The sequence below is a fragment of the Coleofasciculus sp. D1-CHI-01 genome (assembly GCF_040218875.1).
Taxonomy (GTDB): Bacteria; Cyanobacteriota; Cyanobacteriia; order Cyanobacteriales; family Coleofasciculaceae; genus Coleofasciculus.
Map to the genome: position 1 here is coordinate 1 of NZ_JAVJQP010000186.1, position 42,984 is coordinate 42,984.

Annotated in this window: 30 protein-coding genes and 1 tRNA gene; 13 read left to right on the forward strand and 18 right to left on the reverse strand. The window is 46.6% G+C overall.

Translation table 11 applies throughout. The features are described 5' to 3' along the window. Positions 1–467: 467 nt before the first annotated feature. Together RIB93_RS31460 and RIB93_RS31465 are read right to left on the reverse strand one after the other, a co-directional pair. Positions 468–911, reverse strand: coding sequence for a hypothetical protein (locus RIB93_RS31460; RefSeq protein WP_446379067.1), 444 nt, complete (start codon positions 909–911; stop codon positions 468–470). Between the two features lie 251 nt (positions 912–1,162). Further along, on the reverse strand, positions 1,163–1,408 hold the full coding sequence (locus RIB93_RS31465; protein ID WP_446379069.1) for a hypothetical protein: 246 nt from the start codon (positions 1,406–1,408) through the stop codon (positions 1,163–1,165). Positions 1,409–1,472: 64 nt separating this feature from the next. Here RIB93_RS31465 and RIB93_RS31470 point away from each other — a divergent pair, with 64 nt between their 5' ends. After that, positions 1,473–1,628 (forward strand): hypothetical protein, encoded by a 156-nt coding sequence (locus tag RIB93_RS31470; RefSeq protein WP_446379071.1) that lies wholly within the window; start codon positions 1,473–1,475, stop codon positions 1,626–1,628. A gap of 121 nt (positions 1,629–1,749) precedes the next feature. On the opposite strand, the gene RIB93_RS31475 is transcribed toward RIB93_RS31470, so the two are convergent. From RIB93_RS31475 to hisD, 4 genes are all read right to left on the reverse strand, one after another. Next, positions 1,750–1,831, reverse strand: a tRNA-Leu gene (locus RIB93_RS31475). A gap of 250 nt (positions 1,832–2,081) precedes the next feature. After that, entirely contained in the window at positions 2,082–4,325 is a 2,244-nt protein-coding gene (locus RIB93_RS31480; protein WP_446379073.1) for a PAS domain-containing sensor histidine kinase, read from the reverse strand. Between the two features lie 125 nt (positions 4,326–4,450). Beyond that, entirely contained in the window at positions 4,451–4,876 is a 426-nt protein-coding gene (locus RIB93_RS31485; protein ID WP_446379075.1) for a universal stress protein, read from the reverse strand. Between the two features lie 353 nt (positions 4,877–5,229). Beyond that, positions 5,230–6,540, reverse strand: coding sequence for a histidinol dehydrogenase (hisD, locus tag RIB93_RS31490; RefSeq protein ID WP_446379077.1), 1,311 nt, complete (start codon positions 6,538–6,540; stop codon positions 5,230–5,232). A 212-nt stretch (positions 6,541–6,752) separates the two neighbouring features. Between hisD and rpsT the strand changes: the two genes are divergently transcribed. The 7 genes from rpsT (at position 6,753) to RIB93_RS31525 (ending at position 20,219) form a co-directional block, all read left to right on the forward strand. Beyond that, positions 6,753–7,094 (forward strand): 30S ribosomal protein S20, encoded by a 342-nt coding sequence (gene rpsT, locus RIB93_RS31495; RefSeq protein ID WP_446379079.1) that lies wholly within the window; start codon positions 6,753–6,755, stop codon positions 7,092–7,094. Positions 7,095–7,464: 370 nt separating this feature from the next. Then, positions 7,465–8,253, forward strand: coding sequence for a TatD family hydrolase (locus tag RIB93_RS31500; protein WP_446379081.1), 789 nt, complete (start codon positions 7,465–7,467; stop codon positions 8,251–8,253). Between the two features lie 608 nt (positions 8,254–8,861). Further along, entirely contained in the window at positions 8,862–12,212 is a 3,351-nt protein-coding gene (rpoB, locus tag RIB93_RS31505; protein ID WP_446379083.1) for a DNA-directed RNA polymerase subunit beta, read from the forward strand. Positions 12,213–12,245: 33 nt separating this feature from the next. Continuing rightward, on the forward strand, positions 12,246–12,413 hold the full coding sequence (locus RIB93_RS31510; protein WP_446379085.1) for a hypothetical protein: 168 nt from the start codon (positions 12,246–12,248) through the stop codon (positions 12,411–12,413). After that, on the forward strand, positions 12,385–14,268 hold the full coding sequence (locus RIB93_RS31515; protein ID WP_446379087.1) for a DNA-directed RNA polymerase subunit gamma: 1,884 nt from the start codon (positions 12,385–12,387) through the stop codon (positions 14,266–14,268). Before RIB93_RS31510 ends, RIB93_RS31515 begins: the two co-directional genes overlap by 29 nt. 52 nt (positions 14,269–14,320) lie before the next feature. Continuing rightward, the gene (locus tag RIB93_RS31520) at positions 14,321–18,328 is read left to right on the forward strand and encodes a DNA-directed RNA polymerase subunit beta' (RefSeq protein WP_446379089.1); all 4,008 of its coding nucleotides are present in this window, start codon (positions 14,321–14,323) and stop codon (positions 18,326–18,328) included. Positions 18,329–18,446: 118 nt separating this feature from the next. Next, positions 18,447–20,219, forward strand: coding sequence for an ABC transporter substrate-binding protein (locus tag RIB93_RS31525; RefSeq protein ID WP_446379125.1), 1,773 nt, complete (start codon positions 18,447–18,449; stop codon positions 20,217–20,219). Positions 20,220–20,370: 151 nt separating this feature from the next. On the opposite strand, the gene RIB93_RS31530 is transcribed toward RIB93_RS31525, so the two are convergent. The 3 genes from RIB93_RS31530 to RIB93_RS31540 form a co-directional block, all read right to left on the reverse strand. After that, positions 20,371–21,696, reverse strand: a complete 1,326-nt coding sequence (locus RIB93_RS31530; RefSeq protein WP_446379091.1) for a hypothetical protein — start codon at positions 21,694–21,696, stop codon at positions 20,371–20,373. Positions 21,697–22,040: 344 nt separating this feature from the next. After that, entirely contained in the window at positions 22,041–22,697 is a 657-nt protein-coding gene (locus RIB93_RS31535) for a peroxiredoxin-like family protein (RefSeq protein WP_446379093.1), read from the reverse strand. A gap of 68 nt (positions 22,698–22,765) precedes the next feature. Then, positions 22,766–23,347, reverse strand: coding sequence for a TetR/AcrR family transcriptional regulator (locus tag RIB93_RS31540; protein ID WP_446379095.1), 582 nt, complete (start codon positions 23,345–23,347; stop codon positions 22,766–22,768). A gap of 219 nt (positions 23,348–23,566) precedes the next feature. On the opposite strand from RIB93_RS31540, the gene RIB93_RS31545 reads away from it, so the two are divergent. After that, a complete protein-coding gene (locus tag RIB93_RS31545) occupies positions 23,567–24,352 on the forward strand; it encodes a TVP38/TMEM64 family protein (protein WP_446379097.1) in 786 nt (261 codons plus the stop codon). Positions 24,353–24,486: 134 nt separating this feature from the next. Next, the gene (locus tag RIB93_RS31550) at positions 24,487–26,031 is read left to right on the forward strand and encodes a mercuric reductase (RefSeq protein WP_446379099.1); all 1,545 of its coding nucleotides are present in this window, start codon (positions 24,487–24,489) and stop codon (positions 26,029–26,031) included. Between the two features lie 73 nt (positions 26,032–26,104). Here the strand turns inward: RIB93_RS31550 and RIB93_RS31555 are convergent, their stop codons facing one another. Together RIB93_RS31555 and RIB93_RS31560 are read right to left on the reverse strand one after the other, a co-directional pair. Continuing rightward, entirely contained in the window at positions 26,105–26,536 is a 432-nt protein-coding gene (locus tag RIB93_RS31555; protein ID WP_446379101.1) for a hypothetical protein, read from the reverse strand. An 86-nt stretch (positions 26,537–26,622) separates the two neighbouring features. After that, entirely contained in the window at positions 26,623–27,570 is a 948-nt protein-coding gene (locus tag RIB93_RS31560; RefSeq protein WP_446379103.1) for an NAD(P)-dependent alcohol dehydrogenase, read from the reverse strand. A 155-nt stretch (positions 27,571–27,725) separates the two neighbouring features. On the opposite strand from RIB93_RS31560, the gene RIB93_RS31565 reads away from it, so the two are divergent. Next, complete coding sequence (locus RIB93_RS31565; protein ID WP_446379105.1) at positions 27,726–28,745, forward strand: isochorismatase; 1,020 nt, start codon at positions 27,726–27,728, stop codon at positions 28,743–28,745. Between the two features lie 579 nt (positions 28,746–29,324). Here the strand turns inward: RIB93_RS31565 and RIB93_RS31570 are convergent. The 6 genes from RIB93_RS31570 to RIB93_RS31595 form a co-directional block, all read right to left on the reverse strand. Continuing rightward, a complete protein-coding gene (locus RIB93_RS31570) occupies positions 29,325–30,305 on the reverse strand; it encodes an endonuclease/exonuclease/phosphatase family protein (protein ID WP_446379107.1) in 981 nt (326 codons plus the stop codon). A gap of 97 nt (positions 30,306–30,402) precedes the next feature. After that, on the reverse strand, positions 30,403–32,211 hold the full coding sequence (locus tag RIB93_RS31575) for a glycosyltransferase family 39 protein (RefSeq protein WP_446379109.1): 1,809 nt from the start codon (positions 32,209–32,211) through the stop codon (positions 30,403–30,405). 417 nt (positions 32,212–32,628) lie between these two features. Further along, complete coding sequence (locus RIB93_RS31580) at positions 32,629–32,793, reverse strand: hypothetical protein (RefSeq protein ID WP_446379111.1); 165 nt, start codon at positions 32,791–32,793, stop codon at positions 32,629–32,631. Next, positions 32,775–33,251 carry a thiol-disulfide oxidoreductase DCC family protein gene (locus RIB93_RS31585; protein ID WP_446379113.1) on the reverse strand — a complete coding sequence of 159 codons (477 nt, stop codon included), beginning with the start codon at positions 33,249–33,251 and terminating at the stop codon, positions 32,775–32,777. The genes RIB93_RS31580 and RIB93_RS31585 overlap by 19 nt, the downstream gene beginning before the upstream one ends. Before the next feature lie 348 nt (positions 33,252–33,599). Continuing rightward, entirely contained in the window at positions 33,600–36,614 is a 3,015-nt protein-coding gene (locus tag RIB93_RS31590) for a PAS domain S-box protein (RefSeq protein ID WP_446379115.1), read from the reverse strand. A gap of 1,222 nt (positions 36,615–37,836) precedes the next feature. Then, entirely contained in the window at positions 37,837–37,959 is a 123-nt protein-coding gene (locus tag RIB93_RS31595) for a hypothetical protein (RefSeq protein WP_446379117.1), read from the reverse strand. A 354-nt stretch (positions 37,960–38,313) separates the two neighbouring features. Here RIB93_RS31595 and RIB93_RS31600 point away from each other — a divergent pair, with 354 nt between their 5' ends. Continuing rightward, complete coding sequence (locus tag RIB93_RS31600) at positions 38,314–39,927, forward strand: helix-turn-helix domain-containing protein (protein WP_446379119.1); 1,614 nt, start codon at positions 38,314–38,316, stop codon at positions 39,925–39,927. 202 nt (positions 39,928–40,129) lie between these two features. On the opposite strand, the gene RIB93_RS31605 is transcribed toward RIB93_RS31600, so the two are convergent. After that, positions 40,130–40,309 (reverse strand): hypothetical protein, encoded by a 180-nt coding sequence (locus RIB93_RS31605; protein ID WP_446379121.1) that lies wholly within the window; start codon positions 40,307–40,309, stop codon positions 40,130–40,132. Between the two features lie 105 nt (positions 40,310–40,414). On the opposite strand from RIB93_RS31605, the gene RIB93_RS31610 reads away from it, so the two are divergent. Continuing rightward, positions 40,415–42,808: an NACHT C-terminal helical domain 2-containing protein gene (locus RIB93_RS31610; RefSeq protein ID WP_446379123.1), complete on the forward strand. Its 2,394-nt coding sequence runs from the start codon at positions 40,415–40,417 to the stop codon at positions 42,806–42,808. The last annotated feature ends 176 nt before the right edge of the window (positions 42,809–42,984 follow it).

The window sequence follows — 42,984 nt, forward strand, 5'->3', positions numbered from 1 at the left end:
TTCCCCTGATTGACGCGGGTCTTTTCTGTCCCTCCCAGGAGGCGCGATCGCGTCTAGTCTATGATATGGGTAGCAGAAAGTATCTTTAAGCATATCTCTAAACAGGCGATCGCACTTCACTCATTTTAGGAAAACTTAACATCCCCCGTTGTTACCCAAGAGGGTGCAACGCCTTCCCCAACCGAATCTAATGTAAAATGTGACTTTTCACGGTGTAAATTCTGCTATTGTTAAGCCACTGAAATTTCATAGCAACTGACTGGTATGCTGGTGGGCAATGCCCACCCTACGATATATCTGTTCGGACAGTGAGCGTCGCACCACAGGCGTCTATCGGATGGGTAGCAGAAAATATCCTTAATCATACCCCTAAACAGGCGATCGCATTCTACCCCGCTTCAGAAAACTTAATCAACGTGCGATCATGTATTGAAAACAGGAAGCAGGGAACAGAAAACAATAAGGGTTCAACGCTGATGTAATCTAGGTCTTTGCTCCTTTAAATAGCTAGGCGCTGGCACATCACTACGCGCATATACATGACGCTGCCATTTTTTCAGGTCTGGTTCATTTTCCCAGAAAAAAGTTCCTATATCACCAGAATATACCCAAACACGGTCATCCGCTCCCCACAAGAAATAGGTTGTATGACGTATATCAAATTGTTCATCTGATGTATACAAAATATTTTGCTCTTGATCTAATATTTTAAATGTTTGATAAGAAAGATCAGAATTTTCATTACTTCCTATAACAAGAGTATATTTTCCTGATGGTGAAATAGCAGATTTTTCTACTGTTGCAACTTCTGCTGGTAAAACCATAGCTTTTTCCTGGCAACTTGTTAAAATGATTAGTAAAACCAATAAATTATAAAATAGCTTTTTTAAATAAACTATTCTTTTGTTCATGACCAACGCCTCTTCATTCTTATCGAGTAAGCTTTATAAGCACTCTATTTCAGGTGAATCATGATTTTTAATTTTAATTAAAGGGCCATCCTTCACTAGAAATTACGTTTCCTGATGCATCAATTTCCACAATAGACTGGGAACTCCAAGTGATATGAATAGTATAAGGTTCTGCTCTTCCTAGAGTAATTCTCTCGGCAAATAAACTCTTGATATTGTCCGTTGTATACTGAGGATTAGGATCTATAACATCATTCCAAGTATAGGAAAGCTCTAAAGTTATAGTTCTTAACCGGGACATTAAGACCGTTGTAACCGACAAAAGCCGACTGATCCAATTTCTGTTGCAAAAACGCCCTCTGTTCCTCCGGTGAGCGTCTTACCACAGGTTTTTTGGGTTTCGGAACTTTGAAACGGCGTCGCTGCAACGGATTGGTGTCGGACTTCCGACTCAAGGGTGAGAAATTTGGTTTGCGGATGGGTTCTCGGAAAGACATGACCAGAACTTACCCCGGTTGACGCTGTTCTTTTCTGTCCCTCCCAGGAGACGCGATCGCGTCTATGATATGGGTAGCAGAAAGTATCTTTAAGTATATCTCTAAACAGGCGATCGCATTCTACCTCGCTTCAGAAAACTTAATCAACGTGCGATCGCGTCTGACCGAAGCTAACTATTATTACAGGGCGTCTACTTTGCAAACCCTAGTTTTTCCCTAGGGGAATCTCCAATTTTTGTCACAAGGTATAGTAAATATTATTATATTGAGAATGACGCTAATCTGTAACTGATGACAAATAATTTGTCACTGTACAGCCGCAATCCTTTGTTCTTCTCAAATGCGGACGAAAGGACTTGAACCTTCACACCTTACGGTACTAGAACCTAAATCTAGCGCGTCTGCCAATTCCGCCACGTCCGCGACTCACTCGATAGCTATGATAGCAAAAACTTGACGATTTGGTTAGCTGAGTTCGACGTAACGCTGAAAGCATTATTTTCCCGTTGCTATCGCCTGAAAGCCTCCAGGTGTGCGTCAAGCCTCTGCTTATATCAAATTCAGGTTGAATACCCCCTGCAGAACACTGTAGAGACGTAGCATGCTACGTCTCTACAATCCTGAAAGAACCGAGGTTCTACCTGATTAGGTATCAATTCCCCATCCCCATCGCCTACGGGTTCTCCTGCCTAGGTTGCGGTAAGGGTAGGGTAATCGTCACCGTATTTCCAGCTTCTGCTTGAGATTCTACCGCGATCGCACCGCCTTGTACATCCACACAATGTTTAACTAGCACTAGCCCTAAACCACTCCCCGCTATGGCTTCAACAGGACTATCTAGGTAAAAAGCGTTGAATAAGATGTTTTGCTCAGATTCGGGCATCCCACTGCCGAAATCGGGGATACGAAACACCACCTTCTCGTCTTGACACAACAATTCCAACTTGATCGGGCTGTTCTCTGGTGCATATCGCAATGCACTAATTACTAAATTTGTCAACATTCGACGCAATAATCGTTTATCGCCAATGCCATAACAAGATTCTGGACCAACAAAACTAATCTGAGGGTTCGACGGTGTACGTTCCTGTAACTGGGTGATTAATCCCTGACACAATTGAGTTAAATCCAGTTCCGTGGGATTTAAACGCAGTTGCTTGGCTTCAATCTTTTTAATCAATAGCAGATCATTCAGGATTTGGTTGATCCGTTGAGCATTCCCTTGGATACGCTGGATGTAGTAAACATGATTATCCTCCCTGTCGAAATCCGGGTTATTTTCCAGGTATTTCGCATGGGAAAAAATCGTATTCAGAGGATGGCGGAGTTCTTGGGTAATCACGGAAGCCAATCGGTCAACATGGGATTTGAGCGCCCGATATTCAGCTTCTTTTGCCATGGCTTCGCTGGCGGCTACCCTCGCCTGCTTTTGTTCGCTCAAATCTTTAAACGTGATCACAACAGCACCACCGTCCCCCTCAAGATTATCCAAACGGGTTATTGTATACTCGTAATCCTTCACTCCCTCAACCGTGGTTAAGTTAATTTCGTCAGTGATAGACTGTCCTGTGGTTAAAACGATGTCCCGTTGAGCATCCAACTGTTTCATCTGTTCGGCGGACAACTTCAGATCATGCCAGGTTTTACCAATACAATCTTTTTGGCTAAGTCCCCACGCCTGGGCTGCGGCTTGATTCACATAGACATATTTGCCCGTGCGATCGCACACCAGAAAAAAGTCACTAGAATTTGAAAGAATCGCATTCAGGAGTTGTCCTAGTTGTTCGACTGAAGTATCCGGCGTTGGGAGAGAGGGGCTAGCTGGAGGCTTCTTCTCCGGCTGACTGGCTTGTTGTTTAACCGCTTGCTGCTGCTGAATCGCTTGTTGACGACGAATTGCCTTCTGTTGCTCGGCTTTCAGACGTTTTTGCTGACTAATATCTTCTAGGATACAAATTGCCGAAATGGGTTCGTCTGGAGTCTCCTGCACCAACGCCACGGTAAGCCGTCCCCATTCGATGGGGCTATCCGGATGATGGAAAGGCTTCTCCAATTGGTAGGAATGACGTTCACCCGCAATTAATTGGCGAAACATTACCGATTCCATCCCCGGCTTATCTAAATTCATCCACCTCATCAACGTGGGTGCTAATTCCTCAGCCGCACAACCGAGCATTGCCTGAAGTTTGGGGTTATATTCGATCAGGTTCCCCTGATGATCTAAAAGTCCTAGACCAATAACTGTTCGATTCACAATGGAGTCAAACCGGGAATGAAGGTGGGATTGCATGGAATCTTTATAGCGTGCGATCGTCAAATCTTGTAACCGCCAGCGCAATCCAATCACCTGACCCGATGATGGATTTTGCACAGGCGCGACGGTTAGGGAAGCGAGGAATGAGGTATCACCACGGGGTTGAATCTGGACGGGCCAATTATTGATCGACTCCCCCCGTTGTAACTGACTCAACTTGTAATAAAAGTCGCGTCGTTCTTGAGTCGCGACAAAAACGGCGAAGGATTTGCCCACCAGACGTTCTGGAGAAAAGTTTAGCGAATGGGCGGCGGCTTGATTTGCCTCAACAATGATCCCGTCGGGATTAGTAACCAGGTAGCCATCGGGAGCAAACTCAAACAATTCCCGGTAACGCTGGCGTTCCGCTTCCAATGCAATCTGGCTTTGGACTAATTTATCATTTTGTTGGCGTAGTTCTCCGGCGGCAAATTGTAGTTCTTGCAGGGAATGGGACAGTTCGCTCAAACTCTCCAGTAATAAATGTTGCTGCTGGTTTGGCACGTCTTCCGTTCCAGAAGACTTCTGTACTGGTAATTTCAGTGATTCGTGTGCCTGTTGCCACAGCGTTTCGACTCGTCTGAGGGATAGGGTAATTTGTTGATCAAAGGTTTCTGCGGTCATCTTTTATACACAATAGCTGCACCCTGTTAACCTCCATATTTTCTACTATCGTTCCGGAGTTTGTGTTCAGCATTTAGAGGGAGCTGCTCCCTACCCCACTACAAGACTTATTCAGCAACCCCTAACTATTCATCCCCCTTAACCACCAATACCGAACAAGGGGCGTCAGCCACCACCTGACTACTCACCGAACCTTGCAAAATTCGCTTTACGCCTGTCAGTCCACGAGTGCCAATCACAATTAAATCCGCGTGGTAAATATGGGCAAGGCGAATAATTTCTGCGGCGGGATCACCGTTAACAATTTGAATTTCACTGGAACAGGGGAGTTTGGATTGATACAGGTGCAGTTGCTGTTCGGTTTCTTGGTACAGGAACTCCTCCGAAGGGTGTGGACGATCAACAGGGATATCCATGTCAGGGTCTTGAGGAGGCATGACATGGCACAAGATAATTTTGGTGGCTGATGTTATTTGTAGGTTATCTAGGGTCTCAATTAAGCGATAGGTTGGCTTTGAGCTGTCCAGAGCTACCAGAATCGTCTTTAGCACCAAAATTTCTCCTCATGAGTGATTACGAGCGATCGGCTCCCAGCAATAGGAATTTTCCCTCTTGATCAGAGGTTTTGTCTACTGGTTTGACAAATTGTCATTGGTCCTTGGTCATTTGTCATTTGTTAGGGAACAGGGAATAGGCAATGGGCAATGGGCAATGGGCAATAGGTAAGGTAGAGTTTTGAGTTAACTTCCCCAGCTTCTCCAGCTCCCCCTGCTCCCCCTGCTTCCCCAGCTTCTCCAGCTCCCCCTGCTCCCCCAGCTTCCCCAGCTTCTCCAGCTCCCCCTGCTTCCCCAGCTTCCCCAGCTCCCCCTGCTTCCCCAGCTCCCCCTGCTCCCCCTACTCTGTCTCAATCCGAATGTCGATCACCAAAGGTGCGTAAGCGCACCGAATCGGCATGAGAAGGTAATCCTTCGGCTTGTGCCAACACCTGAATCGCTCCTGCCATTTTATTCAGGGCGGTTGAGGAATATTGAATTAGACTCGAGTGCTTCATGAATGTCTCTACACCTAACGCCGAAGCGTAGCGGGCAGCACCAGAGGTGGGTAAGGTGTGATTGGGTCCGGCGATATAATCACCAACGGCTTCTGGGGTGGATGTTCCCAGGAAGATGGCACCCGCATGGCGGATTTGGTTGAGTAAGTCCCAAGGTTCAGTAATTTCTAGTTCTAAGTGTTCGGGGGCAAATTCATTAGAGAGTTCGGCGGCTGTTTCCAGGGAATCGACGACGACAATCAAGCCATAATGCGCGATCGCTTTTTCGGTGAGTTCGCGTCGGGGATGATCCTGTAGTTGGTGTTTGACTTCGGCTTGGACGTTTTTTGCCAATGTCGAGTCTGTCGTGATCAGAATTGCTGCTGCTAGGGGATCATGTTCTGCCTGTGCTAATAAATCGGCAGCGACATAAACAGGATTGGCGTGACTATCGGCAATAATTAGTACCTCAGAAGGACCGGCAAGGGAATCAATGCCCACAGTCCCGTAGATGAGTTTCTTTGCCAGGGTGACGTAGATATTCCCTGGACCAGTAATTACATCCACTTTGGGAATGGTTTCGGTGCCATGAGCTAACGCCGCGATCGCTTGGGCTCCGCCGACGCGGTAAATGTTGCTCACACCCGCTTCTTGAGCAGCGACGAGGACGGCTGGATTAATCTTTTTCTCCAAGCCCGGTGGTGTGACCATAACGACTTGAGGCACTTTTGCCACTTTTGCCGGAATCGCATTCATTAACACCGTACTTGGGTAAGCGGCTCGACCGCCAGGAATATAGAGTCCGGCTCGATCCACTGGCGTGTAGCGTTTGCCCAGAACCACCTCATTATCGCCAAACTGCACCCAAGATTTGGGAACGCGCTGTCGGTGAAAGGCTTCAATCTGCTGTGCTGCCAACTGAATCGCATCCAAGAGTTCCTTGGATACTTGCTGGTAGGCAGCATCCAGTTCTGAGCCACTGACACGCAGTTGGTCAGGGGTTAAACGTTGATGATCGAATTCTTCGGTATAGTGCAAGAGGGCTTTATCCCCTTGGCGTTTTACCGTCTGCAAGACTTCTCGCACCGTCGCCTCTTTGTGCATGATTCCATCGTGGGAGGTGCGATCGCAGATCCGCCGCAGTTCATTTTTTGCCTCAGCCTGCTGAGTGATTATTCGCAGCATGGAGTCGGAGTGCCTATCATGAGGTATTATCCGTGGGAGACTAGGATAGAAACAGATATTTCCCTGACCGGGAGTCCGTCCTTCCCTAGACTCTCTTCTCTAGCTTACCTGGATTTTTCTGGACTCGCGACACTTTTGACATAGATGTTATAGTAGTTGTTCTGGTATTTTGTAAATTAGAATCTCAAACCTTAGTTTTCCGGAAGATTTCTGTGGCTAATAGTAAGTCTGCTCTTAAACGTATCCAAATCGCTGAACGAAACCGAGTTCGCAATAAAACCTATAAATCAGCGGTGAGAACGCTGATGAAAAAATATTTTGAGGCTGTCGAGGATTACGCCCGTCAGCCAAGTCCTGAATCGTTGCAGGATGTCAAAAATCGCATGTCTGCTGCTTACTCTAAGATAGACAAAGCGGTGAAGCGGGGCGTCCTGCACAGTAACAATGGTTCTCGTAAGAAGTCCCGTTTGGTAAAGCAGCTCAAGAAGGTACAGACTCAACTGAATCCCCCATCACCTGAAACATCGACGGCTGAAACGACAGAGGCATCCTAGGATAGCGTGGGGGCAGCGTGGCGGAAGACTTGAGCAGTTTGGTACATTCCCTTGAATCTGGGGGAGCAATGTAGAGACGCAGCATGCTACGTCTGGGAGCTGGGGGAGAGTTTAGCTAGTCAGTTATTTCTGCCGTTAGCTCACTGAGACTGAGGTGGGTGAACACCCGCAAACCCTTATCCAGTAAGTTTGAGCGGATTTGAGCTTTTAGTCTAGGGTTTAACCCCTAGGCGGTAAGACGGGTGTAAGATGTGAGTGACACCCGATTCTAAGCCTGTTGACTCCCAAATAAGCTCTACGCTAGGAAAATGTTGGCTCCTTGGGTTGGTCTTGGATAAGAATTGAGCAGGAGAGGACACACACAATGTCAATGCAGTTGATAGACACCCATGTTCATATCAACTTCGATGTCTTCGAGTCTGATCGAGAAGCGGTGCGCGATCGCTGGCGGGATGTCGGCGTCGTGCGGCTCGTTCATTCCTGTGTTGAACCTTCAGAGTTTTCAGGGATTCAAACGTTGGCAGACCAATTCCCGGAACTGTCTTTTGCTGTCGGCTTACATCCTCTAGATGCCCACAAATGGACGCCCCAAATGGCGGATCAAATTCGCGCCTTAGCAGGTTCTGATGCCAGAGTTGTGGCAATTGGGGAAATGGGGTTAGATTTCTACAAAGCTGAAAACCAAGACCAGCAAAAGCAGGTATTCGCTGCACAACTTGCGATCGCCCATCAGCTTAACTTACCCGTAATTATTCACTGTCGCGACGCCGCCGCCGATCTCCGTGATCAGGTTAAGCAGTTTTGTCAAGAGGTGGGACCGATTCGGGGTGTGATGCATTGTTGGGGGGGAACGCCGGAAGAAACTCAGTGGTTTTTGGATCTCGGCTTTTATATTAGCTTCAGTGGTATTGTCACCTTTAAAAACGCCACAGCCATCAAAGAATCAGCCGCCCTAGTGCCAAGCGATCGCCTGCTGATTGAAACAGATTGTCCGTTCCTCGCCCCCGTACCCAAACGGGGAAAGCGTAATGAACCCGCTAACGTGTACCATGTTGCCGATTGTGTTGCCAAACTGCGGCAGATTCCCCTGGAAACCTTGGCACAAGAAACCACCCAGAATGCCTGTCGGCTGTTTAATCTGAGCGTAGATGGTGCCTAGAACACCAGTTCGCGATCGCCAGCCGTTAACCAGTCTACTTGATCAGCTCAGGGAAGGGGTAAAAAAGAGGATTAATAGGGCAACCTATTAATTTTTCACTATCGCTCCCCCAGCTCCCAGACGTAGCATGCTACGTCTCTACATTGCTCCCCCTGCTTCCCCATCTCCCCTTAACAGCCAGCTTGCGCCATAATTGATTAAGAAGAGTTACTATGTATAAAATTTTCTCAAGTTTTATCCCGCCATCACTGCCTACCCCGAAACAATCCTTAATCGATGCCCAACCGCCCACGAGGAGAAGATGCACGAGGAGAAGATGCCGCCGATTCTATCTCATTGTAGATCAAGCCCTGTATCATCATTATCATTAAAACGCTCCCGCCGATTATTAAGACAGTCGTTATCATCCTCAGACTCTCTTATTGCTTCTTTGAGGTAAAAATTCTCGGCTTGGCAGCGTTAGACGCTGACGGGTATCTACGCCAATGGATATAGCCAATCATACTATCGTATTGCTCAGGATTGCTGACTAGAGGAGCAAATTCTGCCTCTAAACTTGGCTGGGAAGCCCATCCTGACGCTGATTCACCCTCTCCAGAAGGAAAAGCATGACGACTCAAACTTATACAACTCCCACCTATCTATTACCAGACTTAGTTGAAATTCAGCGAGCCAGTTTTCGCTGGTTTCTTGAAGCAGGGTTAATTGAAGAACTCGACAGCTTCTCACCGATTAGTGACTACACAGGTAAGCTGGAACTCCACTTTGTCGGCAAAGACTATAAGCTCAAGCGTCCTAAATACGATGTAGATGAAGCCAAGCGGCGAGACAGCACCTATGCCGTGCAAATGTATGTACCCACTCGCCTGATCAACAAAGAGACAGGTGAGATTAAGGAGCAAGAAGTCTTCATTGGCGATCTGCCCCTGATGACCGATCGCGGTACGTTTATTATTAATGGTGCCGAGCGGGTCATTGTCAATCAAATTGTCCGCAGTCCCGGCGTATACTATAAGTCGGAAATCGACAAAAACGGACGCCGTACCTACTCCGCGTCTTTAATCCCCAACCGAGGCGCTTGGTTAAAATTTGAAACCGACAAAAATGATTTAGTCTGGGTTCGGATCGACAAAACCCGGAAACTCTCTGCCCAAGTTCTCTTAAAAGCCCTGGGACTCTCGGACAACGAAATTATCGATGCCCTGCGTCACCCCGATTATTATCAAAAGACCTTAGACAAAGAAGGCAATCCCAGTGAAGAAGAAGCCCTGATGGAGCTATATCGCAAGCTCCGTCCCGGTGAACCGCCGACAGTAAGCGGGGGTCAGCAGTTATTAGACTCACGCTTTTTCGACGCCAAACGTTACGATCTCGGTCGTGTCGGTCGCTACAAAATTAACCGCAAATTGCGCTTAAATGTTGCCGACACAATTCGCGTGCTGACACCCCAAGATATTATGGGCGCGATCGATTACCTGATCAACCTGGAATTTGATATTGGCAACACCGACGATATCGACCACTTGGGGAACCGCCGCGTCCGTTCCGTGGGTGAACTGCTGCAAAACCAAGTACGGGTAGGATTGAATCGTTTAGAACGGATTATTCGGGAACGGATGACCGTTTCTGATTCCGATACCCTAACCCCCGCCTCCTTGGTCAACCCCAAACCCCTAGTCGCGGCGATTAAAGAATTCTTTGGCTCATCTCAGCTCTCCCAGTTCATGGATCAGACCAATCCCCTAGCTGAGTTAACCCACAAACGCCGTTTATCTGCCCTAGGACCCGGTGGCTTAACCCGGGAACGGGCAGGGTTTGCGGTGCGGGATATTCACCCCTCTCACTATGGACGGATTTGTCCCATTGAGACGCCAGAAGGACCCAACGCTGGACTGATTGGTTCCTTAGCCACCCATGCGCGAGTTAACGCCTACGGTTTTATTGAAACCCCTTCGTACCCAGTGGAAAACGGGCGGGTGATCAAAGACAAAGCGCCGCTTTACATGACCGCTGATCAAGAGGACGACAAGCGCGTTGCTCCTGGTGACATCCCCATGGATGAAAATGGCTATATCATGGGCGAATCCGTTCCCGTGCGCTATCGCCAAGAATTCACCACCACCACCCCTGATCAGGTAGACTTTGTGGCGGTATCTCCGGTGCAAATCATCTCCGTGGCAACCTCACTCATTCCCTTCCTGGAACATGATGACGCCAACCGCGCCCTGATGGGTTCAAACATGCAACGGCAAGCCGTCCCGTTGTTGCGTCCAGAACGCCCCTTGGTGGGTACAGGGTTGGAAGCCCAAGCCGCACGAGATTCCGGCATGGTGGTTGTCGCCCGGAAAGCTGGCGAAGTCGTTTATGTGGATGCCACCAAAATTCGCGTCCAAACCGCTCCCAGCACCCCCGCCTTACCGGGAGACAGTGCAGAGACAGCCCAAACCAGCGAACCAGAAATCATTGAATACGAAATCCAGAAATATCAGCGGTCTAACCAAGACACCTGCTTAAATCAGCGTCCGTTAGTTTTTTACGGGGATGACGTGGAAGCGGGTCAAATCCTGGCTGACGGTTCCGCCACGGAAGGGGGAGAACTGGCATTAGGACAGAACATTCTGGTGGCGTATATGCCCTGGGAAGGCTACAACTACGAAGACGCCATCCTGATTAGTGAACGACTGGTGTTGGATGATGTGTACACCAGCATTCACATTGAAAAATACGAAATTGAAGCCCGACAAACTAAGCTGGGACCCGAAGAAATTACCCGTGAAATTCCCAACGTGGGGGAAGATTCGCTGCGCCAACTCGACGAACAAGGGATTATTCGGATAGGGGCGTGGGTAGAAGCCGGAGATATTCTCGTCGGTAAAGTGACACCCAAAGGCGAATCCGACCAACCCCCCGAAGAAAAGCTACTCCGGGCAATTTTCGGAGAAAAAGCCCGGGATGTGCGGGACAATTCCTTGCGCGTTCCCAATGGTGAAAAAGGTCGGGTTGTGGATGTCCGCATCTTTACCCGTGAACAAGGCGATGAACTCCCCCCTGGTGCCAACATGGTAGTGCGCGTCTATGTGGCACAGAAGCGCAAGATTCAGGTGGGTGATAAAATGGCAGGTCGTCACGGCAATAAGGGGATTATTTCCCGGATTCTGCCGATGGAAGATATGCCCTACCTTCCTGATGGCACTCCCCTCGACATTATTCTCAATCCCTTGGGCGTTCCCAGTCGGATGAATGTTGGTCAAGTCTTTGAATGTTTACTGGGATGGGCGGGTGAAAACTTAGACCTGCGCTTTAAAATGATTCCCTTTGATGAAATGTATGGGGAAGAAGCATCCCGGCTGACTGTTCACGGTAAACTTCAGCAAGCGCGGGAAGAAACTCAGCAAGATTGGGTATTTGATCCAGAGAATCCGGGCAAAATCCAGGTATTTGATGGTCGCACGGGCGAAGCCTTTGATCGTCCGGTGACAATCGGTATCGCCTACATGTTAAAACTGGTTCACTTGGTCGATGATAAGATTCATGCTCGTTCCACTGGACCTTATTCCCTGGTTACTCAGCAACCGTTGGGTGGTAAGGCGCAGCAGGGCGGTCAGCGATTTGGTGAAATGGAAGTTTGGGCATTGGAGGCTTTTGGCGCGGCTTATACCCTGCAAGAGTTACTCACCGTGAAATCAGACGATATGCAGGGTCGTAACGAAGCCCTCAACGCCATTGTCAAAGGTAAGGCAATTCCGCGACCCGGTACACCAGAATCCTTTAAGGTGTTGATGCGAGAACTTCAATCCTTGGGACTGGATATTGCCGTTCACAAAGTAGAAACCGATGATGATGGCTCCAGCCGTGATTTAGAAGTCGATTTGATGGCAGATGGCGATCGCCGTCGTACCCCCAGCCGACCCACTTATGAATCCCTCCGCAGTGAGGAATTTGAAGAAGAAGAGACATAAGGTCTCTCTCGTTGAATAATGTAGAGACGTTGCATGCAACGTCTCTACATCCAGTCGAGGCGGGTTGAGTTACATCTGGGTGAACAAAACACGATAGTCGTCAAACCCGCCCCTACCCATTCAAAATTCAAGACGCGCCATGGCACGTCTGAAACCCTAAAAACCCTGGAAGATGAAACAGCAACAAGAACAACGCTTTGACTACGTAAAAATTGGAATTGCCTCTCCGGAGCGCATCCGTATATGGGGAGAACGTACCCTACCGAATGGTCAAGTTGTAGGGGAAGTGACGAAACCAGAAACGATTAACTATCGCACGCTCAAACCCGAAATGGACGGGTTGTTCTGTGAGCGGATTTTTGGTCCAGCGAAAGACTGGGAATGTCACTGCGGCAAATACAAACGAGTTCGTCATCGCGGGATTGTTTGTGAACGCTGCGGCGTGGAAGTCACGGAGTCGCGGGTACGACGACATCGCATGGGGTTCATTAAACTGGCGGCTCCTGTGGCGCATGTCTGGTATCTCAAAGGAATTCCCAGTTATCTGAGTATTCTCTTGGATATGCCGTTGCGGGATGTCGAGCAGATTGTTTATTTCAATGCTTATGTGGTTCTGAGTCCAGGGAATGCTGAAAATCTCAGCTATAAACAGCTATTGACTGAAGACCAATGGCTGGAAATTGAGGAGCAACTTTACAGCGAAGACTCCGAACTCAATGGCGTAGAAGTGGGCATTGGTGCAGAAGCTCTACAACGACTCTTGCAAGATGTCAACTTAGACGACGAAGCCGAAAAACTGCGCGAAGACATCAGCAACGCCAAAGGTCAAAAGCGGGCAAAGCTGATTAAGCGACTGCGGGTGATTGATAACTTTATCGCCACCGGATCACAAGCCGAGTGGATGGTGCTGACGGTGATTCCGGTTATCCCACCGGATTTGCGTCCCATGGTTCAGCTCGATGGTGGACGCTTTGCGACTTCAGACTTGAATGACTTGTATCGCCGGGTGATCAACCGCAATAATCGCTTAGCACGCCTCCAGGAAATCCTCGCCCCAGAAATTATTGTCCGTAATGAAAAACGGATGTTGCAAGAAGCCGTTGATGCGCTGATTGATAATGGACGCCGAGGACGCACGGTGGTTGGTGCGAATAATCGGGCATTAAAGTCATTGTCGGACATTATTGAAGGGAAACAGGGTCGATTCCGCCAAAACCTCTTGGGGAAACGGGTCGATTACTCTGGACGTTCGGTAATCGTTGTCGGTCCGAATCTGAAAATTCACCAGTGCGGTTTACCCCGCGAAATGGCGATTGAACTGTTTCAACCCTTTGTGATCCATCGCCTGATTAGTCAGGGGTTAGTCAATAACATTAAAGCCGCCAAAAAACTGATTCAGCGCGGTGACGCCAGCGTTTGGGACGTCCTCGAAGAAGTGATTGCTGGTCATCCCGTCTTGCTCAACCGAGCGCCAACGCTGCACCGCTTAGGGATTCAATCCTTTGAACCGATTTTGGTTGAAGGTCGCGCCATTCAACTGCACCCCTTGGTCTGTCCCGCCTTTAACGCGGACTTCGACGGTGACCAGATGGCGGTTCACGTTCCCCTGTCGTTGGAGTCTCAAGCCGAAGCTCGTTTGTTAATGTTGGCGTCCAATAATATTCTCTCTCCAGCGACGGGACGTCCGATTGTCGCACCGAGTCAGGATATGGTGCTGGGTTGCTATTACCTCACCGCCGAAAATCCCCACGCCACAAAAGGCGCGGATCGCTATTTTGCCTCTCTCGATGATGCAATCCGAGCCTTTGAACAAAAGCAGGTCGAGTTACATGCTTACGTCTGGGTGCGTTTTGATGGCACGGTACAGAATGGTAAGTCGGATGATGAGCAGGTGATTTCCTCAGAAACCTCCTCAGATGGGATGGTGACGAAAGTCTACAAAGACCGCCGAGTCCGAGAAACGGCTGATGGAGAACTAATTTCGCAGTACGTTCGCACGACGCCGGGTCGGATTATTTACAACAAAGCGATTCAAGATGCTCTGATGATTACCTGAACCAAAACCCAGGACGAATCACCAAGGACGAATCACCAAGGACGAATGACAAATGACGAATGACCAAGGACAAAAAGAAACGATTTTCTACAATCGAGTCGTTGATAAAGGACAGCTCAAAAAACTGATTTCCTGGGCGTTTACTAAGTATGGCAGCGCCCGGACTGCTCAGATGGCTGACCAACTTAAAGATTTAGGATTCCGCTATGCCACAAAAGCGGGGGTTTCGATTAGTGTCGATGACTTACTGGTTCCGCCGAAAAAGCGTGAGATGCTAGAAGCGGCAGAAGCCCAGATTCGCGCCACGGAAGCACGTTACAGTCGGGGGGAAATCACCGAAGTTGAACGATTCCAGAAAGTAATTGATACCTGGAATAGTACGTCGGAAGCCCTGAAAGATGAAGTGGTGGTGAACTTCAAGGCAACTGATCCCTTGAATTCGGTCTATATGATGGCGTTTTCTGGGGCAAGAGGAAACCTGTCTCAGGTGCGCCAATTGGTCGGGATGCGGGGTCTAATGGCTGATCCGCAAGGGGAAATTATTGACCTGCCGATCAAGACCAATTTCCGGGAAGGGTTAACCGTTACTGAATATATTATTTCCAGTTACGGCGCACGCAAAGGACTGGTAGATACCGCCCTAAGAACGGCTGACTCCGGGTATCTGACCCGACGTCTGGTGGATGTGTCTCAGGATGTGATTGTCCGGGAAGTGGACTGTGGGACAACCCGAGGCATCCAGCTAACCGCGATGACAGATGGCGATCGCGTGCTGATTCCCCTGCAAGATCGTCTCTTGGGGCGAGTCCTAGCCGCTGATGTGCTGCATCCGAAAACCAAAGAGGTGATCGCCAAACGGAACCAAGCCATCTCCGACGATTTAGCAGACATCATCGGCGAAGCGAAGGTGGAAGAGTTGATGGTTCGCTCTCCCCTAACCTGTGAAGCCTCGCGCTCAGTTTGTCAGCATTGCTACGGCTGGAGTTTGGCACATGGACACATGGTGGACTTGGGAGAAGCCGTTGGTATTATTGCGGCTCAGTCCATTGGTGAACCCGGAACTCAGCTAACCATGCGGACATTCCACACCGGGGGAGTATTCACCGGGGAAGTCGCCCGCCAAGTCTCAGCGGCGTTTGATGGCGTTGTCCGCTTTTCTAGCCGTCTGCGTACCCGAGGTGTGCGTACTCGCCATGGGGAAGAGCGCCAACAGGTGGAAGTTGCCGGTGAACTGATTCTGGAACCCACCAATAAGGGGAAAGCCAAAACGGTTCCGGTCACGCCCGGTTCCATCCTCCTGGTTAGCGATGGGCAAGAGGTAAAAGCAGAACAGCTTTTAGCAGAAGTGGCGTTGGGCAAATCTCGCCTGTCTACGGAAAAAGCCGCCAAAGACGTCGCCTCGGATTTGGCGGGAGAAGTTCTGTTTGCCGACTTGATTCCCGAAGAAAAAACGGATCGCCAAGGGAATACGACCCGCATTGCTCAGCGGGGTGGCTTGTTGTGGGTGTTATCAGGAGAGGTGTATAATCTGCCCCCTGGTGCCGAACCCGTGGTCAAAAACGGGGATGCCGTGGAACCCGGTTCTGTGTTAGCAGAAACCAAATTAGTTAGCCAAAACGGTGGTGTAGTGCGACTGACACCGGGCAAGCGGGAAATTGACATCATCACCGCGTCAGTACGCCTAGACCAAGCAGCGGTGCGGATGGAAAGTAGTGGGGGTCGCGAACAGTATGTAATTCACACCGCCAATAACCAGCGCTTCTTGCTCAAGGCAACCCCAGGCACAAAAGTGTTAAATAATCAAGTGGTAGCGGAGTTGGTTGACGATCGCTATCGCACCCAGACGGGGGGGATTATTAAGTATGGCGGTGTAGAAGTCGCCAAGCGCGGTAAAGCCAAGCAAGGATACGAAATCACCAAAGGCGGCACCCTGCTGTGGATTCCCGAAGAATGCCACGAGGTTAATAAAGATATCTCGTTGCTGCTAGTGGAAGACGGTCAATATGTGGAAGCCGGGACAGAAGTGGTGAAAGATATCTTCTGCCAATCGGGAGGGATTGTCGAAGTTGTGCAGAAGAATGACATTCTGCGGGAAATTGTGATTAAGCCCGGAGACTTGCATTTGGTGGATGACGTTCCCGACGGCTTTGCCTCTGAAGGTCAGCTGGTACATCCGGGTACAGAACCTGTTCCGGGGTTAAGCGTGGCAGAATTGCGGTATGGGGAAGTCGCCGAGACGCCAGAGGGCATGGCATTACTGCTCAGACCTGTGGTAGAGTTTAATATCCCCGATGAACCCGATGTTCCCTCTCAAGCCTCCATTGACAGTGCCAACGGTTCTACCGAGGGCGGTGAGTCGGATGGTGAGAGTGCGATCGCGATTGAGCTACGGACGATTCAGCGACTACCCTACAAAGATGGAGAGCGGATCAAGTCCGTTGAAGGACTAGAGTTGCTGCGAACTCAACTCGTTTTGGACATGACTCAGGAGTCCGACGGCGATCATTCCGCCTCTCAGCTTTCAGCGGATATTGAATTAGTCACAACCGAAGAGTCGGATGATCCAGAGGATATGCGGTTGCAGTTGGTGATCCTGGAATCCTTGGTGATCCGGCGTGATACCTCGGCTGATCCCTTAGGGGGAAGTACCCAAACTCGGCTGTTGGTTAACGATGGGGATAAAATTGCGCCCAAAGACGTCGTCGCCCGCACCGAAATTCAGTGTAAAGAATCCGGTGAAGTCCGAGGGATTCGCGAAGGGGTGGAAGCCATTCGCCGGGTACTGGTGGTTCGGGATGCGGATCGGATTACCGTTCCCATTAGTGGCACACCTCAAGTGAAGGTGGGAGATTTAGTCGTGGAGACTAATTTCCTCGCCGCCAATGTGCAAGCCTCCGAATCCGGACAAGTTGTCAAAGTTAACGAAGACTCAGTAACGTTGCGACTCGCACGTCCTTATCGGGTATCCGCCGGTGCGGTGCTGCAAATTGATAATGGAGACTTGGTACAACGGGGTGATAACCTGGTGCTGCTAGTGTTTGAGCGGGCAAAGACGGGGGATATTATTCAAGGACTACCCCGGATTGAAGAACTCCTAGAAGCCCGTAGACCCAAAGAAGCCTGTGTATTAGCCCGACGTCCCGGTGAGACGCAGGTGGTTTATGAGGAAGATGAAACCGTTGATATCAAAGTGATTGAACCGGAAGGGGTGATTACAGATTATCCGGTGAGTCCGGGACAAAACGCAATGGTTTCCGATGCTCAGTTTGTTAAGGTAGGTCAACCGTTAACGGATGGACCGGCAAATCCTCACGAGATTCTGGAGATTTTCTTTAATTTCACCGTGGAAGAAAAGGGAATCTATGAAGGTGCTTTAGCGGGACTGCAAGCCGCACAAGCATTTCTGGTTAATGAAGTCCAGTCGGTGTATCAATCCCAGGGAATTGATATCTCGGACAAGCATATCGAAGTGATTGTCCGTCAGATGACCTCGAAAGTTCGGGTCGATGATGGGGGTGATACCACAATGCTACCGGGAGAATTGGTGGAGTTGCGGCAAATTGAAACCGTGAATGAAGCTATGGCAATTACTGGGGGCGCACCGGCTCAATATACGCCAGTATTATTGGGGATTACCAAAGCCTCACTGAATACGGATAGCTTCATCTCCGCCGCTAGCTTCCAGGAAACTACTCGTGTCCTCACCGAAGCTGCTATTGAAGGGAAATCCGATTGGTTACGGGGTTTGAAGGAGAACGTGATTATTGGTCGCCTGATTCCCGCCGGAACCGGGTATAACGCTTATGAAGACCCAACGAGTGGTGTCGATGCTGATTCCTCCAATGACAGCGCTGAGTATAATTTTGGCGATCTGAATGAGAGTAGTGAATTCGACCAAGATGATTCCTTAGAAGTGCTAGACGATCGCACGGCTCGCGCTTACAGTATGGAAGAAGAGGATACCAGCGATTTTGAATCGTTGATGCATGAAGATGAGGAAGAGGATGAGGATGCAGATGACTTGGCTGAGGAGTATCTCGAAGAGGATGAGGATGAATAGTCCGTTATGAGTCCTCATTCAAGCGTAAAACCATGAGAATGGAGTAGGGGTACGATATATCGTACCCCTACAATTTATATCGTACCCCTACAATTATTGAATCGGATTCGTGACTATCTTGGCAAATATTCCTCTGCGTCGCTGGTTTCTCAGCTTACTGACCTGTGTCGTCGCGATCGCACTATCCGCCTGTAACCCTGCACTCTTTACCTCGCAAGCCGCCCAGGGATCTCAACTCGTCACCAGTATTCTCAGTGACCCCAAAACCTTTAACTACGCCCTCTCTCAGGAGTCGCCAAATATTTTTGGTTACACTTACGAGGGACTGGTGACTGAAAATGGTGTCACCGGAGAAATTGAACCCTCTCTGGCTGAGTCTTGGGACATCTCCGATAACCAACAGCGGATTGTTTTTACCCTGCGAGAGGGATTAAAGTGGTCGGATGGAGAACCCTTAACCGTTGATGATATCGTCTTTACCTATAACGATATCTATCTCAACGAAGAGATTCCCACCGATGTTCGCGACATTCTCAGAATTGGCAAAACACGCGGCTTTCCCAGCGTGCGGAAACTCGATGAAAGACGAGTTGAATTTACCACACCCGAACCCTTTGCGCCCTTTCTCCGCACCACAGGACTGGCAATTTTACCCGCCCACGCCCTCAAGGATACGGTAACTGAGAAAGACCAAGAAGGAAGACCCAAGTTTATGACCACTTGGGGTGTGGATACTGACCCGGATAAAATTGTGGTCAATGGACCCTATCAACTGGATCGCTACAATACCAATCAACGCTTAATCTTTCGCCGCAATCTCCATTATTGGCGTCAAGGATCTCAAGGTCAACCCCAACCTTATATTAATCGCCTCTTCTGGGAAGTTGTTGAATCCACCGATACTGCTTTTTTGCAATTTCGTTCTGGTGGGTTAGATGCGATTAGTGTCTCACCGGATTTCTATTCCCTACTTAAGCGGGAAGAGGAACGCAGTAACTTTAACATTTACGTTGGCGGTCCCACGCTAAGTTCTAGTTTTATTTCCTTCAACCTTAACAAAGGGAGTCGGGACGGCGAACCCTTAATTGAACTGATGAAATCTCGTTGGTTCAATACCTTGGAATTTAGACAGGCGGTGGCTTATGCGATTGACCGGAGAACGATGATTGATAACTCGTTTCGAGGATTGGGTGAACCGCAATATTCCAATCTTCCGGTACAAAGTCCTTATTATTTCTCTCCAGAAGAGGGACTGCCAATTTACGACTATAATCTGGACAAAGCCAAAGAATTACTGTTAAGCGCAGGTTTCCAGTATAACGATGAAGGACAACTCCTCGACGATCAAGGGAATCGAGTGCGTTTTACCTTAATTACCAATGCAGGGAATAAACTGCGCGAAGCCATGGGAGCACAAATTAAACGAGATTTGGCGAAAGTTGGCATACAAGTGGATTTTAACCCGATTGCTTTTAGTACCTTGGTGGAAAAACTCAGTAATAGCTTAGATTGGGAATGTCATCTTCTCGGTTTTTCCGGTGGCGGATTAGAACCCAATAATAGTGCCAATGTCTGGTCTACTGAAGGCGGATTGCACAGTTTTAATCAAAAACCAACCGTTGGTCAACCGGAGATTCAGGGGTGGGAAGTTGCACCTTGGGAGAAGGAGATTAATGATCTCTATGTTAAAGGGTCTCAAGAGTTAGATGAACAGAAGCGCAAAGTCATTTATGGTGAAGCCCAACGCCTGATTAAAGAACACTTACCTTTTATTTATTTGGTGAATCCCCTGTCGATGACGGCTGTGCGCGATCGCGTGGAGGGGATTGAGTATTCGGCTTTAGGGGGCGCGTTTTGGAATATCCACGAATTGAGGATTTCTGAAGATTAAGGGAAATTAGGGGGAAATCTGACTGCCAGTTTTATGGATGGTTCAAGAAACATCGCACTCCATACCCAAATCTGATCATCACGCGATTGCCTTCGAGGGACTAAAGTCAGCTATTTACCGATAAATGAACAACAAAACCCGCTATAGCTACCTAAGAACCCGATTCTAAACGGCGTTGCCACTCAGCATCAATTTGGTCTTGGCGTTGCAAATCTTGATCCAGTAAATCCTGTTCACTGGTATACACCACATCCTCTTGCCCAATTACATTTTGCGCGGCAAACTGTTGGGCATACGCCAGCTTTTTCTGTAAATTGGCATCCCCTTGAACCAGTGCTGATGCTTCCTGCTGTCGTTGCTGATTACGGGCTTCGATTTTACTATTTTTCCGTTGAATCCAGAAATAACGAATCAAAGGAATCGCTAAAAAGCCAATCCCGTACCCCAGTAAAAACCAGTAAATTGACGCGACAAACGCCACCAATCCGCCTATCTCGGCAGCAAGTTCGCCTCCTCTTAATAGAGAACCCAGCATCAACGCACCGACAATATTCACTCCGCCTAACCCAATTGCCAGTATCTTTTGTCCACTGGTAGCCGCACTAAAGCGCCAAAGCTGTTCTTGCAGATAAGAGGGAACAGGCTGAGGATGTTGCTGTTGTGCAGTTGTCTGTAAATCGGGGAAATGATAAATAATATCTCCATCGGGACTCACTTCCGGACGCCCCTGGAAACGGCTAAGAACGGGTAACATATAGTCCTCATATTCCCGTTGATAGCCTGTGCCAATATCATCCAAATACGGAGCAATCTGTTCCGCTGTAACTGCACCGCCGGAATTGCGAATTACTGTACCGATTTCTTGCCAACGCCGTTCTTCTAAATCTGCATTGGGATTGCCATCGCCAAACAGGAATGAGAAAATTGACTCCAGAAAATTCATCTGCTTACTCTCAGCAGAATTCCAGGAGGTGCGCCGTTGTCGATGGCGTTCGTAACTGGGGTCGAAAAACCAAAAGATATCGGGTCCAATCCAGAAGCGGGGCATAAAAAACATGCCGCCGCCTCGATTAGAACCCCCATTACCGCCGCCGCCTGAATCACTATCGCTGCTGGAATTGATACTGATGACGATAATCGAAATGGCGAGAAAAATGAGGACAATTGATAGTAAAAGGAGAAGCCCGAAGGAAATCCGAATCAGGTAGAATAAGACACGCCAAATTTTTGACCACCATTCCTGTAAGCGCAGCCGGAGGAATTTGTTTCGCAGGTTTGTCCGAAAGTTCTTGGGGAACAGGTAGGCAATTTCACCTGACTCAGCGACTTGCAAATGTCCACCTGCATCGGAGGCTAGCGCCAGTAATCCGCGTTCAGCTAGATTGATATTCAATCCCGCCTTAGCCGCTACGTCACCCACGGTGACGCGATAGCCGAGCTGCTCGACGCTATTCATTATTTTGGGATCGGGAGCCATAGCTGTTATTTGTAAAGATTTTTGTAGTCTCTATCTCAAGTATAGAAGTCTGGCTCAGGCTTGAGATTTACAGAAAGCCGAACTTCGATACAAAAGGGTTTGAGGAACCGTAGCGACGCATCAGGCGAGATTTTTCGCTTCGCTGAGAATGACATACTATAATACTAAAATAATATGTTATAACAAAAATTGGCGTGAATGGATGAATCTCGCGATCGCACTCGGCGCAACGGGAAGCTGGGGAAGGGCGGGTTTTGTACAATATTTATCGGTTAATTCCACAGGTTAATCCCTAAACCCGCCCCTACTGTTCTCTAATTAACTCAAGTCCATTTTAATGGAGTTTAAGCCGCTACAGAGATTTTCTTTAATGCGGCGATAATTTCTTTTGGATCTAAGCGTTTCGTGTAATCGGCTTCAACAAATGCATGAATGATTGTCCCATCTTGGGCAATAACATAAGTGGCAGGGATGGGTAATTCAAACGTATTATCCCCATTCTGAGCAGGTAAATCAATGCCAAAGTCTTGGTAAATCGGGCGCAATTCCTCCGGTAGCACAAAAACTAAACCAAAGTCCTTAGCTACCTGATTTCCTGCATCACTCAATACTTCAAACTCTAGTTCATTTTTCTCCACGGTGGATAGAGAATTATCCGGCGTTTGTGGAGAAATTGCCACTAAGGTTGCGCCTAATTTTTTCATCTCCGCTAAAGACTGCTGCAAGGAACGTAATTCTAAATTGCAATAGGGACACCACCCCCCTCGGTAGAAGGAAATAACGACAGGATTACGGCTGAGTAAATCTTGCAATTCAACGGTTTTTCCAACAGCATTCGGTAGGGCAAAATTGGGGGCTTTGTCGCCAAACTTTAAACGGCGATCAGCAACTCTTGAATTGACCAAATCTTCCATGGCTTTATCCATAACCGCTTTAGTCTCCTCAGACATCTTGGCTTGGATTTGCTGGCGTAGGGTGTTGATTTCTTGGGTCAATGTCATCAAAATTATCCAGTGATTTACTTTTATGGAACAAATGTTCCAGAATTGTTCAAAAAAAAAGATCTGCATTAGTCGAGAACCGAGAGCGCTACCTGAGCGATCCTTCGCAAAACCTCCCGATCTGGGTTAACTTTAGAGGTAACGCGCAAGCCTTGTAAGGTACAGGTAAGGAAATTGGCTAAAGCGTTTAGATCATGTTTATCGCTGAGTTCTCCTTTTTCTTTTGCCCTTACCAATGCTTGATAAAATGCCTGTTCAATCCGTTTCAGATTGGTGGCGATACGAGTCGCGGTATCGGGATCATGGGGACAGAGTTCAACCGCTGTATTGGTGATCAAACAGCCTCGCCGTTGAACATCTGTAACCGCTCGATCAATCAGGGTATAGAAATGATCAATAATGGCTGACTTAGAGGCATCCGGGGCTTCGAGTCGGGCGATCGCATCCTTAACTACGGTTTGATCATAATGCGCGATCGCGGATTGAAATAAAGCGCGTTTGTCACCAAAGGTGTCGTAGAGACTCCCTCGGTTAATGCCCATGTTTTTGACCAAAACTTGGATGGACGTTCCTTCGTAACCATAGCACCAAAAAGTTTCCATGGCTTTCTCCAAAGCTTCCTCTCGGTCGAACTCTTTGTGTCGAGCCATCACTCTCGTATTCGCTTCTAGGAAGACTCTATCGTTTCTGGAACGAATAGTCAAGTATTTTTTTAAAGATATAGGGAATAGGAGATTTAGAGTCCTAATTCATCAGACATTTCGTTTATTTTCAGGGAATTCTCAGAGTATCCGTTTAGGATAATTATAACGATGCACCTGGGATGACGCATGATTGATCAGATAGGTCAACAGAGGAGAGACAACTGAATGAAATGCCAATTCTGTCCCCAAAATCTGAGACAGCTATACAAGCTAACCCTATTCACGCTGCTGGCGGTTGGTACAACATTACTAATTGCCACCAATCCCGCCTTGGCGCAGGAATCAGCCACGGGTTCAGGATTCAATCCCCAAGAATGGTTACGCAACGCCTTGCAGTGGATTCAAGATCTCGGTCCCGTTGGTGCGATCGCGTTTATGGTACTTTATATTATTGCCACGGTAGCATTCCTGCCCGGTTCCATCCTCACCTTAGGGGCGGGTGTTGTCTTTGGCGTCGTTTTGGGTTCTATCTATGTGTTTATTGGCGCTACCTTGGGAGCAACCGCCGCCTTCCTGGTAGGGCGATATTTAGCTAGGGGTTGGGTAGCCAATAAAATTGCTGGAAACGAAAAATTTAAAGCGATTGACGATGCAGTTGGTGGGGAAGGATTTAAAATCGTGCTATTAACCCGACTGTCGCCTGTGTTTCCCTTTAATTTATTAAACTACGCTTATGGATTAACTGGGGTTTCATTAAAAGACTACTTTTTCGGTTCTGTGGGTATGATTCCCGGAACGATTATGTATGTTTATATTGGCTCTCTTGCGGGTAGTTTAGCGATGGTGGGGACAGAAGCACAACCGACTAATCCGGCGGTGCAATGGACAATTCGGATTATTGGATTTATCGCCACCGTTGCTGTTACTGTATATGTTACCAAAGTTGCCAAAAAAGCCTTAGATGAAAAAGTCTCGGATGATGTGGTTCTCGATGAAAGCGTTTCCGATTAGTTGAAAGTCTGTAGGGGCGGGTTTTACAACTATCTTTTTTTGTCACCCCTAAGTGACTAAACCCGCCCTGCTCAAAGTGAGAGACTCAAAAAATCACCAAATACTAATCCCTAATCACGAATAAGGAGTAACTGATGACATCAACATCTGAAAGAGTAATTGTCCCGCCAATGGATGAGTATAACCAGCAATTGGTTTCCCATGTTCATCCACCGGATTGGGTTAATCCCAAACCCGCTGATCGGTATGATCTGGTGGTAATTGGTGCAGGAACCGCAGGATTAGTCACCGCCGCCGGTGCTGCTGGGATGGATATTGGCTTAAAAGTTGCCTTAGTCGAACGCCATCTCATGGGTGGGGATTGTTTAAATGTTGGATGTGTCCCCTCTAAATGTATTATTCGCTCATCCCGTGTTGTCGCTCAAATGAAAGAGGCGGGAGATTTTGGAATTCGTCCTCCGGAACAGATTGATATTGATTTTTCCGCCGTCATGGCACGGATGCGGAAGCTACGCGCTGGAATTAGTCATCATGATTCAGCACAACGATTTAAACAAACCTATAATATTGATATTTTCTTAGGAGAAGGGTCGTTTCAAGATTCTCATACCATTGCCGTTGGTGATAAAACTTTGCGGTTTAAAAAAGCGGTAATTACAACAGGGGCTAGAGCAGTACGACCATCTATTGATGGCATAGAAGAAACAGGGTTTCTGACCAATGAAACCGTCTTTTCCTTGACCGAACGACCCAAACGGCTGGCAGTCATTGGCGGAGGACCCATTGGCTGTGAATTGGCACAAGCATTCCGTCGTTTAGGCTGTGAGGTGATTCTTTTCCATCGCCATTCTCATATTTTAAATAAAGAAGATACTGACGCCGCCGAAATTGTGCAGCATAAGTTTGAACAAGAAGGTATTCGCTTAGTTTTAGATTGCCAGATGAAACGGGCAGTCAAGATGGATGAAGGTAAGTTACTGCACTATACCTGTAATGGTCAGGAGGAGTCGGTAATTGTTGATGAAATTTTAGTCGGTGCAGGGCGTGCGCCGAATATAGAAGGGTTGAATTTAGACGCTGTTGGCGTGGAGTACCACCGCAAAGGGATAAAGGTTAATGATTATCTGCAAACAACCAATCCGAATATTTATGCCGCTGGTGATATTTGTATGAAATGGAAATTCACCCATGCAGCGGATGCAGCGGCGCGAATTGTGATTAAAAATACGTTATTTTCTCCCTTTGGCTTAGGGCGGTCTAAACTCAGTGATTTAGTTATGCCTTGGGTAACCTATACTGACCCGGAAATTGCCCATGTCGGCATGTATGAAGACGAAGCTCAGGAAAAGGGAATGAAGGTGAGTACGATTAAGATACCATTTGATACCGTAGATCGTGCGATCGCGGATGGGGAAGAGGACGGATTTGTCAAAATCCATCATCAGAAAGGCTCAGATAAAATTTTGGGGGCGACAGTCGTGGCGCGTCATGCGGGGGAGATGATTAGTGAAGTGACAACGGCGATTGTGGGAAACGTAGGGTTGAGTAAGCTGAGTAGTGCGATTCATCCTTATCCGACGCAGGCAGAAGGGATTAAGAAAGCAGCTGATGCGTATCGGCGCACACTGCTGACACCCAATACAAAGCGCTTTTTAGGATTACTCACTAAGTTATCTTAGAAAGTTTGTAGCAAGCTTGTAGTAAGCGCTTTAGCGCTGATGGCACGCTTCGTGCCTACTACGTACGATCTATTCAACTGGATAGGATATGAGGATGTGTTTCGCAATAGCGGCGATCGCAATACATTGCCCAGGCTACACCCACTATACCTGTAAGCGAACCTGTGATTGCCGCACAAGCCCCCCAACCTGCCGGTGCTACCCAGTCAGACACTTCTTTTAGCAAGGCGGTACTCCCTCTAGCTACCCCATAAGCCGTTCCCGCCCCGACAAGAGTGACTAAACCCAATTCGGTTAGCATTCCCAAAAGATCTTTCTGGGATAAATCCTCCTGAAAATAGATCTTCCAAATCGTGGTGTACATCAAAATATCAGAAGCCGCCACCAGGATTTGTTTCGGTATCTCCGCACAGGGAGTTGGTGCAGCACAAGCCGTACTGCCACCCGCCGCATATCCTGCGATCGCCCAAACTGTTTCTAGTCGCTTCTTGCCTAGACTACTCAAAGACTATCTCCTGCAATGCTACTCGAGTCGAGGGTTTTTTCTGTTATAGCCCAACATAGTTAATACGCAGCGAAGAGTCAAAACCTTCAATTTTCAACCATAATCACCAACTTACCCACAACATGACCTTGTTCACTCTCCTGATGCGCCTTAGCAACCGCAGAGAGAGGATAGGTTTGTGCAATGACTGGGCGCACTTTCTGAACTTCAATCAGTTCTTTCAGAGACTTTAAATCCAAACCATTGGATTTGACAACCACAACTTTAGCTTTTTTCCCCGGAAGAACCGCCGTGACAACACTCTCCAGGAAGTTAACCGGATAGGGTTGAGTCGTAATATAGATACCATTGGGTTGCAAACTGTCTTGGCAATTCCAAAAGGATTGATTTCCAACTACATCGAAAATAATATCGTACTTGGCGGTATCCTGAGTAAAATCCTGCTGAGTATAATCAATCACTCGGTCAGCACCCAAGTTTTCCACAAACTCCTTATTTTTACCACTACAAACTCCTGTCACCTGAGTTTCAAACGCCTTGGCAATTTGTACCGCAAAGCTACCCACACCACCGGACGCGCCGTTAATCAGCACGTTGTACCCCGTTTGAATTTTTCCCTCATCTCGCAAGGCTTGCAGCGCTGTGAGTCCGGCTAAGGGAACAGCCGCCGCTTCTTTGTGAGACAGCTTTTCTGGTTTAGGACAAGCCGCTTTTTCCGACACAACCGTATACTCCGTATAAGCACCACCCGTGAGATTATCAAGACAGGCATAGATTTGGTCTCCAGGTTGAAACCGAGTCACAGCCGTTCCCACGTCTACAACTTCCCCAGAAATATCAAATCCCAAAATCATGGGAAAGTTATAGCCCGTTAAGAGTTGCAACATTCCTTGTCTGATTTTCCAGTCAATGGGATTAACGCTGGTAGCATGGACTTTGACCAATATCTCATGAGTTTTGATGGGTGGAGTTGGCAAGTCTATAACTTGTAAGACATCCGTTCCACCATACTGATTAATTGCAACTGATTTCATAAACTATTTTTTCTCCATAGAGAGTTATCACCAATTCTTCTAAAATGTAACAATACTCTCTAGAAGAATATCTCAGTCTTGAGGCAGACTCTGAACGTGAGTTAATAATCAATAGTATAGTTGTCAGATGCTTTCGTGAACAGGATTGATTCGTGATGAGTACTAATACTCAACTCCCCATCCCCTTCCATTTCAACCCCAATCACGTTGGAGATGTCTGGCGTGTTCCCTATCAAGAGCGCGTCAACCAAGCCGAAGCTTGGGCAAAACAGCATCATCTCCAGCCTGCCCATGAAGATGAGACGCGGATTGGTTTATTGCTAATCGATGTTCAGAATACCTTTTGTCTGCCCAATTTTGAATTATTTGTTGGCGGTCAATCGGGTACGGGAGCGGTTGATGATAATGTGCGACTGTGTAAATTTATCTACCGCAATTTAGGAGTGATCACCGAAATTGCGGCGACGATGGATACCCATACCGCGATGCAAATTTTTCATCCTATATTTTGGATTAACGATGCTGGAGAACATCCACCTGCGATGACGAATATCTCCATGGAGGATGTAGAAAAAGGGGTGTGGAAAATCAATCCAGCCGTCGCACCTCGGATTCGCCAGGGTGATGAGAAATGGTTACAAGAGTATGCTCTACATTATGCAAAGACACTCAATTGTGATAGTAAATATCCATTAATTATTTGGCCCTACCATGCCATGCTGGGGGGAATTAGTCACGCCTTGGTTTCTGCGGTGGAAGAAGCTTGTTTATTCCATAATGTTGCTCGCCAAAGTCAGACCCATTTTGAAATGAAAGGGAGTAATCCACTGACTGAAAATTACTCGGTTCTACAGGCAGAAGTTCTTTTCGACCAGAACGACCAACCTATTGCCCAAAAGAACACACCATTTCTGGAAAAATTGTTAGAGTTTGACCGATTAATTATAGCTGGTCAAGCCAAGAGCCATTGTGTGGCTTGGACAGTGGATAACTTGCTGGGTGAAATTCAAGCCAGAGATCCTAAGTTAGCCGAGAAGGTTTATTTACTGGACGATTGTACGTCTCCGGTTGTGGTTCCTGGCGGTGCGGATTTTACGGAACAAGCTGATGCGGCGTTTCAACGGTTTGCTGATGCGGGAATGCATTGTGTAAAATCGACTGAGCTTATTGATTGAACGTTGGACAAAAAAACAGCAAAAAATTGTAATAAATTAGGGTTGGGATCAGGGCGGGTTTCGTTGTTGCGTTTGAGGTGGGGAGGGCGGGTTTCGTTGTTGCGTTTGAGGTGACTATCTAATTGAGTCCCTAAACCCGCCCCTACAAATTGTCCCTAAACCCGCCCCACCATTTAACCCAACCGTTCCCCTAAACCCCCAATTTATCCCACATCTTCGGCGTGCGATCGCACTAAAAATAGGCTAGGTTTTTAGATCTGGTTTCAGATTAATATAAAATGCTGATATCGGGGCATAAAATCCAGTGTAGGGGTGGGTTTAGGAACACAATTAACAGAGAAACCAATAACTGTTATGCCAAACCCACCCTGCCCCACCATTCAAACCAACCGTTCCCCTAAACCCCCAATTTATCCCACATCTTTGGCGTGCGATCGCGGTGAAAATTGGATAGTTTTTTTATCGGATTTAAGGTTAATATAAAACTCTGATATCGGGTCGTAAAATCTAGTATAGGGGTGGGTTTAGGACCAAAATCAACTAACAAACCAAGAACCGTTAGACAAAACAATTTCTGTCCTACCTTACCGAGGCTTCCGATAACTGAAATTGGATAAATAACGGTCTATGATCACCCCCTAAAAAAGAACCGATATATCGATCTACAATAGTAATACCCTGACTATAAAGGCAAAGGTCGATAGGAATACCTAGCACAGATGGCAAGGAAGCGGGCCACGTTGATTGGACGCCATAGCCTGATTCAGAACTCAGCAGTAAACCCTCTTTTTTTAACTGCTGAAAACGAGCTGACCAGGGTGTAGTATTGAAGTCACCAATAATCAAAACATTTCGCCCTGAATAGGTTTGCTGGGCGCGACTCCATTCAGCAACAGCCGCTAATTCTGTTTGTTGAAACGCCGATGTGCCAGCATTACGGGAACGGGTAACATGTAAACTCAGCAGCGCCACCTCTTGTCCATCAATGTCCAAAAGGGCTTCAATCATGGGGCGTGGAGAATAGTGTGGGAGGTTAACCACCTTCGCTGAAATTACCCGAATATCGCTATCGGCGGCGAGTAAAAATGCCGAACCATGGGTATTCTTCATCGGGTGAGAATACACGATTTTATATTGAGGTAAAGCGGTAGTTAGACGGCGTTCTAGTTCTGGTGTTAATTCTTGCAGTAATAGAATATCAACGGCATGCTTGCGTAAGTAGGTAAATGCTACTGTGTGATCAGGTAATGTGGCATCTAAGTTATAGTGCAATGCTGTGAATGAAGGGGTAGATAGAGGTAATGGTTTACCGAAATAAAGGGGAGAAAAAGTTGTCAAATGGAGCAGCAATGGTATCAGAACCAGCCAACCTAATTGATGTAATCGAGCAACGAGTAATGGCAAACAACACAGTAGGATAAGTGCATATTGGGGACGGGGATGGCTTAGTAACTCTCCAATCCACCATTGCTGTGCTAATGTTCCGACAAGTGTGGCTGCTGTTATGCAAACGGCGAGAACCAACGCACTGAAACAAGCAAGATTGTATAGATGCTTCATATTGTGAATTAGAATTTTCTATTCCCTGTTCCCTATTCCCTGTTCCCTGTTCTCTAATCTCAACCGTTAACTTTAATTGTGTCCACCCACTTAGGCATTACGGCAAATCTGACGCCGAGGAACCCTCATAATCATTAGCCAAGCAGTGATACAGTTGATAATTATAACCATCTACCCATACCTTATTCTGAGAAAAATCTTCCGTATAACAGTTGGGTAAATCGGCTACTGTTGCTTTAAAATTGACCAGCCATATATCTAAAGGGCGTGGCAATTGAGCCAGTGTTTGTTCAAGAGTGGTTGAGGCTGGACAGGTTGACTCTTGACAGTGATATTGGTTTTGATGAGCCAGGATAAATTGGGGATTCTTGATAGCAGATGAGTCATGATTCCTCAACTCCCAAGCAATTCCCATCATTTCCCCCGTTTGCACTAAGGTATTATGGGTAGTCGCGATGAGAACAGGTGAAGAGGATGCTTGCTCAATAATTGACACTAAAAGGTCGGGACGATAATATTTTTGATAACCTAAGTTACTAACTACTGTAATCCCACTCAATAGTCCCATTACTCCCACCATCACGACGACAAGTTGACTCCGGTTTCGCCAAAGGGAAAAGTTGTGTAATTTGTGAGACGTTTTCCATATCACCGCTAACGCGGCGGCGATTAATAGGATGACAGCCGGAAAATAAACAAAGTGATATCGTGCGCCTCTGGTCAAGTCTTTGCCTAGAATATACGTTATAGCAAAAAATAGCGCGATCGCACTCAAGACAAACCCCGCTAAAACCCCAGTATCCCAGCGCGTTTGTACCCGTCTCACCAAGGTTTTACCCCCCCGATAAACAAAGGGAATAACCCAGACAAAGAACCCAATCATCACCGCCCCAGACGCCAGCACAACCCCTAATGACGACGATTCCACAGGTAACAGCGACACCATCGTAATCCAAGCCGCCAACGTCTGAAAAATCGGATTAATCCAACTCAACAGACTTTCCCGGTTCAGCATCATCCAATCCGCCATCTGGGATTCATACCCTCCCTGTAACACGGGTATCCACACCAAACCACCAATTCCTGTTCCCATCGCCGCCGCCAAAATCCGCCACCAATTCAACGATTTTGGCGCTAAATTCTTTTCTGGGTACAACTCCACGGGCGTTTCCCTACCGTTTATCCCTGGTTTCCACCCAACACGATAATGCCACAACCCCAATCCCATCAGGGTGATTGCTTCAGCAAAAAGGGTCAAACTAAAAAAATAGTGGGTAGCGATACCCAAACTATTCACTAGAACCCAAACTAATACCACCTTAATCGGTAAAATTGTCCGGCGTTTGAGATGCTGTACCGCCACAACAAAGCAACAAAGAGAAGCAATAACCCAAAGAATACCTAACGTATAATGACGTGCTTCCTGTGCCAAATAAATCCCAAACGGAGACACCGCCATCATCGCGGCGGCGAATTGCGCCACAAGCTGGGAACGAAACGCCACCCAGCCTAATCCATACATGGCTGGGATAGAGAGAACCCCAAAAAAAGCCGGGAGCGATCGCGCCGCCCAAAGTGATATATACTCTCCTGAAGTGGGAAATAACTGCATCCACTTATGCGCCAGCATAAAATAAAGTGGCGGATGGTGATCCTCGGTTAACAGCTTCTGCCAGACTAAACCCACGCCAGCTTCTGGGTTTGGTTGTAGAGGATGCAACAATGTTTCTAGGGAAATAGCTTGGTCAAGGGGTACAGCCTGAAAACTATTGCCCAAGCTAAATACCAGCGTCGCAAACTCATCCGTCCAAGGGGACTTCAGGGTAAGATTGGTGAAGCGCAACGCCGCACCAATGACAATCCATACCAGTAGCAGGAGTAGATTAAACTTTTTCCGGGATTGCAAAATATTCAACGGGAACAGAGGAGTAATGTTTGTAGTTGCGCTGTCTTCGCCATCAAAGCTAGGATCACCTACAACAAACCTTTAAGTCAACGCCAAGCTCATTAGTATAGGTTTACAGCTCTTTGCGCTGTAATAAAGTACAGTAGATCAAAGTCCCCCTTTGAGATCCCCCTCCCGTCCCCCTTTGAGATCCCCCTCCCGTCCCCCTTCAAAAGGGGGAAGCCAAAGGATGCTTCGCTTTTTGTTCCATGGGGAAGCCAAAGGATGCTTCGCTTTTTGTTCCATGGGGAAGCCAGAGGATGCTTCGCTTTTATTGCACGGGGATGCGAGGGGGATCGACAATGTACCGCATAGCAGAGCAAACTGCTGTAATTGTCCAATTAATGATAACCAGCAAGAGCGATTTTTGTTTTGCCGTTATTGGTGAGCCAGGGCGGGTTTTGTTGTTGCGTTATCGGTAAATAAGCTAACTTTAGTTCCTAAACCCGCCCCTACAGAGTTCCTAAACCCGCCCCGTAGGGGCGCATAGCGTGCGCCCACTTCAATTGACATTAAGATTAAGATTAACGTTCTAGGCGACATTTTTGCTCATCCCGACAATCTAAACCCTGTTGACGTTGGGCAATTAAGGTGGCTAGACTGGGGCGTCCTGTCAGTTTGAGGCGTAAGTTTGCCCAGATAGTATAAATTTGATTGGCTAAACTATTGAGAATGGGTATACGAGTCGGCGCATAAATCCAACCCATCCCTAGAATCTCGTAGACAGTACGAAATACTTCAATATCTTTGATAATTTTACCATCTGGTAATATTGCATGAATGCGTCCCATTGCCGTTTCATAATCAATCCCGCTATTGTCTTCAGGATTATAGGATTCATCGGCAATATCGACAAATTCCACTAATCCTCGACCCGCATCCCGTTCTTGGAGAAAGTTAACTTCTCGTAGACACAAGGGACACTCACCATCATAGAGTAGCTTGATTTGCCAGGATGGGGCTTGTGGATTGGATCGGGTTAGGGTTTCAGCGCTAGACATCAATATTTTTCTTCGTTTGTCAACGGTTTTATAGCTATATTAACAAATGATCCCAAGAGGGAACAGGGAACAGGGAACAGGGAACAGGGAACAGTAAAGAATGTCCTAACCTGTTTTGGTACTGCTATATTTTTCTATTTTGTGGTTTAGATGAACCTGAGATCAGGGATCGAATCTAATGTAGCGGTGTTTACTGAATCGACACTCTAAAGCGTCAGTCCAGTAACCACCGTTAGCAGCAGCTAAGAAGCCAAACAAGAGATGACCTTCTCGCTTGTGTTACAGTTTTTCGGGAACTCTGGTATCGGTTTCGATTACCAGACAGGTTTTCTAGGTGTTGATGAACACTCACGCTGAAGACTGGACAAACTTGGGCGATAAGGCGAAAGATTCCCCAAAGGAAAACTTAAGGGGAGACGAGAGCGATTTTTGCTTCACGGGTAACTCAATTACAAACTCTGTCCCTTGTCCCGGTTGAGAAATACAGGTCAATTGACCGCCATGTTTATCCACCACAATTGAGTGGGAAATTGATAACCCTAAACCCGTCCCTGTGCCAATCGGTTTGGTGGTAAAGAAGGGATCAAAGATTTGCTTTTGAATCGCTTCGGGGATACCCAGACCATTATCCTTGATCCGAATAATTACCCGTTCAATCGGTTGCGAGTTCTGGGGTTCCTTTTCCGGGGATTCCGCTAATGGAACAATGGGAAACTGAGAACTCACTGCCGTACATATCGTAATCCGGCGGGGTTCTGGGTGGGTGTCTAAGGCATCAATGGCATTCCCCAGGATATTCAAAAACACCTGATTAAGCTGACTGGCGTAGCATTCCACCAATGGCAAGTTGCCATAATGTTTATCAACCTGAATTTCTGGACGATTCAGTGTTGATTTGAGTCGATGCTGTAAGACAAGCAAGGTGCTTTCAATCCCCTCATGGATATCCACTGGCTTAATCCCCGCCTCATCTAAACGGGAGAAATTCCGCAGGGATAAGACAATTTGGTGGATACGATTCGCCCCCTCTTCCATAGAGTTCAAGAGTTTGGGAAAATCCGCCTTAACAAAGTCTAAATCAACCGCCTCAATCTCGTCTTGAATTTCGGCAACGGGTTCGGGATAGTGTTTGGCATAGAGTTGCAACAACTGCAACAATTCCATCCCATATTGACGAGTATAGGTAATATTCCCGGCAATAAAACTAATCGGGTTGTTGATTTCGTGGGCAATACCCGCCACCATCTGACCCAAGCTAACCATTTTTTCCTGTTGAATCAGTTGGGTTTGCGTCTTTTTGAGTTGATCTAAGGTGTGCTGGAGATCCTGGTTTTTGACTCTCAACTCCTGTTCGGATTTCCGCACGGCTTCCTCCGCCTGTTTGCGATCGCTAATATCCCGGATAATTGTGGAAAACACCTCCACCTCTCCAGTTGCGCCGGGATGCGCCATCACCACTTGAGATACAGGAATTCCCCAACCATTTTGGTGCAGGAGTGAGGTTTCACCTTGCCATACTTTGTCCTGGATCACGGTGGGTAAGGCTTCGGCGAACAACCGTTGGTTCACTGACTGGGGATGGAAATCCCACATCCGCAGATGGCTGATCTCCTGATCTGGATCAAGTCCCACCAATTGCCGCCCCGCCTTATTAATATAGAGAAGCGTCCCATCCGGTTCACACATACTGACAAAATCGGTGGTACTTTCCAAAATCGCCGTCAATCGTGCCGTTTTTTGTTCCGCTTGCTTGCGCTGGGTGATGTTGGTACTGGTACTCACCACCCGATAAATCTGTCCGTGTTGATCTCGCAGGGGGGTTAATGTGGTAATCCACCACCGTTCTTGTCCCTGTACACTAAAACATTCTTCATAGGATAGGGATGTTCCCGTCTGGACGCAGGTTGTGTAATGTTCAGTTATCGTGATTGCCCGATCCGGCGGTAAGATCGCAGCTAGGGGTTGATTCCGTAACTGTTCGGCGGGGATACCGATTAACTGTTCGTAAGCGGGATTCACATCCACATAACGGAATTCCCAGGATGGATCAGGTTCACTCTGGTGTTGATGAACATCGACGACACTAATGGAGTTTTCCACACCATTGAGGATGCTGCTTAAAAATTGTTCTCTCTCTTGTAAGGCTTTCTCGGCTTGTTTGCGATCGCTAATGTCGGTAATCATTCTGAGTACGCCGACAAATCCTCCTTGATCATTAAACAGTGGCGTCGCGGAAATAATCGCCCATAGATTTGATCCATCTTGGCGGCGAAACTTGAAATCGTAGCGTTCCTGGATTCCTTGACGGCGACGTTCTAAGTAGGTTTGGATCAGCGCTTGGGATTCGCTGTCAATAAAATCAAACAGCGATCGCCCCTGCATTTGTGCAACCGTATACCCCAGCATTTGCGCCATACGACTATTGGCGAAGGTGATTTGGTTTTTCTCGTCAAACACCCAAACTCCCTCGGATGCAGTTTCCACGATACAACGATAATGACGTTCCGATTCTCGCAGGGCGGCTTCGGCTTGCTTGCGTTCTGTGATGTCTTCAAAAATCCCTAATAGATACTGGGGTGTATCGGTTTCATCCAGCAAGGGGACTTTCTTGGTATTGACGATGCGTTCGCCGCGATGGGGCGTGTTCAAGGGGGCTTCGGGAATATCGACTAATGTACCCCCCATGAGAATTTGTCGGTCTTTCGCCCGTAAGAGTCGGGCTTGTTGGGAAGGTAAAAAATCATAGTCACTCTTACCCATAACTTGGGCTTTTGAGTAACCCAAGAGTTCTTCGCTGGTTTTGTTCCAGTACATCACCTGTAATTCTTTGGCATCTTTAATAAAGACACCCACCGGGAGATTCTCGATCACGGAGTTGAGGAAGGCTTGGGTTTCTCGTAGTTGAAATTCTGTTTGTTTGCGATCGCTAATATCCAGGATCACACCATCCAGCCATTGGACGACACCATTCTGATCCCGCGTCCCTTGACCTTTATCATAGACCCAAGCGATTTTGCCATCGGCGCGGACAATCCGGTACTCCAACACGTAGGGGTGCTGGTTGTCAATACTTTGTCCCACGCTTTCTTTCACGCGACGGCGATCGTGAGGGTGGATAATACTGGCAAAGGAACGGATGCGATCGCCAATAAACTCTGACGCCTCATAGCCAGAAATATCCTGAATCGCTGAACTCACAAACGTCATCGTCCCCGTCGAGTTCCAGGTACAACGATAGACAGCGCCCGGAATATTGGCAACTAACGCCTGAAATTGGGCTTCGCTGTGTTGTTGCGATTCCGGTGTCTGTTGGTCTTTGGTGGAGTTGGGGGTAGATTCAAGGGAATTGGGTAAAATAGCCATGATTTTCTCCACACTCAGATGCGTGGCTCAACTATTGCGAGGGTTTTGTGGGAGTGAACGGTTGAATGCTTAAAATTTTATTAAATTTTCTCGCCTTTAACATAAAAAATGTTAATAGATGTTACCGTTTGCTATTATGCACATTCATGTAACTAATTGTAAAGTCCTTAGCTCAAATCGCCTGTCATCTACCACACACACCCAGTTTCCTCAGTAGTAGGTGTTGTCAGTGCAAGGAATGGTCAATGGCAGGAATGGTCAATGGAGAGATTCTGACTTGAGGAGAGGTTGACCATTAGACACGAACCAACTCACTCATGATAAGGCAAGTTCTTAAATCAAGCCACATCTACTGATTTTTCTCTGATGAAAGCGATCGCAGTTGGTATGAACAGGGGAGTTGTCTTAAATCTAATGGCACAGAAAATTTGCCTTAGGGAATCGCCGAAACCTTTGATATACCGTAGGGTGGGCATTGCCCACCAGCTTTAAGTCCGTGGCACTCGTGTTAAATCGGTAGGCACAATCCAAGTTAACGGCGGGGATCTTCATGCGTCATCCTCCCTACCCATTCCCAATTTAAATCCGTGACGGCTTAAAGTTTCCTCAATCTCAACGGTCAACTTTAATCGTGTCCGACTCCTTAAGAGTAAGGATCAAACCCGGATGATCAAGTCGCTCTTGTTACGTTAATTCTCACCACCTACTTGATCTGACTTCCCAATCACTAATATCCAAAATTCTATCGAAAATTTGTTAAAATTGATACCAAACACCAGAAAATATAAATAAAAAGTAAAACTTTTAGCTTATTGGGTTATATATTTCAGTTAATTAGACTACAAAACAACCCTATTTTTACAGAAAAAGATTCCTCTATCTAGAGATAGACAACTTGCCACACTCGGACTGTTTGATTGGTGGATCAGCCAACGATTTAACAAAACCAATAGTGCTCTACAAACTCCGAATCCTCTGTATTTATAAAGTTCAGGAGTGGCAAGCTGCCGATGTAATGGGATCACTATTTTGTCACTGTTTAGTAACCTACAAGTCAGCTTTGCATAAAACTGATGCAAGTTTTAAATCGCTGAATATGACGCTTCATCGCCAAAATCAATCAGTCGAGATCAAAATAGATCAAATCCTCCTTTCAGACATTAAAATTGGGCATTTCTTAGCAAAACCAGCAATTTTGAGCCAGAATTGAGACGTACCTGGCTTATAGTAAGCCAAGTTTCACTTTGATATAGTTTGACAGCGTTCGCTTGTCTTTCTCGGCTTCCTTTTTAATCTGCTGCTTTTGCTCGACAGTCACCTTGATCGTAATGGTGGTTCGTTTCATTTACGTCTAGTCACCTCAGATTCTCTATAGTAATACTTTAGTATAAAAAAGTATTAAAAGGTGTTACCTAATAAAAGAAATCTTAAGAAATCGCAAATTGCTCAGGTTGAACAAATATCCTGATCATAACAAGCAAGAATTTGATCATAAAGATTCTTGATAAGCATAAAGAAAATGCCATGAATCCATCAGCGATTTGAGGCAAAGCTCTATAGCTAGTCATCGGTGGCAGTTGTCTATTGTCAGATCTACTGTTACTCAATCCTTATCAAATTAATAACCAATCTAAAGCTTCCTCTTGAATCCATAATTTTACCGATTAAAGATTAAAGTTTGCAGTAGTTTCCTAGTGTTATGGCTTACAAAATCTCACAAAGTTGTACTGGGTGTGATATTTGTCGTACTCAATGTCCAACGGGTGCAATCAAAGTTAAGGATAACCAGACGTGGATTGATCCGAATCTGTGTAACAACTGCGAAGGGTATTATCCCGAACCTCAATGTGTGATTCACTGTCCCATCAGTTCTCCCGTTCCCGCTCACGGGAAAAAGGGACGATACAAGCTGAATGAAAGACCTCCCACCAGTCCGGACTTATTTGCCGATGACAAAACCAATCCCTTTGCTTCCTCCATCGTCATCTGGGAAGCGTGCAACCTATTAGCACAGCGCCTCTCCCTCCCTTGGCACACCGATGCGTCTGGCAAATTCTGTTATCAGCGCCAGGTGCGTCAAGGTCAAGGTGAAATGAACTTCTGGCTAACTGATAGATTTGATACAGACTCAACTGATACGTTATCGGCTGACAAAGCCCAGGCGACGCTTGAGGCGATGGATATCAAAGCCACCTGTCTCCATTTAATATATGCCGCTCATGCCACAGCGTTAGAGAAACCGTGGCAGGAAGAGTTTACTGTCAACGATGTGCAAATTGAGAACTATTTAGGATTAGAGAAACGCACAGATTTGAGTAAAGCGGCTAAATTGAGTCTGATTAAACAGCTTGCCCAGCAGCCCTGCCAAATTAGCATCGGCGCTCATTGGTCAAAGCAAGGTAAAGTCCCAGAATTTAGCATTCCCCAAAGCCGTTTGTGGCATCTGCAGCCAATTGAACATCATTTTCAAGAAGACAAACAGGGATACAAACATTTAGTTGGGTTAACCTTTCGGGTTAGGGCAGGAATTTGGGCAAAATACTTCTTAAATAGGCAAGGCTGTCAAAACCGAACCGCCTTCTATCAATATGGCAATCTGCCTCAAAGTTTACTCAGTGCTGTAATCAGTAACTGGCAACATCATCAAGGGGCGACACGGATGATGTTGTGGCTGCTGTTTAAAACCAGAATCGGCAAACGACAACGGATTACCGTACCCACATTAATGCGGGTGGCGTATGGAGAGGACAAACTCCTGCGGGCGTCTTCCCAGCGAGATGAACGAAAACGTCTGGTGCGGACATTTGAAACCGATTTAGAAGTTCTCAGTCATTATGGACTCAAACCTGTGTTTGATCCGGTGACGTACTTACCAGAGATTCAACCCATGTGGGCGAAATTAGGAGAACTTCCCGACGATGCGGATGCGGCGTTAGAGTTTTGGATTCAAGATGGAAATAGTAATAGGCGGTTAACGGATGCAGCGCCCCGTGGTAAATGGAATCAATTAATGAAAGCCCGGATTTTATGGTTTGAACTGAAAGCAGAATGGGAACATGCGCTGACTACCGTTGAGCCGAACAAGGTACGATTAACAAAGCGAAAGACTAAATCCCACTCATTTATACTTTCGGGCGCAGATGTTATCGCGGCGAGACAACGTAACAAACTTAGTCAACGCGACTTAGCGCAATTGACGGGTAAAAGCCAAAGCTGGATTCGAGATATCGAGAAAGAACGGTTTCGGATAAAATTAGAAGACCAACGGCTGTTGCAGGAAGTGTTGGGTTTGGCGGAGTTGAGTTCTGGATAAGGGTTGATGGTTTATCGTCATCACGGGATTTGATTAGGTTCGTAGTAAGGGCTTTAGCCCTCTCCATCTAGGCGTTAAAGCACTAAAGTGCTTACTACAAACAAAGCGAAATCAAAGGTCAATTCGGGGCGGGTTTAGTCACAACTGGATGCAACCAAAAAGACAATAGTGAAACCCGCCCCTACATACGCGCCAGGTTCTTTTACTCAGAACGCCTATCAATCAACACTTCACCCCCATCGCGGTTTAGCTTCAATTGAATCACTCCCTGAAAATCAGAATTAATCACCCAATAACTAACCGTTCCCAGCACCACAGGAGTCAGCAGAACCTGCAAAGCAATCATAATTTTAGCCGCACTCAAGTTCCTTTGTTTAGTCATTTAGATTAACCTCTTAACTCAACTGCTTCCTACTATCGCCGTTGCAGTTAAGAGATTACGCTGAAACTTAGGCTAACATAGCTAACATAGGCTAACATTCGTCTCATGCAACTGCTACCCCAAGACTTTCTAACCAAAATCGCTCGCGACTATGACCTTTCCCCGGAACAGGAAGAAGCATTTGTGGCACGTTTCAGTCGTCAAGGGAATGTAGACGTAGACGCGATCGCGAAATCTCTTCATATCTCCCCTAATGCCTTTCGCACTCGCATGAGTCATGTATATAAGAAGTTCAGCTTTGGTGGTAATAGTCCCAACAAGGCGCGGAGACTGCATGATTGGCTGATCAAGAATTATCAAGCCTCTAATCCAACTTCAACTCCTCAGACTCCTACTCATGAGGTAGAGATTGATACCCTGGTGCAAGAAATACGCCAGAAAATCAAACCCAGCATTCAAAAGCAGTGCGGCACAATGAAGGTGCTGGATATGATTCAACCTATTGGTTTAAAGGATATTTATACTAAAGTCAATATTCTGGAAAAAGTTATTGGACGTAGGCGATTAGCGATTAATGAATTGATGCAAAGTTGTAATCTAGACGCCGAAAGCCTTGACCGTCTAGGATTCGGTAAAGTAAAAGAGAAACGAATACCGGGGCTAGAAGCCGTCCAAAAATATGACAAGTTGATAGTATTAGGTAAACCGGGTGCGGGTAAAACGACGTTTCTCAAATATTTAGCGATTCAATGTGCTAAATCTAAGGTTTTAACGGATAAGGTTCCTATTTTTATTACGCTGAAGCAATTTGCCGAAACGCAAAACCAGCCAAGTCTGACAACCTATATTAATCAAATTTTCGATAACTGCAATGTTACAGAAAACCAAGTCGCTGCATTTCTTCAACAGGGAAGCGGGTTAATTCTGCTGGATGGCTTAGATGAGGTTAGGGAAGAGGATGCTGATTGCGTCTTAACTCAGATTCAAGCCTTTACTGAAAAGTATGATGCTAACACCTTTGTGATTACTTGCCGGATTGCTGCACGGGAGTATACTTTTGAAAAATTTACAGACGTTGAGGTTGATGATTTTGATGACAAGCAGATTCGCACATTCGCTACTAAATGGTTTCAAGCTAAACAATTAGATTTAGCTGACTATTTTATCGAACAGTTAGAAGATAACGAACCCATTAAAGAACTGGCAAGCAATCCATTGCTGTTGACGCTCCTGTGTATAGAATTTGAAGATTCTGGGGAATTTCCAGCTAACCGGGCTGAATTGTACAGTCGAGCCATTCATACGCTTTTGCGGAAATGGGATGCTAAACGGCGGATTGTACGAGAGCAGGTTTACAAGAAATTGTCAGTCCAGCGTAAAGAAGATTTATTGAGTGAAGTTGCTTTTGCTACGTTTGAGCAGGGAGAGTATTTCTTTAAGCAAAGAGAGATTGAACAGTATATTGCTGATTACATTAGGAATTTACCCGATGCTAAAACAGATCCGGAGGCGTTGTTATTAGACAGTGAGGCAGTTCTGAAATCGATTGAAGCCCAACATGGGTTGTTGGTCGAACGGGCGAGGGGTATTTATTCCTTTTCTCATTTGACGTTTCAAGAGTATTTTACGGCTAGAGAAATTGTGGCTAAGACTGATATTGATTTGCTAGTCAGCAAAATTACGGAAAAGCGTTGGCGTGAGGTGTTTTTGCTGACGGCTGGAATGATGCGTAATGCTGATGAACTGGTTCAGCAGATGAAGCAAAGAATTGATGAATTAGTTTATTCAGATGCAAGATTACAGCAATTTATGGAGTGGATATATCAGAAATCTATGTCTATTAATATTACTTGTAAACTCGCTAGCATTCGAGCTTTATACTTAGAGCTTGAAATGACCACCGTCTTGGTTGCCCAGTTAAATGAAAAGATTGAATTTTTTACAACTTTAGATGTTTACAATCCTGATGAAGCCTATACTTACAGACTTTACTCTTGTATTGAGCCTAGCTTGCAATATTCACGTATCCCTAGTATAGCTATTGATTATGATCTTACTTGCCTGAGTCGTGCAAATGCCTCTACACATAGTATGCTTCAACTTATTGATTCTATTCTTGACAAGAATATTGATTTAAATCAAGATCTAAAATGTGGATTACAAAGGCTGAAGGAAAAGTTGCATGAGATAAATAATTTTAAAAGCGACAGCAAATCTAATGGGTGGTGGCAAAGGAATAGCAAAAACTGGATTAAGCAATTAAGAGATATTATGGTTAAACATAGCAATATTGGTCATGACTGGCAATTAAGCGACTCACAAAAGCAACTATTACAGCAGTATTACGACGCCAATAAACTGCTAGTCAATTCCCTCAAAAGCGACTGTTACATCAGCCAGGAAGTCCGGCAGGAAATAGAAGAGACCTTACTATTACCTATCACTGAAATTGAGAAGCGCAAATCCCGTTGGAAGCCAGGAAATAAATTTCCTGCTTAAAGCTCAAGTAAGCTAAAGCTTACTACATGATAGGGGTTTTCAAGTTGGTGAGGTACATTATTTAATTTATGCATTATACCTGAGTAATTATTCTTTTCCCGTCATCTAACTGTATCTGACAAACCAGCAATCTGCTGTAAAAGCTCTGAACCCGTTAAAACGGGTTTTAGCTTTAA

Coding starts and splice junctions, on each gene's coding strand:
- RIB93_RS31560 (WP_446379103.1), bottom strand. CDS start 27,570: ATGAAATCAGTTGCAATTAATCAGTATGGTGGAACGGATGTCTTACAA.
- RIB93_RS31550 (WP_446379099.1), top strand. CDS start 24,487: ATGACATCAACATCTGAAAGAGTAATTGTCCCGCCAATGGATGAGTAT.
- RIB93_RS31520 (WP_446379089.1), top strand. CDS start 14,321: ATGACGAATGACCAAGGACAAAAAGAAACGATTTTCTACAATCGAGTC.
- RIB93_RS31570 (WP_446379107.1), bottom strand. CDS start 30,305: ATGAAGCATCTATACAATCTTGCTTGTTTCAGTGCGTTGGTTCTCGCC.
- RIB93_RS31480 (WP_446379073.1), bottom strand. CDS start 4,325: ATGACCGCAGAAACCTTTGATCAACAAATTACCCTATCCCTCAGACGA.
- RIB93_RS31515 (WP_446379087.1), top strand. CDS start 12,385: ATGAAACAGCAACAAGAACAACGCTTTGACTACGTAAAAATTGGAATT.
- RIB93_RS31595 (WP_446379117.1), bottom strand. CDS start 37,959: ATGAAACGAACCACCATTACGATCAAGGTGACTGTCGAGCAAAAGCAG.
- RIB93_RS31540 (WP_446379095.1), bottom strand. CDS start 23,347: ATGGCTCGACACAAAGAGTTCGACCGAGAGGAAGCTTTGGAGAAAGCC.
- RIB93_RS31565 (WP_446379105.1), top strand. CDS start 27,726: ATGAGTACTAATACTCAACTCCCCATCCCCTTCCATTTCAACCCCAAT.
- RIB93_RS31585 (WP_446379113.1), bottom strand. CDS start 33,251: ATGTCTAGCGCTGAAACCCTAACCCGATCCAATCCACAAGCCCCATCC.
- RIB93_RS31460 (WP_446379067.1), bottom strand. CDS start 911: ATGAACAAAAGAATAGTTTATTTAAAAAAGCTATTTTATAATTTATTG.
- RIB93_RS31465 (WP_446379069.1), bottom strand. CDS start 1,408: ATGTCTTTCCGAGAACCCATCCGCAAACCAAATTTCTCACCCTTGAGT.
- hisD (WP_446379077.1), bottom strand. CDS start 6,540: ATGCTGCGAATAATCACTCAGCAGGCTGAGGCAAAAAATGAACTGCGG.
- RIB93_RS31580 (WP_446379111.1), bottom strand. CDS start 32,793: ATGTCGCCTAGAACGTTAATCTTAATCTTAATGTCAATTGAAGTGGGC.
- rpoB (WP_446379083.1), top strand. CDS start 8,862: ATGACGACTCAAACTTATACAACTCCCACCTATCTATTACCAGACTTA.
- RIB93_RS31590 (WP_446379115.1), bottom strand. CDS start 36,614: ATGGCTATTTTACCCAATTCCCTTGAATCTACCCCCAACTCCACCAAA.
- RIB93_RS31470 (WP_446379071.1), top strand. CDS start 1,473: ATGATATGGGTAGCAGAAAGTATCTTTAAGTATATCTCTAAACAGGCG.
- RIB93_RS31500 (WP_446379081.1), top strand. CDS start 7,465: ATGCAGTTGATAGACACCCATGTTCATATCAACTTCGATGTCTTCGAG.
- RIB93_RS31610 (WP_446379123.1), top strand. CDS start 40,415: ATGCAACTGCTACCCCAAGACTTTCTAACCAAAATCGCTCGCGACTAT.
- RIB93_RS31535 (WP_446379093.1), bottom strand. CDS start 22,697: ATGACATTGACCCAAGAAATCAACACCCTACGCCAGCAAATCCAAGCC.
- RIB93_RS31600 (WP_446379119.1), top strand. CDS start 38,314: ATGGCTTACAAAATCTCACAAAGTTGTACTGGGTGTGATATTTGTCGT.
- RIB93_RS31545 (WP_446379097.1), top strand. CDS start 23,567: ATGAAATGCCAATTCTGTCCCCAAAATCTGAGACAGCTATACAAGCTA.
- RIB93_RS31510 (WP_446379085.1), top strand. CDS start 12,246: ATGCAACGTCTCTACATCCAGTCGAGGCGGGTTGAGTTACATCTGGGT.
- RIB93_RS31605 (WP_446379121.1), bottom strand. CDS start 40,309: ATGACTAAACAAAGGAACTTGAGTGCGGCTAAAATTATGATTGCTTTG.
- RIB93_RS31530 (WP_446379091.1), bottom strand. CDS start 21,696: ATGGCTCCCGATCCCAAAATAATGAATAGCGTCGAGCAGCTCGGCTAT.